This window comes from Streptomyces monashensis (assembly GCF_001866665.1).
In the GTDB taxonomy this organism is placed as follows: domain Bacteria; phylum Actinomycetota; class Actinomycetes; order Streptomycetales; family Streptomycetaceae; genus Streptomyces; species Streptomyces monashensis.
This window is the reverse complement of the sequence record NZ_MLYO01000024.1, coordinates 283,693-333,445: the sequence shown is the minus strand read 5'-3', so window position 1 is coordinate 333,445 and position 49,753 is coordinate 283,693. Positions and strand designations below refer to the sequence as shown.

The 49,753-nt window shown below is 71.7% G+C and carries 48 protein-coding genes (1 of these 48 cut by a window edge); 22 read left to right on the top strand and 26 right to left on the bottom strand.

Going from position 1 to position 49,753, the window contains the following annotated elements; genetic code table 11:
* Positions 1-187 precede the first annotated feature (187 nt).
* The 3 genes from xseA to BIV23_RS15185 all read left to right on the top strand — a co-directional run bounded on the left by xseA (position 188) and on the right by BIV23_RS15185 (position 2,377).
* Positions 188-1,399 (top strand): exodeoxyribonuclease VII large subunit, encoded by a 1,212-nt coding sequence (gene xseA, locus BIV23_RS15195; RefSeq protein WP_071381347.1) that lies wholly within the window; start codon positions 188-190, stop codon positions 1,397-1,399.
* A 10-nt stretch (positions 1,400-1,409) separates the two neighbouring features.
* Positions 1,410-1,634: an exodeoxyribonuclease VII small subunit gene (locus tag BIV23_RS15190; protein WP_071381346.1), complete on the top strand. Its 225-nt coding sequence runs from the start codon at positions 1,410-1,412 to the stop codon at positions 1,632-1,634.
* A gap of 152 nt (positions 1,635-1,786) precedes the next feature.
* The gene (locus BIV23_RS15185; protein WP_071381345.1) at positions 1,787-2,377 is read left to right on the top strand and encodes a malonic semialdehyde reductase; all 591 of its coding nucleotides are present in this window, start codon (positions 1,787-1,789) and stop codon (positions 2,375-2,377) included.
* An 89-nt stretch (positions 2,378-2,466) separates the two neighbouring features.
* On the opposite strand, the gene BIV23_RS15180 is transcribed toward BIV23_RS15185, so the two are convergent.
* On the bottom strand, positions 2,467-2,991 hold the full coding sequence (locus BIV23_RS15180; RefSeq protein ID WP_079173165.1) for a DUF4245 domain-containing protein: 525 nt from the start codon (positions 2,989-2,991) through the stop codon (positions 2,467-2,469).
* Between the two features lie 126 nt (positions 2,992-3,117).
* On the opposite strand from BIV23_RS15180, the gene glpX reads away from it, so the two are divergent.
* The gene (glpX, locus tag BIV23_RS15175) at positions 3,118-4,152 is read left to right on the top strand and encodes a class II fructose-bisphosphatase (RefSeq protein WP_071381343.1); all 1,035 of its coding nucleotides are present in this window, start codon (positions 3,118-3,120) and stop codon (positions 4,150-4,152) included.
* A gap of 101 nt (positions 4,153-4,253) precedes the next feature.
* On the opposite strand, the gene BIV23_RS15170 is transcribed toward glpX, so the two are convergent.
* Both BIV23_RS15170 and BIV23_RS15165 read right to left on the bottom strand, forming a co-directional pair.
* Positions 4,254-4,631 carry a WhiB family transcriptional regulator gene (locus BIV23_RS15170; protein WP_071373015.1) on the bottom strand — a complete coding sequence of 126 codons (378 nt, stop codon included), beginning with the start codon at positions 4,629-4,631 and terminating at the stop codon, positions 4,254-4,256.
* Positions 4,632-4,806: 175 nt separating this feature from the next.
* Complete coding sequence (locus BIV23_RS15165; protein ID WP_071381342.1) at positions 4,807-5,550, bottom strand: DUF1707 SHOCT-like domain-containing protein; 744 nt, start codon at positions 5,548-5,550, stop codon at positions 4,807-4,809.
* A gap of 168 nt (positions 5,551-5,718) precedes the next feature.
* Here BIV23_RS15165 and BIV23_RS15160 point away from each other — a divergent pair, with 168 nt between their 5' ends.
* From BIV23_RS15160 to BIV23_RS15145, 4 genes are all read left to right on the top strand, one after another.
* Positions 5,719-7,389, top strand: a complete 1,671-nt coding sequence (locus tag BIV23_RS15160) for a fumarate hydratase (protein WP_071381341.1) — start codon at positions 5,719-5,721, stop codon at positions 7,387-7,389.
* Between the two features lie 201 nt (positions 7,390-7,590).
* Positions 7,591-8,235 (top strand): hypothetical protein, encoded by a 645-nt coding sequence (locus BIV23_RS15155; protein ID WP_071381340.1) that lies wholly within the window; start codon positions 7,591-7,593, stop codon positions 8,233-8,235.
* 21 nt (positions 8,236-8,256) lie between these two features.
* Complete coding sequence (locus BIV23_RS15150; protein WP_071381339.1) at positions 8,257-9,813, top strand: hypothetical protein; 1,557 nt, start codon at positions 8,257-8,259, stop codon at positions 9,811-9,813.
* Positions 9,810-10,583: a TIR domain-containing protein gene (locus BIV23_RS15145; protein ID WP_071381338.1), complete on the top strand. Its 774-nt coding sequence runs from the start codon at positions 9,810-9,812 to the stop codon at positions 10,581-10,583. Before BIV23_RS15150 ends, BIV23_RS15145 begins: the two co-directional genes overlap by 4 nt.
* 73 nt (positions 10,584-10,656) lie before the next feature.
* Here BIV23_RS15145 and BIV23_RS15140 read toward each other — a convergent pair whose 3' ends face one another.
* Positions 10,657-11,496 carry a macro domain-containing protein gene (locus BIV23_RS15140; protein ID WP_071381337.1) on the bottom strand — a complete coding sequence of 280 codons (840 nt, stop codon included), beginning with the start codon at positions 11,494-11,496 and terminating at the stop codon, positions 10,657-10,659.
* A gap of 119 nt (positions 11,497-11,615) precedes the next feature.
* Between BIV23_RS15140 and BIV23_RS15135 the strand changes: the two genes are divergently transcribed.
* The 4 genes from BIV23_RS15135 (at position 11,616) to BIV23_RS15120 (ending at position 17,690) form a co-directional block, all read left to right on the top strand.
* The gene (locus BIV23_RS15135) at positions 11,616-13,004 is read left to right on the top strand and encodes an AfsR/SARP family transcriptional regulator (RefSeq protein WP_245790526.1); all 1,389 of its coding nucleotides are present in this window, start codon (positions 11,616-11,618) and stop codon (positions 13,002-13,004) included.
* A gap of 161 nt (positions 13,005-13,165) precedes the next feature.
* Entirely contained in the window at positions 13,166-14,551 is a 1,386-nt protein-coding gene (locus BIV23_RS15130; protein WP_071381336.1) for a class II fumarate hydratase, read from the top strand.
* A gap of 84 nt (positions 14,552-14,635) precedes the next feature.
* On the top strand, positions 14,636-15,325 hold the full coding sequence (gene fomD / locus BIV23_RS15125) for a cytidylyl-2-hydroxypropylphosphonate hydrolase (protein WP_079173164.1): 690 nt from the start codon (positions 14,636-14,638) through the stop codon (positions 15,323-15,325).
* A 298-nt stretch (positions 15,326-15,623) separates the two neighbouring features.
* The gene (locus BIV23_RS15120; RefSeq protein WP_071381334.1) at positions 15,624-17,690 is read left to right on the top strand and encodes an ATP-binding SpoIIE family protein phosphatase; all 2,067 of its coding nucleotides are present in this window, start codon (positions 15,624-15,626) and stop codon (positions 17,688-17,690) included.
* Between the two features lie 62 nt (positions 17,691-17,752).
* On the opposite strand, the gene BIV23_RS15115 is transcribed toward BIV23_RS15120, so the two are convergent.
* Positions 17,753-20,104 (bottom strand): transglycosylase domain-containing protein, encoded by a 2,352-nt coding sequence (locus BIV23_RS15115; protein WP_071381333.1) that lies wholly within the window; start codon positions 20,102-20,104, stop codon positions 17,753-17,755.
* Between the two features lie 224 nt (positions 20,105-20,328).
* Here BIV23_RS15115 and BIV23_RS15110 point away from each other — a divergent pair, with 224 nt between their 5' ends.
* The 5 genes from BIV23_RS15110 (at position 20,329) to BIV23_RS15090 (ending at position 25,168) form a co-directional block, all read left to right on the top strand.
* The gene (locus BIV23_RS15110; RefSeq protein ID WP_071381332.1) at positions 20,329-21,276 is read left to right on the top strand and encodes an SPFH domain-containing protein; all 948 of its coding nucleotides are present in this window, start codon (positions 20,329-20,331) and stop codon (positions 21,274-21,276) included.
* Positions 21,273-21,536, top strand: coding sequence for a type II toxin-antitoxin system antitoxin (locus BIV23_RS15105; RefSeq protein ID WP_071381331.1), 264 nt, complete (start codon positions 21,273-21,275; stop codon positions 21,534-21,536). Before BIV23_RS15110 ends, BIV23_RS15105 begins: the two co-directional genes overlap by 4 nt.
* Before the next feature lie 94 nt (positions 21,537-21,630).
* The gene (locus BIV23_RS15100; RefSeq protein WP_071381379.1) at positions 21,631-22,155 is read left to right on the top strand and encodes a PadR family transcriptional regulator; all 525 of its coding nucleotides are present in this window, start codon (positions 21,631-21,633) and stop codon (positions 22,153-22,155) included.
* On the top strand, positions 22,152-22,841 hold the full coding sequence (locus tag BIV23_RS15095) for an ABC transporter ATP-binding protein (protein WP_071381330.1): 690 nt from the start codon (positions 22,152-22,154) through the stop codon (positions 22,839-22,841). Before BIV23_RS15100 ends, BIV23_RS15095 begins: the two co-directional genes overlap by 4 nt.
* Positions 22,838-25,168 (top strand): ABC transporter permease, encoded by a 2,331-nt coding sequence (locus BIV23_RS15090; RefSeq protein ID WP_071381329.1) that lies wholly within the window; start codon positions 22,838-22,840, stop codon positions 25,166-25,168. Before BIV23_RS15095 ends, BIV23_RS15090 begins: the two co-directional genes overlap by 4 nt.
* Positions 25,169-25,642: 474 nt before the next feature.
* On the opposite strand, the gene BIV23_RS15085 is transcribed toward BIV23_RS15090, so the two are convergent.
* Complete coding sequence (locus BIV23_RS15085; protein WP_079173170.1) at positions 25,643-26,590, bottom strand: LysR substrate-binding domain-containing protein; 948 nt, start codon at positions 26,588-26,590, stop codon at positions 25,643-25,645.
* A 142-nt stretch (positions 26,591-26,732) separates the two neighbouring features.
* Here BIV23_RS15085 and BIV23_RS15080 point away from each other — a divergent pair, with 142 nt between their 5' ends.
* Together BIV23_RS15080 and BIV23_RS15075 are read left to right on the top strand one after the other, a co-directional pair.
* On the top strand, positions 26,733-27,287 hold the full coding sequence (locus tag BIV23_RS15080) for a peroxiredoxin (protein WP_071381327.1): 555 nt from the start codon (positions 26,733-26,735) through the stop codon (positions 27,285-27,287).
* A gap of 3 nt (positions 27,288-27,290) precedes the next feature.
* Positions 27,291-27,824: an alkyl hydroperoxide reductase gene (locus tag BIV23_RS15075; RefSeq protein ID WP_071381326.1), complete on the top strand. Its 534-nt coding sequence runs from the start codon at positions 27,291-27,293 to the stop codon at positions 27,822-27,824.
* 22 nt (positions 27,825-27,846) lie between these two features.
* Here BIV23_RS15075 and BIV23_RS15070 read toward each other — a convergent pair whose 3' ends face one another.
* The 5 genes from BIV23_RS15070 to BIV23_RS15050 all read right to left on the bottom strand — a co-directional run bounded on the left by BIV23_RS15070 (position 27,847) and on the right by BIV23_RS15050 (position 34,653).
* Positions 27,847-29,190, bottom strand: coding sequence for an AI-2E family transporter (locus tag BIV23_RS15070; protein WP_071381325.1), 1,344 nt, complete (start codon positions 29,188-29,190; stop codon positions 27,847-27,849).
* Positions 29,191-29,329: 139 nt separating this feature from the next.
* Positions 29,330-30,037, bottom strand: a complete 708-nt coding sequence (locus BIV23_RS15065; protein WP_177239899.1) for an aggregation-promoting factor C-terminal-like domain-containing protein — start codon at positions 30,035-30,037, stop codon at positions 29,330-29,332.
* Positions 30,038-30,436: 399 nt separating this feature from the next.
* Positions 30,437-31,762: an RNA 5'-3' helicase PhoH2 gene (gene phoH2 / locus BIV23_RS15060; protein WP_071381323.1), complete on the bottom strand. Its 1,326-nt coding sequence runs from the start codon at positions 31,760-31,762 to the stop codon at positions 30,437-30,439.
* Between the two features lie 421 nt (positions 31,763-32,183).
* Positions 32,184-32,957, bottom strand: a complete 774-nt coding sequence (locus BIV23_RS15055) for an isoprenyl transferase (RefSeq protein WP_071381322.1) — start codon at positions 32,955-32,957, stop codon at positions 32,184-32,186.
* Between the two features lie 901 nt (positions 32,958-33,858).
* Positions 33,859-34,653 (bottom strand): class I SAM-dependent methyltransferase, encoded by a 795-nt coding sequence (locus tag BIV23_RS15050; protein WP_071381321.1) that lies wholly within the window; start codon positions 34,651-34,653, stop codon positions 33,859-33,861.
* A gap of 51 nt (positions 34,654-34,704) precedes the next feature.
* Between BIV23_RS15050 and BIV23_RS15045 the strand changes: the two genes are divergently transcribed.
* A complete protein-coding gene (locus tag BIV23_RS15045) occupies positions 34,705-35,229 on the top strand; it encodes a DinB family protein (RefSeq protein ID WP_071381320.1) in 525 nt (174 codons plus the stop codon).
* Between the two features lie 417 nt (positions 35,230-35,646).
* Here the strand turns inward: BIV23_RS15045 and BIV23_RS15040 are convergent, their stop codons facing one another.
* The gene (locus BIV23_RS15040) at positions 35,647-36,537 is read right to left on the bottom strand and encodes an LLM class flavin-dependent oxidoreductase (protein WP_071381319.1); all 891 of its coding nucleotides are present in this window, start codon (positions 36,535-36,537) and stop codon (positions 35,647-35,649) included.
* 83 nt (positions 36,538-36,620) lie between these two features.
* Here BIV23_RS15040 and BIV23_RS15035 point away from each other — a divergent pair, with 83 nt between their 5' ends.
* Positions 36,621-37,025 carry a DUF192 domain-containing protein gene (locus BIV23_RS15035; RefSeq protein WP_071381318.1) on the top strand — a complete coding sequence of 135 codons (405 nt, stop codon included), beginning with the start codon at positions 36,621-36,623 and terminating at the stop codon, positions 37,023-37,025.
* Between the two features lie 6 nt (positions 37,026-37,031).
* Here BIV23_RS15035 and BIV23_RS15030 read toward each other — a convergent pair whose 3' ends face one another.
* From BIV23_RS15030 to BIV23_RS14965, 14 genes are all read right to left on the bottom strand, one after another.
* A complete protein-coding gene (locus BIV23_RS15030) occupies positions 37,032-37,646 on the bottom strand; it encodes an OmpA family protein (RefSeq protein ID WP_071381317.1) in 615 nt (204 codons plus the stop codon).
* 7 nt (positions 37,647-37,653) lie between these two features.
* Entirely contained in the window at positions 37,654-38,238 is a 585-nt protein-coding gene (locus BIV23_RS15025; protein ID WP_071381316.1) for a hypothetical protein, read from the bottom strand.
* Positions 38,239-38,299: 61 nt separating this feature from the next.
* Positions 38,300-38,896, bottom strand: a complete 597-nt coding sequence (locus tag BIV23_RS15020; protein WP_079173169.1) for a pilus assembly protein TadG-related protein — start codon at positions 38,894-38,896, stop codon at positions 38,300-38,302.
* A complete protein-coding gene (locus BIV23_RS15015; protein WP_071381377.1) occupies positions 38,896-39,093 on the bottom strand; it encodes a Flp family type IVb pilin in 198 nt (65 codons plus the stop codon). Before BIV23_RS15015 ends, BIV23_RS15020 begins: the two co-directional genes overlap by 1 nt.
* 101 nt (positions 39,094-39,194) lie before the next feature.
* Positions 39,195-39,935 carry a response regulator gene (locus tag BIV23_RS15010; protein WP_071381315.1) on the bottom strand — a complete coding sequence of 247 codons (741 nt, stop codon included), beginning with the start codon at positions 39,933-39,935 and terminating at the stop codon, positions 39,195-39,197.
* Positions 39,932-41,377, bottom strand: coding sequence for a sensor histidine kinase (locus BIV23_RS15005; RefSeq protein ID WP_245790524.1), 1,446 nt, complete (start codon positions 41,375-41,377; stop codon positions 39,932-39,934). The genes BIV23_RS15010 and BIV23_RS15005 overlap by 4 nt, the downstream gene beginning before the upstream one ends.
* 7 nt (positions 41,378-41,384) lie before the next feature.
* Positions 41,385-42,275 carry a DUF5936 domain-containing protein gene (locus tag BIV23_RS15000; RefSeq protein ID WP_177239898.1) on the bottom strand — a complete coding sequence of 297 codons (891 nt, stop codon included), beginning with the start codon at positions 42,273-42,275 and terminating at the stop codon, positions 41,385-41,387.
* Between the two features lie 28 nt (positions 42,276-42,303).
* Positions 42,304-43,248, bottom strand: a complete 945-nt coding sequence (locus BIV23_RS14995) for a type II secretion system F family protein (RefSeq protein WP_071381313.1) — start codon at positions 43,246-43,248, stop codon at positions 42,304-42,306.
* A 10-nt stretch (positions 43,249-43,258) separates the two neighbouring features.
* Positions 43,259-44,596 carry a TadA family conjugal transfer-associated ATPase gene (locus BIV23_RS14990; protein WP_071381312.1) on the bottom strand — a complete coding sequence of 446 codons (1,338 nt, stop codon included), beginning with the start codon at positions 44,594-44,596 and terminating at the stop codon, positions 43,259-43,261.
* Between the two features lie 18 nt (positions 44,597-44,614).
* Positions 44,615-44,965 (bottom strand): TadE/TadG family type IV pilus assembly protein, encoded by a 351-nt coding sequence (locus BIV23_RS14985; protein WP_071381311.1) that lies wholly within the window; start codon positions 44,963-44,965, stop codon positions 44,615-44,617.
* A 1-nt stretch (position 44,966) separates the two neighbouring features.
* Positions 44,967-45,347, bottom strand: a complete 381-nt coding sequence (locus tag BIV23_RS14980; RefSeq protein WP_071381375.1) for a pilus assembly protein — start codon at positions 45,345-45,347, stop codon at positions 44,967-44,969.
* A 7-nt stretch (positions 45,348-45,354) separates the two neighbouring features.
* Positions 45,355-46,590, bottom strand: a complete 1,236-nt coding sequence (locus BIV23_RS14975; RefSeq protein ID WP_071381310.1) for a CpaE/TadZ family protein — start codon at positions 46,588-46,590, stop codon at positions 45,355-45,357.
* 12 nt (positions 46,591-46,602) lie between these two features.
* Entirely contained in the window at positions 46,603-47,325 is a 723-nt protein-coding gene (cpaB, locus tag BIV23_RS14970) for a Flp pilus assembly protein CpaB (RefSeq protein ID WP_071381309.1), read from the bottom strand.
* Between the two features lie 67 nt (positions 47,326-47,392).
* Complete coding sequence (locus BIV23_RS14965; RefSeq protein WP_245790534.1) at positions 47,393-48,220, bottom strand: hypothetical protein; 828 nt, start codon at positions 48,218-48,220, stop codon at positions 47,393-47,395.
* A gap of 392 nt (positions 48,221-48,612) precedes the next feature.
* Here BIV23_RS14965 and BIV23_RS14960 point away from each other — a divergent pair, with 392 nt between their 5' ends.
* Positions 48,613-49,753, top strand: the 5' portion of a protein-coding gene (locus BIV23_RS14960; RefSeq protein ID WP_071381374.1) for a chitinase. It continues 578 nt past the right edge of the window; 1,141 of the gene's 1,719 nt are visible here — the first part of the coding sequence; its start codon is at positions 48,613-48,615; its stop codon lies off the right edge, out of view.

Below are 49,753 nucleotides of genomic sequence, written 5' to 3'. Positions count from 1 at the left end.
AACCGGGACCGGGCGGGGCGGGAACCGGGACCGGGCGGGGCGGGGCCGGGACCGGGCGGGGCGGGCCGAGGCCGTAGCGGAGCCGGGCCGGACCGAGGCCGTAATGGTGCCGGGGGCCGTAGTGGGGCCCGGCCCGGGCCGAGTGGTGTGGGGTTCGCTGTCAGTGCGCCCCGATAGTCTCGATCGCATGGCTGCCAACACCTCCCCCGAAGCCCCCCTCCCGGTCGGTGAGGTCTCCCGGCTGATCGGGGGGTGGATCGACCGGCTCGGCGCGGTGTGGGTCGAAGGGCAGATCACGCAGCTGTCGCGGCGGCCCGGCGCCGGGGTCGTGTTCCTGACGTTGCGGGATCCGTCGCACGACATCTCGGTCAGCGTGACCTGTTACCGGCAGGTGTTCGACGCCGTCGCCGATGTGGTCGGCGAGGGCGCCCGCGTCGTCGTGCTGGCCAAGCCGGAGTGGTACGCCCCGCGCGGTCAGCTGTCCCTGCGCGCCACCGAGATCAGACCCGTCGGCGTCGGTGAACTGCTGGCCCGGCTGGAGCAGTTGAGGAAGGCGCTGGCCGCCGAGGGGCTGTTCGCGGCGGAGCGGAAGAAGCCGCTGCCGTTCCTGCCGCAGCTGATCGGCCTGGTCTGCGGCCGCGCCTCCGCGGCGGAGCGGGACGTGCTGGAGAACGCCCGGCACCGCTGGCCCGCCGTCCGCTTCGAGGTGCGCAACGTCCCGGTGCAGGGTGTGCACGCCGTGCCGCAGGTCGTGCAGGCGGTGAAGGAGCTGGACGCGCTGGAGGACGTGGACGTCATCGTCGTCGCGCGCGGCGGCGGCAGCGTGGAGGATCTGCTGCCCTTCTCCGACGAGCAGCTCGTGCGGGCCGTGGCGGAGTGCCGTACGCCCGTCGTCTCCGCCATCGGGCACGAGCCGGACACCCCGCTGCTGGACTACGTCGCGGACCTGCGCGCGTCCACCCCGACCGACGCAGCGAAGAAGGTCGTGCCGGACGTGGGCGAGGAGCTGGAGCGGGTGCGGATGCTGCGCGGCAGGACCCGGCGGTGCGTGGAGGCGTTCGTGGAGCGCGAGACGCGGGGGCTGGCCCATGCCCTGGCCCGCCCCTCGATAGAGGATCCGCACCGGATGATCGACGAGCGGGCGGACCATGTCGCCTCGCTGGCCGAGCGTTCCCGGCGCACGCTCGGCCATCTCCTGGACCGGGCGGACTCGGAGCTGACGCACACGCACGCGCGCGTGGTGGCCCTCTCCCCCGCGGCCACGCTCCGGCGCGGTTACGCGGTGCTCCAGAAGGCCGACGGGCACGTGGTGCGGGATCCGGCCGAGGTGACGGACGGCGAGACGCTGCGCGCCCGCGTGGCCGAGGGTGAATTCACAGTGAAGGCAGGCGAACAGTGAGGGCAGGCGAATGACGAACAAGGCCGAAGAGGCGCTCTCCTACGAGCAGGCCCGGGACGAGCTGATCGAGGTCGTACGGCGCCTGGAGGCGGGCGGTACGTCGCTGGAGGAGTCCCTGGGGCTGTGGGAGCGCGGCGAGGAGCTGGCCAGGGTGTGCCGGCGGTGGCTGGAGGGCGCCCGGGCCCGGCTGGACGCGGCGCTCGCCGAGGAGGTCGAGGAGGAGGACGCCGAGTAGAGAGCGGCGGCCGGGCTCCGGGGAGCTGTGAAGCGGGTCACCGCACGGCCACCTTTGTTGAAGGTTGAACTTCGTTGCCGTAGGGTCGTCCTGTCAGCCGATCCGGACCGCGGTCCGGTACGTCGGAACAGGCCCACCCAGGAAGTTCACGCATGTCTCTCGTTCTTGACCCCGCCGCCCAGGACCTGCTGTTCCGCGAGGCCCGTACCGCGAACACCTTCACCGACGAGCCGGTGACCGACGACCAGGTCCAGGCGATCTACGACCTGGTCAAGTACGGCCCCACCGCCTTCAACCAGACCCCGCTGCGCATCACCCTGGTCCGCTCCCCCGAGGCCCGCGAGCGCCTGGTGAAGCACATGGCCGAGGGCAACCAGCCCAAGACGGCCACCGCCCCGCTGGTCGCGATCCTCTCCGCGGACAACGAGTTCCACGAGGAGCTGCCGGCCCTGTTCCCGGCCTTCCCGCAGGCCAAGGACGTCTTCTTCGCCGAGCGCCCGGCCCGCGAGGGCTCCGCCGCGCTGAACGCCGCCCTTCAGGCCGCCTACTTCATCGTCGGTGTCCGCGCCGCGGGCCTCGCCGCCGGCCCGATGACCGGCTTCGACTTCGAGGGCGTCCGCAAGGAGTTCCTGGACGACGACCACACCCCGCTGATGGTCGTCAACATCGGCAAGCCGGGCGCGGACGCCTGGTACCCGCGCTCGCCGCGCCTCGCCTACGAGGACGTCATCACGACCGTCTGAGCCGGCCGGCACACCGAGCACCGCATGACGAGGGCCCCCAGCACTTAGGCACCGCCGGGGGCCCTCGTCATGCGCCGGGCAGGGGCAGGTCAGCCCGTCTTCAGCGCCGCCGCCAGCTTCGCCATCTCGTCGAAGGACGCCGTGCCCGCCACGACCGTGGTGGAGCCGTGCGTGCCGTCCAGGACGAGGGCGTCGTAGCGGCCGCCGGTGTACCGGGTCCAGGTGCGGCCGTCGATCGCCTGGGTCCGCTTCGTCGCCGAGGCGCCCTGGCTGGCGTCGGTGATGAAGTCGGCGGCCTTCTGCGTGGACTGTTCGAGCTGGACGTACTGGCCGTCCGGGGTCTGGTAGCCCAGGTGCCAGTGCTTGGTGTCGGGCTCGTACCGCACGGACGTCGCCTTCCAGGTGTCCGGCAGGCCGGCGGGAGCGGCCACCGGGTAGCCCGCGTCGCGCCGGGCGCCGATCAGCTCGACCCGGTAGGGGACCCGCGGGAGGTCGGGAGCGTGGTCGCTGTGCGGGATCGCGAGGAAGTAGACGCCCGCCGCCGCGATGCCGATCACGGCCAGGGAGAGGATCATGTCCCGGGCCGTCTTCTGCTTACCTTTGGAACCTGCCACGCCCCCTATCGTCGCAGGTGCCCCAAGCGCTCATCCGTGGGGCCCCCTGCTCATTTTGTCTGCCTAACGATAGAGTCGGGGCCAAACCCTCATCCGGCCGTCGCCGTATCAGAAAGGTGCGCTCCGATGACCGAAAATCATCACCTGCCGTCCGAGCTCGATGTTCCCTCCGAGGCTCCCGACCGCAACCTCGCCCTGGAACTCGTCCGGGTGACCGAGGCCGCCGCCATGGCGGCCGGCCGCTGGGTGGGGCGTGGCGACAAGAACGGCGCCGACGGTGCCGCGGTACGTGCCATGCGGACCCTCGTCTCGACCGTGTCGATGAACGGCGTCGTCGTCATCGGCGAGGGCGAGAAGGACGAAGCCCCGATGCTCTTCAACGGGGAGCACGTGGGCGACGGCACCGGCCCCGAGGTCGACATCGCCGTCGACCCGATCGACGGCACCACGCTGACGGCCAAGGGCATGCCGAACGCGATCGCCGTCCTGGCCGCCGCCGAGCGCGGCGCCATGTTCGACCCGTCCGCCGTGTTCTACATGGACAAGCTGGTCACCGGCCCCGAGGCCGCGGACTTCGTCGACATCAACGCGCCGGTCGCCGTGAACATCCGGCGCATCGCCAAGGCCAAGCGGTCCGCGCCGGAGGACGTCACCGTCGTCATCCTCGACCGGCCGCGGCACGAGGGCCTGATCAAGGAGGTCCGCGAGGCCGGCGCGCGCATCAAGCTGATCTCCGACGGCGACGTCGCCGGCTCGGTGTACGCGCTGCGCGAGGGCACCGGCGTCGACCTGCTGCTCGGCATCGGCGGCACGCCCGAGGGCATCATCTCGGCCTGCGCCGTGAAGTGCCTGGGCGGCACGATCCAGGGCAAGCTGTGGCCGAAGGACGACGTGGAGCGGCAGCGGGCGCTCGACGCCGGGCACGATCTGGACCGGGTGCTCACCACGGACGACCTGGTATCGGGTGAGAACGTGTTCTTCGTCGCCACCGGTATCACCGACGGCGAGCTGCTGCGCGGCGTGCGGTACCGGTCGGAGACCGCACTGACCGAGTCGATCGTGATGCGGTCCAAGTCGGGGACGGTACGCAGGATCGACTCCGAGCACCGGCTGCGCAAGCTGCGGGCGTACAGCGCGATCGACTTCGACAAGGCCAAGTAGGTCCGGGCCGGGAGCGCCTCTTCAGAGGGGGCGCGTGGAACATCGGCGACCGCGGGTCGTTCGTGGTCGCTCGCGCAGTTCCCCGCGCCCCTTCGGGTCGCTCAGCCCGCCATCCTGTTCGCCGCCGTCGCCCGCGCCGCCTTCTTCAGCTCCATCTCCCTGCGGCGGCGCCTCGCCAGGACCACACGGCGCTCCGCTGCCGTCAGGCCGCCCCAGACGCCGTAGGGCTCGGGCTGGAGGAGGGCGTGTTCGCGGCACTCGACCATCACGGGGCAGCGGGCACAGACACGCTTGGCCGCCTCCTCGCGGGACAGCCGTGCCGCGGTCGGCTCTTTCGACGGCGCGAAGAACAGGCCGGCCTCGTCGCGCCGGCACACCGCCTCGGTGTGCCAGGGGGCGTCTTGGTCCCTGTCCCGCGCCGGCCCCCGCTGGGCCGGAACGGCAGCTACCTGCAGGGACGAATGCGGCGGTTGCAGCACGGGTCTACTCCTGACGACGGCTTCGCGAGCGAGAGACGATGCAGCAAGGCCTACCCGCTGTACGCGCGCCTATGCACTGCGTTCCCAACCGCGGGCGCGCGACGGCTCGTTCACGCCCCCGGGGTTCGCCACGCGGGGGAACCCGCCCTTCGCGTCACCGGCGGATTCGCGACTGTCAACGGTCCAGGTGTTTGCGCAACTTCGCGTCGACCTTGTCCTGGACCCGCTCCAGCTTGCGGTCGACCTTGCTCTGGACCCGGTCGAGGATGTCGCCGACGCGCTTGCCGCGCTTGGGCCGCGCCTCCACGTTGCCGAGGACGGCCCAGCCGTCGACGTAGACCACCGGGGCGTCGGTGTCGACCGAGTCCAGCGTGTCCACCTCGAAGTTGCCGAGGACGCCGCCGCCGGTGCCGCGCAGCGACACGTTCTCCGGGACACGGATCTGGACGTCGCCGAAGACCGAGACCGCCTTGATCACGACCTGTTGGTACTCGAAGATCGCCTCGCTGAGGTCGATCTCCACGCTGCCGAAGACCGAGTACGCGTGCAGCCGGCGCCCGGCGCGCCAGCGGCCGCGGCGCACGGCGCTGCTGAAGACCGCGACCACGTTGGCGTCCGCGTCGTGGGGTATCGCGCCCTCGGCGGGACGGGGCGGGGCGGGCGTGTAGGCGGGGCCGGCCGACTGCTGGTGGGCGGCGGGCAGGTCCCGGATGAAGACCTCCAGCTCGCCCACCGTCTTGGCGTGCAGCACTCCCTCGACACGGTCGGCGTGCTCGTCGGCGGTCAGCCGGCCCTCGGCGAGGGCCTCGCGCAGGATGTCGGCGACCCGGTCGCGGTCGGCGTCCGAGGCGCGCAGTTCGGCGACGCTCGGTGCGGCGGCGTCGTTGTCATGGGTACGGGCGGGCTTCTGAAGGTCCACGACAGCAGGGTACCGAAACGCGATAGATCGCGACTAGGGGTGTGGACGACCCCGGGCGTGTCGAACTGAGCCTTACCTCACAGGTTCCGTGTCGGCGGCAGGTTCTACGCTGGTGAGGCCCGCCAGCGTCGGCGGGCGGCCGTCCGTCACAGTGAGGAATGGGCTGAGATGCCTGAGTTCGCGTACACCGATCTGCTCCCCCAAGGAGAGGACACCACCCCGTACCGGCTGGTGACCGCCGAGGGCGTGTCCACCGTCGAGGGACCGGACGGGCGGACGTTCCTCAAGGTGGAGCCGGAGGCGCTGCGCAGGCTGGCCGAGGAGGCCATCCACGACATCCAGCACTACCTGCGCCCGGCCCACCTGGCCCAGCTGCGCCGCATCATCGACGACCCCGAGGCCTCCGGCAACGACAAGTTCGTCGCGCTGGACCTGCTGAAGAACGCGAACATCGCGGCGGCGGGCGTGCTCCCGATGTGCCAGGACACCGGCACCGCGATCGTCATGGGCAAGCGCGGTCAGAACGTCCTCACGGAGGGCGGCGACGAGGCAGCCCTGTCCCGCGGCATCTACGACGCCTACACCAAGCTCAACCTGCGCTACTCGCAGATGGCCCCGCTCACCATGTGGGACGAGAAGAACACCGGCTCCAACCTCCCCGCCCAGATCGAGCTGTACGCGACCGACGGCGGCGCCTACAAGTTCCTGATCATGGCGAAGGGCGGCGGCTCCGCGAACAAGTCGTTCCTCTACCAGGAGACGAAGGCCGTCCTCAACGAGGCCTCCATGATGAAGTTCCTGGAGGAGAAGATCCGTTCGCTGGGCACGGCCGCCTGCCCGCCGTACCACCTGGCGATCGTCGTCGGCGGCACGAGCGCCGAGTACGCGCTGAAGACCGCGAAGTACGCCTCCGCGCACTACCTGGACGAGATCCCGGCGGAGGGCTCCGAGCTGGGCCACGGCTTCCGGGACAAGGACCTGGAGCAGAAGGTCTTCGAGCTGACACAGAAGATCGGCATCGGCGCGCAGTTCGGCGGCAAGTACTTCTGCCACGACGTCCGCGTCGTCCGCCTCCCCCGCCACGGCGCGTCCTGCCCGGTCGCCATCGCGGTCTCCTGCTCGGCCGACCGCCAGGCCGTCGCGAAGATCACCGCCGAGGGCGTCTTCCTGGAGCAGCTGGAGACCGACCCGGCGCGCTTCCTGCCGGAGACGACCGACGAGCACCTCGCCGAGTCCTCCGACGTCGTGCGGATCGACCTCAACCAGCCGATGGACACGATCCTCGCCGAGCTGACCAAGTACCCGGTCAAGACCCGGCTCTCGCTGACCGGCCCGCTGGTCGTGGCCCGCGACATCGCGCACGCCAAGATCAAGGAGCGGCTGGACGCGGGCGAGGACATGCCGCAGTACCTGAAGGACCACCCGGTGTACTACGCCGGCCCGGCCAAGACCCCCGAGGGATACGCCTCCGGCTCCTTCGGTCCGACGACGGCCGGCCGGATGGACTCCTACGTGGAGCAGTTCCAGGCCGCCGGCGGCTCCAAGGTGATGCTCGCGAAGGGCAACAGGTCGAAGCAGGTCACCGACGCGTGCGACGCGCACGGCGGCTTCTACCTCGGCTCCATCGGCGGCCCGGCCGCCCGCCTCGCCCAGGACTGCATCAAGAAGGTCGAGGTCCTGGAGTACGAGGAGCTGGGCATGGAGGCCGTCTGGAAGATCGAGGTCGAGGACTTCCCGGCGTTCATCGTGGTGGACGACAAGGGCAACGACTTCTTCCAGGACCCGGCCCCGCAGCCGACGTTCACGTCGATCCCGGTGCGGGGTCCGGGCCTCGCCTGACCCCCGCCCCCACGGCAGCGCGGGAGCCCTCGGCCGTCGTCGGCCGGGGGCTCCCGTGTGTCCGGGCCCCGGGCCCGGATCGGAAGCGCTTCGGAAGCGCGGAAACCGGCCGAAGTCCGGCAGGGGTCGGGCAAGGTAGCTCCGTTCGTACCGCACGAGACGAGCGAGACCCGGCCGGTCTGCCGGGAGCTGCGAGGACCCATGAACCACACCTACAAGCCACTGGGCTTGTTACCCGCCGCCGGGCAGGAACGGACGTACGCGCTGATCATCGCCGGCGTCCCGCTGCTGCTGATACTCCTGACCGCCGTCCTGCCCCGGCTGGCCTCGGACGGCGGCGGATCCGCGTCCGGCGCCGTGACCGGCAACGGCGGCTACTCCTACCAGCCCACCGTCCCGGATCCGGCGACGCCGGACACCTCCACCGCCTCCGCCACCTCCACCACCTACGGCGCGGAGAGCACGGGCGGCACGGACGCCACGTCCCTCTCCCCGAGCCCGGCCGGCACGCAGAGCCCGACCGGCACGGACAGCACCACCCCCGGTACCGACGGCGCGGCCGATCCCGGCGCGACGGTGCAGCGGTACTTCGACGCCATCAACAGCCATGACTTCAAGACCGCCTGGGACCTCGGCGGCAAGAACCTCGACTCGTCCTACTCCTCCTTCGTGGCGGGCTTCGCCGGCACCGAACAGGACACCGTCGGCGTCGTGTCCGTCCAGGGCACGACCGTCTCCGTGAGTCTGCTCGCGCAGCAGACCGACGGCACACAGAAGTCGTACAGCGGTCAGTACACGGTGGTGGACGGGGTCATCACCCACGCCTCGATCACCCCGGCCGACTGAGCAGAGCGGAGCTGTGAAGACATGGCCAGTGACATCCTTTCCGTCCCCGCTCCGCCGCCGGAACCGGTGGACCCGGTCCCGGGCCGGACGTCCCCGGACGCCACGAGCGACGCCACCCGGCTGCTGTGCGCCGGCACCTATCTCGACCCCGGGTACCGGTCCGAGGTCATCCGAGTCCTGACCCACCCGTTCCGGGTCGTGGCACCGTCGTACGGGTACGACGCGGTCCCCGTCCTCGCCCACGCGCTGGCGGCACGCCGGCTGCACCGTCTGCGGCTCGCTGTCCTCGGCGCGGGCCTCGCCGGCACGCTCGTCCTCATGACCGCCGGTGTGCTGTCCGGGTTCGTCGCGCTGCTGACGATGCTGTGGCTGGTCTGGGTCACCGCGTATCTGCGGCGGGTCGTCACGCTGCAGACGCTCACGAACCGGCTGCGCGCCGGCACCGGTCCGGCGGGCGCGACGGGCGGGTTCGACGGCTCCTACCCCGATCACCCCCTGCTGACGGCCCGGACGGTGGAGAAGATCAACCGCGAGCAGACGGCGGACGGCCGTCTGATCCGCTACGGCGGCTACAAGCCGTTCGTCGGCGCCGGTGGCCAGGTACGCCGGTGGTCCACGGCCGAGCTGCTGATCGGCGCGCCGGTCGGCGTGGTCGACCAGGACCGCGGCGGCGCGGGCGCGCCCACGGCCTCGGGGGCCCAGGAATCCCGGCGCAAGGAGGTCGTCCCCTTCAGCGCCGAGGAGATCACCGGCTACGTCGCCGGGCGTATGAACGCGGAACTGCGCGACCGGGCACGCCGGTCGGAGCGGATCGACGGGCTCGCCGTCGAGCAGTCCGCGTTCACCCGGGCCGTCACGACGGTCCGTCCCGGCGGGCGCGAGCCGGACCGGGAGCACCGCGGCGCCGGCTGGGCTGAGGGCTACGACGCGCAGCGTGTGTATCTGTGCGTCCGGGTCGGCTCGTGGAACCAGGAACTGGTCACCACGGCGTTCGTGGGCTTCGACCTCAAGGGCAACACCCTGCACACCGAGTTCTACTCGTACGTGCTGGCGCCGATCCAGAAGAGCTTCCACCTGGTCGACCGGCTCCCGGCCGGCCTGACCGGCCGGCTGCTGCTCAGGGTCGCGGGGGACACCCTGCTGGCCACGCCCGGGGCGCTCGTACGGGCCCTGTTCTCCTGGGTACCGGCCCTGCCCGGGCGGGGGAACGAGATCCGGGTGCGGACGAACGACCCCAGTGAGTTCCGCCTCGGCCGCTACGCCCTCCCCGCGCGGAACACCGGCGCGCTCACCAGCGTCCGCGAGCTGGCGACCAGCGCCGGCTTCCACGTCTTCTTCCAGGAGACGGACACGATCAAGTACACGCAGATCGTGGAGCGCCAACTGCTCCAGTTCGTCCGTGACTTCCTGCAGGCGCACAACGTCGACCTGGCGGAGCACGAGGCCCGCCAGACGAACATCCTCAACGACTACCGGCACCACAACAACCACGTCGAGAACAACCACGGCAACGTCAACTCGGGGACGCAGAACGTGCATCACGGCTCCGACGGCGGCCAGGGGGCGGGAACCTCATGACCGGCAACGACTTCGGTCTCGGCAACGACTTCGGCCACAACAACAACTTCGTGAACGACAACAGCGGCACCGTCAACTCGGGGACACAGAACTTCTACGACGGCGGCGCCCCGGCGGGCAGCCGGCCTGCGGTCCCCCGGCCGTCGGCTCCCCGGCCGTCGGCCCCCCGGCCGGCGGATTCCGGCCAGGGCGGTTCCGGATCCGCCCCGGACCGCGGCCGCAGCGTCTTCGTCGTCCACGGGCGGGACGAGGAGGCGCGGTTGAAGATCTTCGACCTGCTGCGTCTGCTCGATCTGCGCCCGCTGGAGTGGGAGGACCTGGTCAGAGCCACGGGCAGGACGGCGCCGTTCCTGGGCGAGGTCATCGCGCAGGCCCCCGCGCAGGCCCAGGCGGCACTGGTGCTGCTCACCCCGGACGACATCGTGCGGCTGCACCCGGACCTCAGGGGCCCGAACGAGCCGCCGCACGAGAGCGAGCCGACCGGTCAGCCCCGGCCGAACGTGCTGATCGAGCTGGGCATGGTGCTGATGGCCTACCCGGAGCGCACGCTGATGGTGGAGATCGGCGCGTTGCGCGCGATCTCCGACATCGGGGGGATGAACGTCATCCGGTTCGACGGCTCGGCGACCGCGCTGGGCAAGATCGTCGAACGGCTGAAGCTGGCGGGCTGCAAGGTCAACGACACCGGCTCGGACTGGCGCCAGACCTGGCCGTACCGACATCTGTCGGCGTACCACCGCACCGGGCGGGAGGTGCCGCCGGCCCGTTGAGCCGCGGTACGGGCCCGTTTCCGGGGGAGGGGCCCGTACCGCACCGGCACGGGGGGCGGGCGGGTGCCCGGGGTCAGACGTGCCGCCGGGCGCCCGCCGCCAGCGTGGCCAGGAACGCGCCGGTCTCCGGCAGGTCGATCCGCCCCAGCTCTCCGGGGCGGACCAGCACGCGCAGTTCGCGGCAGACCGTCCGCTCCCACGAGTGGGCGACGAACGACAGCAGGATCAGCCGCAGCAGACTGTCCTCGTCGAGGTCGTGCAGCCGGGCGAGCCCCGCCCCGGTCAGCGGCATGGTGACGCGTTCGAGCTGGGCGTGCCGGTGGACGGCGTCCCACAGCCGGTCCAGGCCGAACCACAGGTCGTGCACGCTGGAGGCGGCCACGCAGTCGTTGCCCATCCGGCTGTAGGCGACGGCGAAGACCAGCTGCGGCCGGCTGCCGAGGGTGGCGACGGTCCCGATCGGATACCGCGCCCGTTTGCCCCGCGGCTTGTCCCGCGCGCTCTCCCGCGTCACCGGAGCCACCCCGGCCAGTGCGGCGGCCAGTTCGGCGTCCAGCCGCGCGGCGTCGCCGCCGTAGCGGCGGTCGAGCAACTGCCCTTGCACACTGGTGCCGTTGATGACGACGCCGTCGTCCACGAGGGTGTCGAAGGTGTCGGTGAAGCCCACCACCAGATGGCCCGGCTGCGCGAAGAGGTCGCCCTCCTCGACGACCACGGTCATCCCGGGGCGTCCGAACTCCTGCCGCACCGCGGCCTGGGGGCGCGCGCGGGCGAGCCCCCAGGCCAGGCACAGGGCGACGGACGCGGCCAGCACGAGTCCGGGGCGGGCCACGGCGCGGGGGAAGAGCTGCCCGACGAACTGCACGACGGCCGACACGGCACCGAAGGCCGCGAGCACACTGCCCGCGAACATCCGCCGCCCGCGCCGCGACCACCTCGGAAGCCGTATCCGCAAACCGGACAATCGCATGTTTCCCTCCAGAACCCCTTGGTACGCTGACGCACAGTCACGCGGCAGAGGGGGCGAGGCGCGTGCAGATCCGCACATCGTGCGTACGGGTGAGCGTGCTCGGCCCCGTGCGGCTGGATGTGAACGGCACTCCGGTACGGCTCACCCCACTGACGGCCCGTCTGCTGGTGCGGCTGATCGCCGCCGACGGCGAGGCCGTGACCGCGCGGCAGCTCTACCGGGACGTGTGGCAGCAGACCGTCGAACTGCCGCACCAGGAGCTGCGCAACCGCAACGAGGTGCAGAAGCGGATCCTGGAGCTGCGGCGCGCCTTCGACCTCGCCGGGCCGGGACACGGCGCCCGGATCATCCGCACGGGGCAGTTGCCGTCCGGACGCGGTATCCAGAGCACCTACCAACTCGACCTCGCAGAGGAGGAGTTGGACAGCACGGAGTTCACCTGTCTGGTGGGCGACGCGCTGCGCGCGGCACCGGCCTCGGCCGTCCGGCTGCTCGCGGAGGCGCTGCGGCTGTGGCGCGGCCGGCCGCTGACCGAGGTGCACGACGAGGAGTTCGCGAGCGCCCCGGTGCGCCGGCTGGCCCGGCTCCGCCAGACCGCGCTGCGCGAACTGGTCGACGGACACATCGCGCTGGGCCGCCACGACCTGGCCCTGCCGGTGGCCGAACAGACGGTCCGGGAGCGGCCGGACGACGTCGAGGCCGCGGCCGTCCTCACCCGGCTGAACGCCCGGCTGCGCGAGCGGCACGGCGGCGAACTGCTGCGTCACACCCTGCGCGGGCTGCGCGTGGACGTCGTCGTGGTGCGCGGCGACCTGTTCGACCAGGAGGACGCCAACCTGGTCGTGGGGTTCTCCGACACGTTCGACACCTTCCCCGACGACGTCGTGATCAGCCGGGAGAGCGTGCAGGGCCAGCTGGTCGACCGCCTCTTCGGGGGCCGGCACAAGCTCCTCGACGTCCACCTGCGGCGCGGTCTGGGCCGGTTCACCCCGCTGGGCACGGAGAGCGTCCGGACGAAGCGGCGCGGCCGGCGCGTGCGCTATCCCGTCGGTACGGTCGTGGCGGTGCCGGCCGGCCGGCGCCGGGTGTTCGCGCTGGCCTACTCCCGCCTGGGCAACGACCTGCGGGCCCGGTCCGGCCCGGCGGACCTGCGGCTGAGCCTGGAGCGGCTGTGGCCGTCGGTCGCGCTGCACGGGCTGTTCAAACCGGTGGCGATACCGCTGATCGGCACGGGTCTGTCCCGCATCGTCGAACTCGACCGGACCCAGCTCGTGCTCCTGATCGTCGAGACCTTCACCCAGAGCCTGCGCCAGGACCCGGCCGTCTCCCCCGAGCTGCGCGTGGTCATACGCGCCGACGACCTGGAGCGGACCGACCTGTCGGCGGTCGAGGCGTTCCTGCGCGGCGTGGACGAGCGGGGGCCGGCCGCCCCGCCCGCCACGGTGCCGTGACCTGGTCATTTCCATTCCCCCAGCACATCCCCGCCCCCGCTGCCGGCGATACCCGTCCCCCGCTTCCGGACCGCTTCCGGTCCGCCCGCCCACCGAGCGGGCCGGCACCCGCACGGCCCAGCCCCCGGAACAACCCCACGCCCCGGATCGCTGTACCGGGCATGAGCGACTACCGCATCGAGCACGACTCCATGGGCGAGGTCCGCGTCCCCGCCACCGCCAAGTGGCGCGCCCAGACCCAGCGTGCCGTCGAGAACTTCCCCGTGTCGGGCCAGCGCCTCGAGCGTGCCCACATCGAGGCCCTCGCCCGGATCAAGGGAGCCGCCGCAAAGGTGAACGCGCGGCTCGGCGTACTCGACAAGGACATCGCCGAGGCCATCCAGGAGGCGGCGGCCGAAGTCGCCCGCGGGGACTGGGACGAGCACTTCCCCGTCGATGTGTTCCAGACCGGGTCCGGGACCTCGTCCAACATGAACGCCAACGAGGTCCTCGCCACCCTCGCGAGCGAGCGGCTGGGCCGGGACGTGCACCCCAACGACCACGTCAACGCTTCGCAGTCGTCCAACGACGTGTTCCCGTCCTCGATCCACATCGCCGCCACCGCCGCCGTCACCCACGACCTGATCCCGGCCCTCACCCATCTCGCCGACGCCCTCACCCGCAAGTCCGGGGAGTTCGCCGATGTCGTGAAGTCCGGCCGGACCCACCTCATGGACGCGACGCCCGTGACCCTGGGGCAGGAGTTCGGCGGGTACGCGGCCCAGATCCGCTACGGCGTCGAGCGGCTGACCGCCTCCCTGCCCCGACTGGCCGAGCTGCCGCTCGGCGGCACGGCAGTCGGGACCGGGATCAACACCCCGCCCGGGTTCTCCGCCGCCGTCATCGAGGAGGTCGCCCGCGCCACCGGGCTGCCGCTCACCGAGGCCCGTGACCACTTCGAGGCACAGGGGGCCCGGGACGGCGTCGTGGAGGCCAGCGGGCAGCTGCGGACCATCGCCGTCGGGCTCACGAAGATCGCCAACGACCTGCGGTGGATGTCCTCCGGGCCGCGCACCGGGCTCGCCGAGATCCGGCTCCCGGACCTGCAGCCCGGCTCGTCCATCATGCCGGGCAAGGTCAACCCGGTCGTGCCCGAGGCCGTGCTGATGGTCGCCGCCCAGGTCATCGGGAACGACGCCACGATCACCACCGCCGGTGCGGCCGGGAACTTCGAGCTGAACGTGATGCTCCCGGTCATCGCCAAGAACGTGCTGGAGTCCGTGCGGCTGCTCGCCAACGTCTCCCGGCTGCTCGCCGACCGGACCGTCGACGGCATCACCGCCGACCGGGAGCGGGCCCGTGAGTACGCCGAGTCGTCCCCGTCCGTGGTCACCCCGCTCAACAAGTACATCGGGTACGAGGAGGCCGCGAAGGTCGCCAAGAAGTCCCTCGCCGAGCGGAAGACCATCCGGCAGGTGGTGCTGGAGGGCGGGTACGTCGAGCGCGGCGATCTGACGGCGGAGCAGCTCGACGAGGCGCTGGATGTCCTCCGGATGACGCGCCCGTAACCGCGGGCGAACCTTTCCGGCCACCGGCGGGGATCCGTGATGTGCGCCGCAGCGTCGGATGCCCGCGGCACCTAATATCTGTGCATGACGGACGTTGGAGCGATGACGAGAACGGCGGCGGGGCCCGCGGACCGCTGGACCCCGGGGACCCCGATCCTGTGGCGCTACCGGCAGAACGCCGGCGAGCACGTCCACATCGCACGGCCCGTCACCGTCGTACGCGACGACGCGGATCTGCTCGCCGTGTGGCTGGCCCCGGGCACCGAGTGCGTGAGGCCGGTGCTGGCCGACGGCACGCCGGTGCACCAGGAGCCGCTCCGGTCCCGCTACACCAAACCGCGCACGGTGCAGCGGGACCGCTGGTTCGGCACCGGTGTGCTGAAACTGGCCCAGCCGGGCCGGCCCTGGTCGGTGTGGCTGTTCTGGGAGCCGGGCTGGCGGTTCAAGAACTGGTACGTCAATCTTGAGCAGCCACTGGTCCGTTGGGAGGGCGGCGTGGACTCCGAGGACTACTTCCTGGACATCTCCGTACACCCGGACCGCAGCTGGCACTGGCGCGACGAGGACGAGTTCGCGCAGGCCCAGCGGGACGGGCTGATGGACGCCCGGACCGCGGAGAAGGTGCGGGTGGCGGGGCAGGAGGCGATCGAGGTGATCGGCTCCTGGGGACCTCCGTTCGCGGACGGCTGGCAGCACTGGCGCCCGGATCCGTCCTGGGCGGTACCGTCTCTCCCCGAGGACTGGGACCGTACGCCCGCGCATGTGTCCTCATGAGACCCTTGATGCGCCCCCGGGCACGAAACGTAGGATCGTCCTCCGCAAGGGCGCATGTGAGCAACAACTGTCGGAGCATGCGCCGGGCTTGACCGATCGTCACCGAGGGGGGGCAGGACGTGAGCGAGGGGCACCAGGGCACCACCACCGCCGGCCCGCCGGGACACGCCGGTGGCGCAGGAACAACACCTGAGCACGCGGGAATTCCGTTCCTGGGGCACGTATTGCGGGTATCGGGACTTCGGCGGGACCAATTGCGCGCGGGGCGTGCAGTCCCCAACGGATGGATGCGACAGGCGTGACGGAGCAGCCCACCTCCTTCGAGCGCCCTCAGGGCGCCGACCCCGCGGAAGGCCGCGGGGCGCTCCTGCGTACCCAGAAAGCCCCCGGCACCTCGGCCTTACCGGCGCAGGCCGTGGGACAGGACGGCAAGGGGACACAGCCCCCGGTCGGCAAGGGGAAGGAGCCCCCAGTCAACGGCCCCGAACACTCCCAGCCCGCCGCCGCGGAAGCCGGCGCACACCGCCCCCGCCCGGCACCGGAGGGCATTCCGCCCCAGCCCGGTGCCGAGCAGGAGCGGTCGGCCGCCGCCCAGGAGCGCCGTACCGGACGCGGACTGCCGCCCGGCCGGCCGATGCCGATGCGGCGTGACGGCGACCGGCTCAGGTTCGTGGGCGCGGCCACCCGGCGCATCGCGCGCGGCCTCGATCTGGACGAGATCGTGATGGGGCTGTGCCGGGCCACGGTGCCGACGTTCTCGGACGCGATCCTGGTCTATCTGCGCGACCCGCTGCCGGTCGGTGACGAGCGGCCCACCGGTCCGGTGGTGCTGCGGCTGCGCCGCAGCGACCGGATACCGGAGGAGCGGGACACCGAGGGTGTCCTGCTGCCGCCGGCCTTCGACCCGGAGCCGGAGCCGAGCGTGCTGGCCGAGCTGTCCTCGCTCACCACGGAGCTGTGCGAGGTGCGCCCCGGCGGCGCGCTGAACGAGGTGCTGCGCGGGGTCCGGCCGGTGTTCGCGGACGCGCCCGCCGCCCGGGCCGCGCTGCCCGAGCTGCTCGGCGACGGCGGCGAGGCGCTCGTGCCGTCCGGGCAGCACGCGATCCTCGCCCCGCTGCGCGGCCGGCGCCGGGTGATCGGCGCGGCCCTGTTCCTGCGCCGCCCGGAGCGGCTCGCGTTCGAGGCGGACGACCTGCTGGTGGCCGCGCAACTGGCCACGCACAGCGCGCTGGGCATCGACAAGGCGGTGCTGTACGGCCGGGAGGCCTACATCGCCGACGAGCTCCAGCGCACCATGCTGCCCGAGACCCTGCCCCGCCCGACCGGCGTCCGGCTGGCCTCGCGCTATCTGCCGGCCGCCGAGACCGCGCGGGTCGGCGGTGACTGGTACGACGCGATCCCGCTGCCCGGCAGCCGCGTCGCGCTGGTCGTCGGCGACGTCATGGGGCACTCCATGACCTCGGCCGCGATCATGGGCCAGCTGCGCACGACCGCGCAGACGCTGGCCGGGCTCGACCTGCCGCCGCAGGAGGTGCTGCACCACCTGGACGAGCAGGCGCAGCGGCTCGGCACGGACCGCATGGCGACCTGCCTCTACGCCGTCTACGACCCGGTCACGCACCGCATCACGATCGCCAACGCCGGGCATCCGCCGCCCGTGCTGCTGCACCTGGGCGGCCGGGCCGAGGTGCTGCGGGTGCCGCCGGGCGCCCCGATCGGGGTCGGCGGCGTGGACTTCGAGGCGGTCGAGCTGGACGCGCCCGCCGGAGCCACCCTCCTCCTCTACACCGACGGCCTGGTGGAGTCCCGGCTGCGCGACGTCTGGACCGGCATAGAGCAGCTGCGCGAGAAGCTCGCCGCGACCGCCCGGCTGACCGGCCCGGACCATCCGCCGCCGCTGGAAGCCCTGTGCGACGAGGTGCTGGACATGCTCGGGCCGGGCGACCGGGACGACGACATCGCGCTGCTCGCGGCCCGCTTCGACGGGATCGCGCCGAGCGACGTCGCGTACTGGCGGCTGGAGCCGGAGGAGACGGCCCCCGGCCAGGCCCGCCGGCTGGCCCGCCGCGCGCTGGCCCGCTGGGACCTGGAGGACCTGACGGACTCGGTGGAGCTGCTGGTCAGCGAGGTCGTGACGAACGCCGTGCGGTACACCTCCCGGCCGGTGACGCTCCGGCTGCTGCGCACCGATGTGCTGCGCTGCGAGGTCGGCGACGACGTGCCGCAACTGCCGCGGCTGCGCCAGGCCCGGGCCACCGACGAGGGCGGGCGCGGCCTGTACCTGGTCAACAGGCTGGCCCGGCGCTGGGGCGCGACCCGGCTGAGCGCCGGCAAGGTGGTGTGGTTCGAGCTGAACCGGAGCTGAGTGCTCCGCACGCATGAGGGAAGGGCGCCCCGGGAATCCCGGGGCGCCCTTCGTGTGCGCTGCTACTGGCCGAAGTTCTGGCCGCCGCCCGGATCGAGCGGGTTGCCGGTGACGCCGCCCGTCGGCGGCGTCGTCGGCGGCTTCGTGGGAGGCGTGGACGTCGGCGGCTGGGACGGCGGCGTGGACGTCGGCGGCTTGCTGGTCGGCGGCTGCGACGGGGGCGTGGACGTCGGCGGCTTGCTGGTCGGCGTCTTCGACGGCGTGTTGGACGGCGTCGAGGGGGCCGTCGGCGTGTAGGTCGGCTGGACGGCCGCGCCCTGCGTGGTGTCCAGGTCGAACCTGCTGACGTCGCCCATCGCCCCGAAGGTGTACGCGGCCCAGATCAGCGCCGGATAGCTGCCGCCGTTGACACGGCCGCCGCCCGAGGTGATGAGGCCCGTGGCGCCCGTCAGCGGAACCTGCGCGTGGGTCTTGGCGGACTCGCCGAACAGGCCGACCGAGGTGACCAGGCCGGGCGTGTAACCGGTGAACCAGGCCGACTTGTTGTTGTCGGACGTGCCCGTCTTGCCGGCGACCTGCTGGCCGTTGCGCTCCGGGTTGCTGGCCACCGACGTGTTGGCCGTGCCGTCGTCGACCACGCCGGTGAGCACCGAGGTGACCGTGTCGGCGGCGGTCCGGCTGATCACCTGGTCGCCGATCGGGTCCGGCAGGTTGACCGTACGGTCCTTGTGCTCGGCCGACTTGATGATCGCCGGGGTGACCTTCTTGCCGTGGTTGTCGAGGGTGGCGTAGATGCCGGCCATCTCCAGCGGGCTCGCGCCCATGGAGCCCAGCGTCTGCGCGGGGACGGCCTCCATGCCCTTGGTGTCCATGCCGAGCTTGCCGGCGGTGGCCATCACCTTGTCCATGCCCACGTCGACGCCCATCTGCGCGAAGACGGAGTTGACGGACTGGTTCATGGCCGTCTGGACGGTGATGGGGCCGTAGTTCTGGTCGTCCTCGTTCGGCGGGCCGAAGCCGACCTTGGCGCCGCCCGAGACGACCTGGCGGCCGCTCGTGCCGTCGTAGATCGTGTTCGGGGTGATCGCCCGGCCGTCCTGCGTCGTGGCGCCCCCGTCCAGGGCGGCGGCGAGGATCACCGGCTTGAAGGTGGAGGCCGGCTGGTAGTCGCGCCGGGTCGCGTTGTTCGTGAAGTGCTTGAAGTAGTCCGTGCCGCCGTACATGGCGAGGACCTTGCCCGTCGTCGGGTCGACGGAGGCGGCGCCGGGCTGCACGTCGCCGTCGACGGAGCGCTGCTTCGCGTCCAGCTTGCTGGTCAGCTGCTCCTTGACGGCCCGCTCCAGCTGGGTCTGCTTCTTGCGGTCGATGTTGAGCGTGATGGTCCAGCCGCCCTTTTTCACCAGCGCCTCGGCGTCACCGAGGCTGGCGGCGTCGCCCTGGGACACGAGCTGCTTGTACAGCGCCGAGTTGGCCGCGTCGACCAGGTAGCCGGTCTCCCCCTTCATGCCCGGCGCCGCCTTGGGGGCCTTGGGGGTCTCGAACGTCATGGCCTGGCGCTTGCCCGGGTCCAGCCAGTGCTGCTTGACCATGTTGTCCAGCACGTAGTTCCAGCGGGCGACCGCCAGCTTCTTGCCCGTGTCGGTGGCGAGCGCCCAGTCGTACTGGTTCGGCGCCTGGAGCAGCGCCGCGAGGTAGGCGCCCTCCTGGACCGTGAGGTCCTTGGCGTCCTTGCGGTAGTACGCCTGTGCCGCGGCCTGGATGCCGTAGGCGCCGCGGCCGTAGTAGCTGGTGTTGATGTAGCCCGCGAGGATGTAGTCCTTGGACTTCTGGCGGTCCAGCTTCAGCGAGATGACCAGTTCCTTCAGCTTGCGCGAGACGGTCTGGTTCTGGTCCAGGTAGTAGTTCTTGACGTACTGCTGGGTGATCGTCGAACCGCCCTGAGTGCCGTGCCCCTCCAGGGTGTTGAGGATGCCGCGGGCGGTGCCCTTCAGGTCGACGCCGGAGTCCGAGTAGAAGGTCTTGTTCTCCGCCGCGACGAAGGTGTGCTGGACGTCCTTGGGGACCTGGGCGAGGTCGACGCTCTCGCGGTTGAGTTCGCCGGTGCGGGCGAGGACCGTGCCGTCGCTGTACTTGTAGATGTTGCTCTGCATCTGGGCGGTGGCGTTGCCCGCCGGGATGTCGATCGTCATGTACAGCACGACGAACGCGCCGATGACGAGCAGTACCAGGCCGAAGAACGTTCCGAGGATCTTCTTCCAGGTGAAGAGCCTGCGTATTCGGCCCTTGGGGGGTTTGCCGCCGGCCGGTGCGGACGGGGAGGCCGTGGCGGCCCGCGTGGACTGCGAGCGGCCTCGCCTGGGCGCTGCGCGGTGGCCGCCGCGCTGTCGCGCTCGTCTCTCGTCCGCTCGTCCCATGGGTCCCTACGCTCCGCTTCCGTCTCGGGGTCAGCTCCGAAAGCTAACACCCGTCTATATGACAAAGGGCGTCCGATCCGCTCTTTTACGGACGTGACAATCAGCACCCGCCCCAACGGAACCGACGTACGACGAGGCCACAGGGTTGCTTCGGCGGCGAAAAGTGATATCACTTAGCTAGGCCGACGATAGACGCCACCGACCTCACCGAAACGGGGACCACCATGACCGCGAACGACTCCGCACCCGAGGCGCTCGGCACACCCGACGCACCCGCGATGCCCGCCCCCCGCACCCGGGAGTTCACCGCGCACAGCATCGGCGGCGGGCTCGCCCTGCTGCTCGGCCTGCTCGGGCTCGGCGCCACCGCCGCGCTGCTCGCCACGGCCGCGGCCCTCTCCTCCCCCACCGCCAAGGGCGTGCTCATCCCCGCCGGGATCGTCGTCTTCCTCGCCGCGGTCATCTCGCTGCGCGGGCTGAACACGGTCGCGCCGGGCGAGGCCCGGGTCGTCCAGCTCTTCGGGCGCTACCGGGGCACGGTCCGCGAGGACGGCCTGCGCTGGGTGAACCCCTTCACCTCGCGGACCCGCATCTCCACCCGGGTGCGCAACCACGAGACCGCCGTACTGAAGGTCAACGACGCCTACGGCAGCCCGATCGAGCTGGCCGCGGTCGTGGTCTGGAAGGTCCAGGACACCGCGCAGGCCACCTTCGAGGTGGACGACTTCACCGAGTTCGTCGCCACGCAGACCGAGACGGCCGTGCGGCACATCGCCATCGAGTACCCCTACGACTCCCACGAGGAGGGCGGGCTGTCGCTGCGCGGAAACGCCGAGGAGATCACCGAGAAGCTCGCCGCCGAGCTGCGGATTCGCGTACAGGCGGCCGGAGTCGAGATCATCGAGTCGCGCTTCACGCATCTCGCGTACGCTCCCGAGATCGCCTCCGCGATGCTCCAGCGGCAGCAGGCCGGCGCGGTCGTGGCCGCCCGGCGGCAGATCGTGGACGGCGCGGTCGGCATGGTCGAGACGGCGCTCGCCCGCATCGCCGAGGCGGACATCGTGGAACTGGACGAGGAACGGAAGGCGGCGATGGTGTCCAACCTGATGGTCGTGCTGTGCGGGGACCGGGCCCCGCAGCCGGTCCTCAACACCGGGTCCCTCTACCAGTGACGGACTCCGCGGACACTCCGGACTCCTCGGACGACACTCCGCGGACGCCGAAGCGACGGCCGCAGCAGCGCAAGCAGGTGCTGCTGCGGCTGGACCCGTCGGTGTACGACGCGCTGGCCCGCTGGGCCGGGGACGAACTGCGCTCCGCCAACGCGCAGATCGAGTTCCTGCTGCGCCGCGCGCTCGCGGAGGCGGGTCGGCTGCCGAAGGAGACGGGGCCGATGCCGCGCAGAGGCAGGCCGCCTGTTTCGGAACCGTGACAATCGGCTCCCACCTGCATCGCCGCACTCCGGGCCATGATCTGCACACTCCGTGTATACACACCCCGTATACACCGTGTGTAGAGTGCTCGGCATGTCCATCGGTCACACCCTCCTAGGGCTCCTGGAGTCCGGCCCGCGCCACGGCTACGACCTGAAGCGGGCCTTCGACGAGAAGTTCGGTCAGGACCGGCCGCTGCACTACGGCCAGGTCTACTCGACGATGTCCCGACTGCTGAAGCACGGCCTCGTCGAGGTCGACGGGATCGAGGCCGGCGGCGGCCCCGAGCGCAAGCGGTACGCGATCACCGACGCCGGCATCACCGACGTCGAGCGCTGGCTCGCGACTCCGGAGAAGCCGGAGGAATACCTCCAGTCGACCCTCTACACCAAGGTCGTCCTCGCGCTGCTGACCCACCGGAACGCGGCCGACATACTCGACGCCCAGCGCGCCGAGCACCTGCGCAGCATGCGGATCCTGACCGACCGCAAACGCAAGGGCGACCTCGCGGACCAGCTGATCTGCGACCACGCGCTGTTCCACCTGGAGGCCGACCTGCGCTGGCTGGAGCTGACCGCCGCGCGCCTGGACAAGCTCCGTGCGGAGGTGACCCGATGAGCGCCCCCGCCGGCTCCCTGCTCGCCGCCGAGGACCTGCGCAAGGCCTACGGCCCCACCGTCGCGCTCGACGGCGCCGAGTTCTCCATCCACCCCGGCGAGGTCGTCGCCGTCATGGGCCCCTCCGGCTCCGGCAAGTCGACCCTGCTGCACTGCCTCGCCGGCATCGTGCCGCCGGACTCCGGGTCCATCGTCTACGACGGCCGTGAACTGGCCGGCATGAACGACGCCCAGCGCAGCGCCCTGCGCCGCTCCGACTTCGGCTTCGTCTTCCAGTTCGGCCAGCTCGTACCCGAGTTGACCTGCGTGGAGAACGTGGCCCTCCCGCTGCGGCTGAACGGCACCTCCCGCAGGCAGGCCGAGAAGGCCGCGCTCACCTGGATGGAGCGCCTGGAGGTGGACGACCTGTCGGGCAAGCGGCCCGGCGAGGTCTCCGGCGGCCAGGGGCAGCGCGTCGCGGTGGCGCGGGCGCTGGTCACCGGGCCCCGCGTGGTCTTCGCCGACGAACCGACCGGCGCGCTGGACTCCCTCAACGGCGAGCGCGTGATGGAGCTGCTGACCGACGCGGCCCGCTCCAGCAACGCGGCCGTCGTCCTCGTCACGCACGAGGCCCGGGTGGCCGCCTACTCCGACCGCGAGATCGTCGTACGCGACGGCAAGTCCCGGGACATGGAGCGCGTGGCATGAACGCACGTTGGGGGCGGGACCTCGGCCTGGGCGTCAAGTTCGCCTTCACCGGCGGGCGCGAGGGCCACATCCGGGTGCTCCTGACGGCGGTCGGCGTCGGGCTCGGCGTGGCCCTGCTGCTGCTGACGACCGCGATACCGAACGCGCTGTCGGTACGGCACGCCCGCGACGACGCCCGCATGGACTACACCTACGGCCCACCCCGGGCCAAGGCCGCGAACACCCTGGTGATCTCCGACGCCGACACGACGTACCACGGCGAGGACGTCCGCGGCCGGCTGGTGGAACCGGAAGGGCCGAAGGCCCCCGTCGCCCCGGGTCTGACGAGGTATCCGGCGCCGGGCGAGATGGTCGTCTCGCCCGCGCTGAAGGAGCTGCTCGGCTCCGGCGACGGCGCGCTGCTGCGCGAGCGGCTGCCGTACCGGATCGTCGGGACGATCGCCGAGAACGGCCTGATCGGCTCGCGCGAACTGACCTACTACGCCGGGGGGAAGAACCTCGCCGCACACCTCGACGGGTGGAAGACGGCCCGGATCTCCGCGTTCGGGCGCCCCTCGGCGTCGTCGAACACCCTGGACCCGGTGCTGCTCCTGCTGATACTGGTCGTGTTCGTGGTGCTGCTGATGCCGGTCGCGGTGTTCATCGCCACGGCCGTACGGTTCGGCGGCGAGCGGCGCGACCGCCGGCTGGCCGCGCTGCGGCTGGTGGGCTCCGACAGCCGGATGACCCGGCGGATCGCGGCGGGCGAGGCGCTCGCCGGATCGCTGGTCGGGCTGGCCTTCGGCACGGTCTTCTTCCTGCTCGGCCGGCAGCTCGCGGGCTCGGTGGAGGTCGTGGGCATCAGCGTGTTCCCCAGCTATCTCAACCCCTCGCCCGCGCTGGCCGCCCTGGTCGCGGTCGCCGTGCCCGCGGCGGCGGTGCTGGTCACGCTGTTCGCGCTGCGCAGGGTGGTCATCGAGCCGCTGGGCGTGGTCCGTACGGCCAAGCCCACGCGCCGTCGGCTGTGGTGGCGGCTGCTGCTGCCGGTCGGCGGCCTCGCGATGCTCGCCCCGATGATCGGCCAGGGCCGCTCGAACGGCGACTTCAACACGTACCTGGTGATCGGCGGTGTCCTGCTGCTGCTCATCGGCGTGACCACGCTGCTGCCCTGGGTCGTCGAAGCGGTCGTGGCCCGGCTCGGCCGCGGCTCGTTGGCCTGGCAACTGGCCGTACGGCGGCTGCAGTTGAGCAGCGGCTCGGCGGCCCGCATGGTCAACGGCATCGCGGTCGCGGTGGCCGGGGCGATCGCGATGCAGATGCTGTTCGCGGGCGTCCAGGGCGACTACACCAAGAACACCGGGCGGGACACCACCCGGGCCCAGATGCAGGTCAACCTCTCCCGGGGCGCCGATTTCGGCCGGGCCGCCGGGCAGTTCGCGGCCACCAAGGGCGTGCGGAAGGCGACCGCGATCGGCAGCACCGAACTGGGCGACCGGGACTGGCGGAGCGGGCCCACCGGCACGGCGCTGGTGACCGTCGGCAGCTGCGCGGCGCTGCGCGAGATGGCCCGGCTGCCGTCCTGCACGGACGGGGACATGTTCGTGGCCACGGGCGGGACGAACGACGCGGACGTGGCCAAGATCGTCCGACCGGGCCGTACGCTCCACATCGACGACGTCAACGGCACCGGCCGCGGCAAGGACGTCACCTGGACCGTGCCGGGCGGACTGCGGCAGGCCACCGCGATCACCGGCCCGAGCGGGACCAGGGACAGCAGCGTGCTGCTGACCCCGGGCGCCGTGCCCGAGCGGATGAGCCGCCTGCTGAGCGCGACGGTCTACCTCTCGGTGGACACGTCGGTGCCGGACGCGTTCGAGCACGCCCGCAACACCGCCGCGCGGATCGACCCGCTCGCGGACGCGATGGAGTGGTCGGCCACCCAGCGGTCGGCCCAGTTCTCCTCCATCCGCACCGGTACGTTCGCCGGCGCCATCTGTGTGCTGGCGCTGATCGGCGCGAGCCTGCTCGTCTCCCAGCTGGAGCAGTTGCGCGAACGCCGCAAGCTGCTGTCGGCGCTGATCGCCTTCGGTACCCGGCGGCGCACCCTGAGTCTGTCGGTGCTGTGGCAGACCGCGATCCCGATCGCCCTCGGCCTGCTGCTCGCCTCGGCCGTGGGGCTGACGCTCGGCGTGGTGCTGCTGGAGATGGTCGGCTCGACGGTCGGCGTGGACTGGCCGAGCGTGCTGGGGCTGACCGGGGCGGGGGCGGCGGTGGTCCTGACGGTGACCCTGCTGAGCCTGCCGCCGCTGCTGCGGCTGATGCGGCCGGACGGACTGCGCACGGAGTAGCACGATGCGCTGTGGGCCCCCTCCCGCCCGGAGGGGGCCCACAGCCGGTTCCTCACAGGCTGTGCTCCCGCACCACCCTCCGCGCCACAGGAACACTCCACGGTGAAGGCGAGGTCGCGGGCGGGGGCCGTTCGCGGTCGGGGCGTACGGCTGGGTGCCGGTGACGCGTTCAGCGCGGGCGGGCACACCACCCGGAGCCGGGCGGCTCCGGCGCAACCGCGCGCGATCAGTCCCGCGACCGGCCGGCGCTCTCCGGACCCGCGCACCAGCTCCGCCCGCTGCTCCCCGCCGGCGCGCTCGGAGCGCAGGAGCAGCGCCTCGGCACCGGGGGCGCCGGGGCTCCCGGCCGCCGCGACGAGTCCGTCCCGGAGGCGGAAGGCGCCGCCGGGGCTGCCCGGCAACCGCAGCTCCCCCGTGAATCCGTCACGCCCGCACGCGGTCAGCACGTGCGCGAGCCCGCCGTGGCTCGCGGGCTCAGGCGTCCGGGCCGAGCACCCGCACCGGCAGCGCGGCGAGCGCCCCGCGCAGCGCCACGGCCAGCTCCTCGTACTCGGCCGCCCGCGCCGCTCCCGCCCGCATGGCGAAGGCGACCCGGCGGCTCGGCGCCGGCTCGGCGAACGCGCCGGTGAGCAGCTGGCTGCTGCGGGCGGTCTCCACCTTCAGCGCCGTACGCGGCAGCAGCGTGCAGCCGAGGCCGCCCGCGACGAGCTGGACCAGCGTGGACAGACCGGCGGCCGTGGTCGTGACCGGGGCGTCCTCCCGGCCGGCCTCGCGGCAGATGTCGAGGGCCTGGTCGCGCAGGCAGTGGCCCTCGTCCAGGAGCAGCAGGTTCAGCTCCTTCAGCGCCTCGCGCGGGATGCCCTCGCGGCCGCCGAGCCAGTGGTCGAGCGGGGTGACGAGCATGAAGTCCTCGTCGAAGAGCGGTAGTTCGACCACGCCGGGCACGCCGAGCGGAACGGCCAGCAACAGCAGGTCCAGGCGGCCGGAGTGGAGGCCGTCCAGCAGGCTCGCGGTCTGCTCCTCGTGCACCTGGAGGTCGAGCTGGGGGTAGCGGTCGTGCACGAGCCGCAGCACGGTCGGCAGCAGATACGGCGCCACCGTGGGGATCACGCCGAGGCGCAGCACCCCGGTGAACGGCGCCCGGACCGCCTCGGCCTCCTCCAGCAGCGCGCCGACCGCCTCCAGCACCGCCTTGGCCCGCACCGCGAGCCGCTCACCGGCGGGCGAGAGCAGCACCTTGCGCGTCGTACGCTCGAGGAGGGTCACCCCGAGGGTCTCCTCCAGTGCCGAGACGGCGCCGGACAGCGCGGGCTGGCTCGTCCCGATCGCGGCGGCCGCGTCCCGGAAGTGCAGATGCTCGGCGACGGCGGCGAAGGCCCGCAGCTGTGCGAGGCTCGGCTGCCTCCGCCTGCCGCTACTGATGGTCACTGATAACTACCTCCGATCAACAAGACCAAGTGTAGCTATTTCACTAATCAATGCACCCTGTGCCACGATCAGCAGCGTCCAACCCACCACGGGAAACTCCCTCAAAAGGGGTGTTTCTTCGCTGCAAGGAGAGCGTGTGCTCACTGTCGGTGACAAGTTCCCCGAGTTCGAACTGACCGCCTGCGTCTCGCTGGAGAAGGGCAAGGAGTTCGAGCAGATCCACCACAAGTCCTACGAGGGCAAGTGGCTGGTCGTCTTCGCCTGGCCGAAGGACTTCACCTTCGTCTGCCCGACCGAGATCGCCGCGTTCGGGAAGCTGAACGACGAGTTCGCCGACCGTGACGCCCAGATCCTCGGCTTCTCCGGTGACTCCGAGTTCGTGCACCACGCCTGGCGCAAGGACCACCCGGACCTGACCGACCTGCCGTTCCCGATGCTGGCCGACTCCAAGCACGAGCTGATGCGCGACCTGGGCATCGAGGGCGAGGACGGCTTCGCGCAGCGCGCCGTCTTCATCGTCGACCCGAACCGCGAGATCCAGTTCACCATGGTCACCGCCGGTTCCGTGGGCCGTAACCCCAAGGAGGTCCTGCGGGTCCTGGACGCCCTGCAGACCGACGAGCTGTGCCCGTGCAACTGGAGCAAGGGCGAGGACACCCTGGACCCGGTCGCGCTGCTGGCCGGTGAGTGACCCATGTCGCTCGACTCGCTGAAGTCCCGCGTCCCGGACTACGCCAAGGACCTGAAGCTCAACCTGGGCTCGGTCATCGGCAACTCCGACCTCCCGGCGCAGCAGCTGTGGGGCACGGTGCTGGCGACCGCCATCGCCTCCCGGTCCCCGATCGTGCTGCGTGAGCTGGAGCCGGAGGCGAAGGCGAACCTCACGCCAGAGGCGTACCAGGCCGCCAAGTCGGCCGCCGCCATCATGGCGATGAACAACGTCTTCTACCGCACGCGTCACCTGCTGTCCGACCACGAGTACGGCACCCTGCGCGCGGGCCTGCGGATGAACGTCATCGGCAACCCGGGCGTGGACAAGGTCGACTTCGAGCTGTGGTCGTTCGCGGTCTCCGCGATCAACGGCTGCGGCATGTGCCTGGACTCGCACGAGCAGGTCCTGCGCAAGGCCGGCGTGGAGCGCGACGTGATCCAGGAGGCGTTCAAGATCGCCTCCGTGGTTCAGGCCGTGGGCGTCACGCTGGAGGCCGAGGCGGTCCTCGCCGAGTAAGGCCGCTGTCCGAGGGCCCCGTTCACTCCGCGTGGACGGGGTCTTCGGCGTTCTCCGGCTCCGACGCGGGCGCGGGCGGGGCGGGAGCCTTCTGCTGTTGCAGCTCTTCCGAGTACTGCTTCAGATATCCGACCACCGTGTTCGTCACCGCGACCAGCGGTACGGCCACCACGGCGCCGCCGATGCCGGCCACCATGCCGCCGGCCGCGACCGCGAGGACCACCGCCAGCGGGTGGACGCGGACCGCGCGGCCGAGGATGAACGGCTGGAGGACGTGACCCTCGATCTGCTGCACGGCGAGGACGACGACGAGGGTCATGACCGCGGTGAAGACGCCCTGGGTGACCAGGGCCACGATCACCGCGAGGGCGCCGGAGGCCACGGCGCCGACGAGCGGGATGAACGAGAACAGGAAGATGAAGACGGCCAGCGGGACGGCCATCGGCACGTTGAGGAAGTAGATGCCGATACCGATGAAGGTGGCGTCGATGAGGGCGACCAGGACCGTGCCGCGGACGTACGCGGTCAGGGTGCGCCAGGCGCGCGGGCCGGCGCCGGCCACGCCCGGGCGGGCGGCGGCGGGCACGAGCTTCAGGAACCACTCCCAGATGCGCTTGCCGTCGTAGAGCAGGAACAGCGTCGAGAAGAACACCAGCAGCAGGCCGGTGAGGAAGTCGACGATGACCTGAACGCCCTCCAGACCGGCGGACGTTATCTGGTCGGTGTTGGCGCCGATCGCCTCGCGCAGGTTCTTGGCGATCTGGTTGATCTGCTTGTCGGTGACGTGGAAGGGACTCTTCAGCAGCCAGTTGCGCAGGTCGTCGATGCCGGACTGGATCTGGCTGGAGAGCGTGTCGATGTTCTCCATGACCTGCCAGGTCACGAACCAGGCCATCAGCCCTATGACGACGAACCCGCTGATGGCGGTGAGCGCGGTGGCCGGTCCGCGCGGCACTCCGCGGCGGGTCAGCCGGGCGACCGTCGGCTGCAGCAGCGCGGTGACGAGCAGGGCGATGACGAAGGCGAACACCACCAGCTGGACCGCGCTGATGACCTGGATCAGCACCCAGACGGTCCCGGCGAGGACCAGCAGCCGCCAGCCCGCCTCGGCGGCGACGCGTACGCCCCAGGGGACGGCCAGGGCCGGGTCGGGGCGGGGGCCGGCCGGCGGTGCGGAGGGGCCGACCGGGGGCAGGGGGTCGGCGACCGGGGCCGGGGTCCCGGCGGCCGGGGCGGGAGCCGCAGGCTCGGGCACGGCGAGCGGGTCGCTCTCCTGCTCCACCTCCGCGCGGCGCTCGTCCAGGCGCTCGCTCATCTCGGTGAGGCCGGCACCGAGCTTGCCGAGCCACCCAGGCACTCGCGACATGATCCGTCCTCTTCCCCCGCGTCCCCGCGTGTTCGCCACCTCTCCTCCCCCAGGAGGTATCCGGGTAGACCGTACAGGGCGAAAGCCCCTCCCCTGAGGACGGGGAGGGGCTTCGCGAGGTTGAGAGCCGCGGCCGGACTCAGTAGTTGCCGTTCGCCTGCCAGTAGGTCCAGGCGTCGCACGGGCTGCCGTACCGGTCGTTCATGTAGCTCAGGCCCCACTTGATCTGGGTGGCCGGGTTGGTCCGCCAGTCGGCGCCCGCGGACGCCATCTTGCCGGCGGGCAGGGCCTGCACCAGACCGTAGGCGCCGGAGGCGGCGTTGACCGCCTGGTAGTTCCAGGTGGACTCGCGGGTCACGATGTTGCTGAAGCACTGGTACTGGCCGGCCGGCACGATCTGCCGGGCGATGGCCTGGACCTGCGCGACCGTGTAGGAGGACTGCACGGGGAAGCTGCCGTCGCCGAGGCTGGGGTCGCTGCTGCGGCTGGCCGCGGCCTTCGCCTCGGTGCGCTGCTTGGCTTCCTCCGCGGCTTTCTCGGCGGCCGCCTTCTTCGCGTACGCGGTGTCGGCGGCTGCCTTGCGGGCCGCTGCCTCGGCGTCCTTCTTGGCGCTCGCGTCCGCGGCGATGGCCTGGGCGTCGGCCTGCTGCGTCAGGGACGCGGTCTGGACCTGGGCCTGCTGACCCGCGGGTATGTCCGCGAGGAGCGTGGTGTCGGCAGCCGTCGACTCGGCGTCGTTGTTGTTGTTCTGCGCGACGCTGCCCGACGCAACTCCGACGACGCTTCCGACGGCGGTGACCGCGGTGGCCGAAGCCACTGCGAATCCCCGGACCGAAATCCGGCTCACACGGTTTCCTTCCAGCATCGCCCGCTTCGGTGACCCTGGCGGACGCAATCGTGCCCCTGGCACTGGCCTCCCAACTGCGGGGTCACGGGAGGCGCGGGCCCGGTGGGCAACTCCCCCGGGGGGAGCGCCGTGTGGTGCTCGGGCGGCATACGACGGGCTCTATGGAGTTGGTGATGCTTCTGTGGTGCTGTACCGCTGGGGGTACAGGTGTGTCGTATGCGGGGCCTGACAGGACTGAGACTCTGCCGTAACCGGCCACCGGGTGGCAATTCTGTGTTGCGTGTGAAAGCTCACATCCCGTTTGGCCCAGGGGATTTCCGGAAAGCTCCACAAGCCGGGACGCCGCCCGGCTAGGCTCTTGGCCTTTGCCGGACGGCGTCAACTGCGCTGCGGTACGGGTCAGATGTGACCTTCCTCCAGCATTTCGGTCACAAGCGCCGCGATCTGGGACCTCTCGGACCGCGTCAGCGTGACATGGGCGAACAGCGGGTGCCCCTTCAGCTTCTCCACGACGGCGACGACACCGTCGTAGCGGCCGACCCGCAGATTGTCCCGTTGTGCCACGTCATGGGTGAGAACGACCCGTGAATTGGCGCCGATCCGGGACAGAACGGTCAGCAGGACGTTCCGTTCGAGCGACTGCGCCTCGTCGACGATCACGAACGCGTCGTGCAGCGAGCGACCCCGGATGTGGGTGAGCGGCAGCACTTCCAGCATGCCGCGCGCGGTGACCTCCTCGATGACCTCACGGCTGGTGACCGCCGACAGCGTGTCGAAGACGGCCTGCGCCCACGGGCTCATCTTCTCCGCCTCGGTGCCGGGCAGATAGCCCAACTCCTGGCCGCCGACCGCGTACAGCGGCCGGAAGACCATCACCTTCTGGTGCTGACGGCGCTCCAGGACCGCCTCCAGGCCCGCGCACAGCGCCAGCGCCGACTTGCCGGTGCCGGCCCGGCCGCCCATCGAGACGATGCCGACGTCCGGGTCGAGCAGCAGGTCGAGCGCGATGCGCTGCTCGGCGCTGCGGCCCTTGATGCCGAACGCCTCGCGGTCGCCGCGCACCAGGCGGACGTTGCCCTCGGCGGTGACCCGGCCGAGCGCCTTGCCGCGCTCCGACTGGATGGTCAGGCCGGTGTGCACCGGGAGGTCGGCGGCCTCCGGGACGTACACGTGCCCTTCCTCGAAGAGGACGTCCACCTGCTCGCCCGGCAGGGTGAGTTCGGACATCCCCGTCCAGCCGGAGTTCTCCGTGATGGCGAGTTCGGCGCGGTACTCCTCGGCGAGGAGGCCCACGGACGAGGCCTTGATCCGGAGCGGCAGGTCCTTCGACACGACGGTGACGTCGTACCCCTCGGCCTGTAGGTTGCGGGCCACCGCGAGGATGCGGGAGTCGTTGTCCCCCAGGCGGTAGCCGCTGGGCAGCACGCTGGGGTCCGAGTGGTTGAGCTCGACCCGTACGGTCCCGCCGAGTTCCCCGATCGGGATGGGGGCGTCGAGGCGGCCGTTCTTCACCCGGTAGTCGTCCAGCAGGCGCAGGGCCTGCCGGGCGAAGTAGCCGAGCTCAGGATGGTGCCTCTTGGCCTCCAGCTCCGTGACCACGACGATCGGGAGCACGACCTCGTGCTCGTCGAAGCGGGTCAGGGCGTTCGGGTCGGCCAGCAGGACGCTGGTGTCGAGAACATAGGTGCGCCGGTCTGGCTTGTGGCGCTTTGTGCTGGTCACCACGGAAGGACGTACCCCCTCGGATGAGGTCGGGGAGCGACGAGGTGGAAACTGGGCCGGGAGGGTGGGGAAAAACCCGCCGACAAGGGCGGGAAAGCCCCGTCCGGGAGGACGGGCAGGGACCAGGCCGGCCGCCGGCCCTCGCGCGCGGCGGGCCGAGGACCGGCCCTCCGCGGCTGCTTCCGTGCAGTGACCGCACGGTCGGGCTGGTGCAAAGGGCCTCCCGGGCGGACGGCCCCGTGCCGCCCGCTGAGATCCGACGCCCGTGGTTCGGGCGTCAACCTGTCTGGCTTATGCCCTTGAACATGCGCCGCCATGCAAATGCGGCCAACAGCGCGCCGGTGAACTCCTGGTGGCGTCCTTCTGAACCGGGGCGCACGACAACGCCCCGTCACCGGGCGGCGACGGGGCGTGCGGCGGGAGGTCAGCCGCCGTAACGGCGGTGACGTGCGGCGTAGTCGCGCAGCGCGCGCAGGAAGTCGACCTTGCGGAAGGCCGGCCAGAAGACCTCGCAGAAGTAGTACTCCGAGTGAGCGGTCTGCCAGAGCATGAATCCGGACAGCCGCTGCTCGCCGCTGGTGCGGATGACGAGGTCCGGGTCGGGCTGCGCGCTGGTGTAGAGGTGACGTCCGATCATGTCGACGTCGACGGACTCGGCGAGGTCGTCCATCGCCACGCCCCGGTCGTGCGCGTCGAGCAGCATGGAGCGCACGGCGTCGGCGATCTCCTGCCGGCCGCCGTAGCCGATGGCCACGTTGACCACTATTCCGTCGACGTGGGCGGTGGCCTCCTCGGCCTCCTTCAGGGTGTGCTGCATTGCGCCCGGCAGCAGGTCGAGCGCGCCCACATGGTGGACCCGCCAGCGGCCGTCGGCGGCGAGGGAGCGGACGACGCCCTCGATGATGCCGAGCAGGGGGACGAGCTCGTCCTGCGGCCGGTCGAAGTTGTCCGTGGACAGCAGCCAGAGGGTGACGACCTCGACGTCGGTCTCGGTGCACCAGCCGAGGAACTCCTCGATCTTCTCGGCGCCGGCCCGGTGGCCGTGGACGGTGGTCGAGCCGGACGCCTTCGCCCAGCGGCGGTTGCCGTCCATGATGACGCCGATGTGCTTGGGCACCTGATCGTGGTCCAGGTGGCCCTCCACCCGGCGTGCGTAGAGCCTGACGAGCAGGCTGCGCAGGGTGTCGCGCAGGTTCACGTGGCCCTCCGGGGGATTGACGGGAGAGGTGGGTGCCGGAGCCGTGCGGCGCCTGAGGCGTCGAGCCTACCGGTGCTCGGGGCTTGCCACGGCCCGGGGTTTGGGACTGAGGGGTTCGTGCGGGTTCGTCGTCGGCTGGGGGTCGTGGGCTGTGGATCGGCGGACCGCGGTCGGTGGACCGCGGGTCGGTGGGCTGCGGTCGGTGGGCTGCGGTCGGTGGGTTCTTCGCACCCATGCGGCGGGGCCGCATGCAGGACACAGCCCCGCGCCCTCCCTGATGGGGACGTCGGCCCGGTGCCGAGCGGTTCCGGAGTGCGGACAGAAAAAACGGGCCGGTCCGTGGGGGGGAGACGGACCGGCCCGAGGGGGGGTTTCCACCATAACCCTTCGTAAGGGATGGTGGGTGCATCGGCGTGGAACAACTACTCTCCGGAATCATCCGGCGACGCCCCGACGATCGCGGAAGCCTGGATTCAGGGGTGGCTCATGGCTGGTTCACAGCGGAATCCCAGGGAAAACCGGTCGGCCACGAAGGCATTCGGAAGAATTCATGAGGTTTGAGCCATCTTGCGGACTCTGCGGTGAGTTGCCCGCGGGTCCCCCCGACGGGCTACCCGGCCCGCGAACGACGACTTGACGGTTCCGCCACGGCGCCACACGGAGACCCGACGGGCTCACGGCACCGCGCAGCCCCCTCCACTGCGCGGTACCGGCCGCGCAGCTTTGCTCACGCGAATTACCTTGGTCTGAACTTACGTGACGTGTGGGGCGGATGTGAACCCGAGCGCATAACAATGAGGAAACCCCGGGTGAATCACGCCTGAACCACGCCCGTTTCCACCCCGTTTCCCCTGTCTGTCCCACCCGTCCGCGTACCGTCCTCGGAGCGTCCCTCGGACCGTCAGCGGACTGGCTTGCGGGCATCGAAGAGATGCCGGGTGCTGTGCGCCACGAAGGGCCCCTCTTGCCCGATGCGCTCGTGCAGCGCGCGGAGTTGGGGCTCGTACGCCGCCACCGTGAAGCCCGGGACCATCCACACCACCTTGCGCAGGAAGTGGACGACGGCGGCGATGTCGTGGAACTCCGTCCGCAGCCTCTCCGCGCGCAGCCCGACGACGTCCAGGCCGGCCGCCTCGGCCTCGGCCCGCTCCCGCTCGGGGTCCCGGCCGGCGCGCACCTCGGCGGGCAGCGGCCCGAGGAAGTACTCGACGAGCTCGAAGACGCTGGCCGGCCCGACGTGCTGGGCGAGATACGCGCCGCCGGGGCGCAGCACCCGGGCGATCTCGTCCCAGTACGGGCGCACCGGATGCCGGCTGAGCACCAGGTCGAAGGCCCCGTCGGCGAACGGCAGCGGCGCGTCGTCCGGGGCGGCGACGACCACCGCGCCGCGCGGCCGCAGCAGCGCGGTGGCCTTGGCGACGTTCGGCGGCCAGCCCTCCGTGGCGGCGACCAGCACGGGCCGGGCCGGCTCGGCGCGGCCCAGCGCGAAGTCCAGCACCTCACCGCCTCCGGTCTGGATGTCGAGCACCGCCTCCGCCCGGGCCAGCCGCTCCCCCGCCAGCACGGCGTACCCCCACGAAGGCCGCTCCTCGGTGGCTCGCCCCTCGAACCACGAGAAGTCCCAGCCCTCGGTCGGCACGGCGGCCCCTTCGGCCACGAGGTCCTCGAAAGAACGATGTGTCGGCATGGCGGTCATACCCGCATGATCGCAGTCCGGTGTCGGTACGGCCTGCTAATTTCCGCGCCCATGACGACCTCCGGAACGGCCCCTGCGCCGACGTACTCCGCCGACGAGAAGCAGACACTGCACGCGAGCCTGGACCGGCACCGGGACGCGGTGCTGTGGAAACTGGAGGGCCTCGACGACGAGCAGCTGCGCCGGCCGATGACACCGACCGGCACGAACCTGCTGGGCCTGGTGAAGCATCTGGCCGCCGTCGAGTACGGCTGGTTCGTGGAGACGTTCGGCGGACGGGCCGAGCCGTTGTGGTTCGACCCGTACGACGACATGCGGACCACCCCCGAGGAGACGACGGAGCAGATCATCGCCTTCTACGGCCGGGCCCGCGCCGCCGCCGACGTGGTGATCACGGAGCTGCCGCCGGCCACGCAGGGCCGCCCGGCCTGGCGGGACATCACCGTCAGCCTGCGCTGGACGCTCGTCCACATGGTCGAGGAGACCGCACGGCACGCCGGGCACATGGACATCCTGCGGGAACTGATCGACGGCACGACGGGCGACCACCCGCCGCGCCGGGGTACGACGGGCTGAGCGGATGCGGGCGGGCGGTCATGGGGGGCCGGCCGTCTCCGGATTGGCCGTCTCCGGACGGGCCAGGGCGTACGCCGCGTCGGCGGTCGGCGCGTCGAGCAGCCCGGCGGTCAGCAGCCGCCGGGCGGGGGCGGCCACGGGCACCCGCTCCGGCCGGTACCGCGCCTCCCACACCTCCGTCAGCAGCCCGCCGAACCGCGCGAGCGGCCGCAGCGCACCGGACAGCGGTCCCTCTCGCCGTGCCCCGCGGGCGGGGCCCCGGCGGGGCGACGGCCGCCCGGCTGCGGTTGCGCCCGACGGCGACGACGTTCCCCTCCGGGTCGTACAGCACGGCCCCGACAGGTCGGCTTCCGGCCCGCAGCGCTTCCCGGGCCGGTGCGAAGGGGAGCCTCCAGGGGGCCGGGAGGACGTCGGTGCTCACGGCCGGGGGGCGGTTCGTACCAGGGGCCGGACCTCCTCGGCGGTGAACCGGACGAAGCGCTCCGGGTCGGGTTCGTCGCCGGTCGGCTGGAGCACGACGGTGCCGGCACCGGCCTCGGCGAGCCGCCGTACGGCCTCGGCCACGGTGGCCGCGTCACCGGCGACCCCGAGGTCCGGCACCGACTCCAGCCCCTCGGCCGCGAGTTCGGCCCGCAGCCGGGCCTCGGCGTCGGCGCCCGTGGCGGTCAGCAGGTAGGCGACGACCCGGTGCGGTTCACCGGCCCGCCCGGCCTCCCGCTGCCCCTCCTCGATGAGCCGCCGCGCCTGCCGTACGCCGTCCGGCGGGGTGGCGGCGGTGAGGACGGCGCCGTCGGCCCTGGCGCCGGAGAGGCGGAGGGTGCGCGGCCCGGTGGCGCCGGCGAGGACGGGTACCGCCGACGTCGGCGGCCAGTCGAGGGCGACGTCGTCGAGGGACACGTACCGCCCCCGCACGGTGAGCCGTTCGCCGGCGAGGAGCGCGCGCAGGGCGTCGAGATGCTCGCCGAGGAGGGTGAGCGGCGAGGCGGGGCGGGCGCCGACCTGGCCCATCCAGTCCTGTACGCCGTGCCCGACGACGAGGGTGGCGCGGCCGGGGAACATACGGTGCAGGGAGGCGGCCTCCATCGCGGTGAGGGCCACGTTCCGCAGCGGGACGGGCAGCAGTCCGACCCCGACCCGCACCCGCTCGCTCCAGGCGAGCGCCGCGGCGGCGGTCGAGATCCCGCCCTCCCGGAAACAGTCCTCCCACAGCCACAGTTCGTCGAGCCCCGCCTCGTCGGCGGCCCGGACGACGGCCCGCAGCCGCTCGGGAGGAAGCTGGGGACGGAAGACGGCGCCGAGTTCAGTCATGCCGGCCTTCCTAACGGGGGAGGAAGGGGAACGGCAACGTGTTTACGGATCAGGAGTGTCGAGCGGGAGGGGCGGGCGAGCGGATGAGCCGACGGCGCTGGCGGGACGGGCGGGGCAGGCTGGTCGTGGGCACGGACGCCGCCGGACCCGGTACGTCCGTCCCCCTGGAGATCGCGGCCTCCTACCGGGCCCGCACGAAGGGCCTGCTGGGCCGGGACGCGATCGACGGGGCGATGCTGCTGACCCCGGCGAGCGGAGTGCACACGTTCGGCATGCGCATCCCGATCGACGTCGCCTACCTGGACCGCCGCCTGACCGTCCTCGCCGTCCGCACCATGCCCCCCGGCCGCCTGGGCCGACCCCGCCTGCGGTCCCGCCACGTGCTGGAGGCGGAGGCGGGGACGATGGCGGGGTGGGGGGTGAGGGCGGGGGTGCGGGTGAGCGTGGAACCAGGGGGCGTTGACAGTGGGTCGGTACGAGGTGGGTGAGCAGTTCTAGCCCTGGGTGCGCGGGAACGACACCTCCACCCGCCGGTTCTTCCTCCGCCCCTCCTCCGTGGAGTTGTCGGCGATCGGGTACTGCTCGCCGTAGCCGCGGACCTCGAAAGTGATGTTCGGGTCGTTCAGGTCCTGGTCCAGGACGGCCTGGACGGCGTTGGCGCGCTGGCGGGACAGGACGTCGCCGTGGGCGGCGGAGCCGAGGTTGTCGGTGAAGCCGAAGACGCGGATCCGGGTCGCGTTCTGCTTCTTGATCTCGTCGGCGATGGTGGTGATGCGGGACTTCGCGTCGTCGCTGAGCTTGGCGCTGTCCTTGCTGAACAGGACCTCGGCCTGCAGTGCGAAGGTGACGTCCGCGTTGGTGTCCTCGCGGCGTTCGTCCCCGCTCTGCTCCTCCACGACCGACTTGATGTCCAGCACCTTGGGCGCGGCCAGGGTGGCGCCCTCGGGGAGCTTCAGGTTCGGCGAGGTGGGGTCGATCTTCACCGGGGCCGCGGCGGACGGCGCGGTGTCGGGGGGCTGGCTGGGGTCGGTGCCGTCGGCCCGGGCCGGGGTGGCGGTGAGCAGCAGCGTGGCGGCGGTGAGGGTGAGCGCGAGACGGGTGGGGGTCACTGGTGCCTCACCCGGAGATCTTGATGCTGGCGGAGGTGAACGTCGGCAGCTGGAGGGTCACTTCGGTGGTGTCCGTGGGCGGCGAGGGAAATTGCATGAACACCGGCAGGGCCTGGCCTCCTTGCAGCGTGCCCAGGCCGGTCGTGGTGAGCGGACGGCCTTCCGTGTCGCGGAGTACGTAGTAGCGCTTCCTGCCCTTGGAGTCGACGAGGGTGGCACCGCCCAGGGACGGGCCGTTCTTGGTGATCTCGGTTTCGTTGCCGCTGAGGGCGGCCGGGATGAGCAGCTCCTTGGCCGCGTCGTTCTTCAGGTTGCCGTTCACCGTGACGAAGCCACCGGAATCACGTTGCGCGGACGTGATCTGGAGCAGCAGGCCGCCCGACCCCCTCAGTTCGGCGAGCGGCTGGTCCGACTGGCCCTCCTGGGGGCTCGGGCCGGAGTCACCCGTCTTGGAGGCGGACGGCGAGCTGTGCGGCTTCTTGCCGTCATCGCCACCGCTGCCGCCACAACCCGTCACGCCGACGGCCAGACCGGCCGCGAGAGCCCACGCGACCACCCCCCTGCGGGCCTTCGCAGTGAACCGAATGCTCATCGCTCCGCTTCCTTCGTCATTCATCGTTCGCTTGTCGGTCGGCTCGCACGGCCCGGTCGGCTCAGCCGGCCAGGTGGACGTCGAAGAGGTCTTCGGGCTTCGGGAGCCCCGCCGGATCGTCCGGCTTGGGCTGCCAGACCTTGTCCTTGCAGGTGAGTTCGGGCAGAGCGGCGCCCTTGGCACCCGCGCCGGGAAGCTTGAACGTGCAGAGGGGTTCCATCTCGGCGACGGCATGCGCCGACGACCTGACGTTCTCCGTCCCGGGTACGACGGAATGGCCGACGGACTTGTTCGTCTCCACGTCGGCCCGGTACTTCAGCAGTTCCGGGGAGGAACAGGCGCTCAGCCGGGCGTCGTTCTGCGCGGCGAGGACCTGGGCCCGCCCGCACGGAGCGCCTGGGTCATCGATCCCCGCCCTGCCGTCGAGGATGTCCTGCCACTTCGTCGGGTCGAGCAGGACCTTCACCCAGGCGCCTGCGAGCTGGTCGCGTGTGTTCTGCGCAGCGGCGAGGGCTGCCGCGTCAGCGGCCGTCTGTGCTCCGCTCCTGTTCACGGAGGCCTGGCCGACGGCGAGATAGGCCAGAGCGAGAAAGAGCAGGCCTGCCACCACCGTGATGTAGATGGGGAAGGCCTGCCCTGCGTCGTTGCGCGGAGAGATCAGCCGCCGGTGACCTGGGCGATCTTGGTCCGGATCGCATCGAAGATCGTCTGCCCGATGCTCGTACCCGTGATCGCCAGCACGATCGCCACGACCACCGCGATGATGCCGAGGTACTCCACCGCGGTCTGGCCCCGGTCGCTGCGGGCGGCGCGGGTCTGCAGGTACGCGACGGTGGTGTTGAACCATTTGCTCACGGTTTTCCCCTCCAGCTTCGCCTCCGATCCGGGCACCGTACGGCCGGACGTGGCGGTGGCCACAGGGCCCCTGGGCCCAACTCCAGGCCCACTCCCCCATGTCACGCCACCCCCAGCCACTTCGCCGCGGCCTGGGATCTGGTGGTGGTCTGGAGCTTGGCGAAGATGCGGTTGATGTGGTTCTTGACCGTCTTCTCGCTGATGAAGCAGGCGGCGGCGATCTGCTGGTTGGTCATGCCGGACGCGATGAGGTCCATGATCTCCGCCTCCCTCGTACTCAGCCGGTACCGGGACCGGGACGACTGTCCCATGGATGGTTGCATATGCGAAAGACGTTTGGTTGAGCTTTCCTGTAAAATAGGGGGAAGTTGAGGGTCGGTGTATGCAGATGCACTTGACTTGATCCCTTCCAGCAACGCCTTCGCCGCCCCCGGCGTCACATGCGGCCGGCCCTCGCGCACATCCCGTACGGCCCGCACCAGCTGCTCCGTGGTGAACTCGCCGTGCACCAGATAGCCCCCCGCCCCCAGCCGCAACGCCTCCCGCACGGTCTCCGTCTCGTGGCTGTACGTGAGCATCATGACGGGGGCCAGTCGCACCAGGTGCGGCAATGCCGAGATTCCGTCGACCCCCGGCATCCGGACGTCGAGGAGGATGACGTCCGGGCGGTGCCGCAGCGCGGCTTCGTAAGCCTCGCGGCCGTCCGTCGCCTCCGCCACCACCGTGGTGTCCGCCCGCCCGGACAGCAGAGCCGTCAGGCCCGCCCGGACCACGGGGTTGTCGTCGGCCACCAGCAGCCGCAGCGGCGGTGCGGCGTCCGTGCGCGGCGGGAAGGGGTTCATCGGTGCCTCCTCTCGGGCCCGGCCACGATCGGCAGGGGAAGTTCGACGCGTACCTCCGTGCCCCGTTCCCGGTCGCCCCGGCCGATCCGGATCCGGGCGCCCGCCTGGGCCGCCCGCTCGACCATGCCGAGCAGACCGAAGTGGCCGGACGCCCGGAGCCGGTCCAGGGTCGTGTCCGGCGGCAGGCCGGTGCCGTCGTCGTGGACCGACAGGCGCAGCAGGTGGCCGTGGATCCCTGCCCGCACCTCGACGTGGGTCGCGGACGCGTGCCGCTGGACGTTCTCCAGCGCCTCCGCCGTGATGGACAGCAGGTGGCGGGCCAGGGGGGAGGGCAGCGGCAGGGGCGGGGCCTCCGGGGGCGGGAGTGCGCACGTCACCGGTAGGCCCGTGCGGGCCGTGAAGTCGTGGGCGTACGACCGCAGTTCGGGCCACAGCGGTGCCTCGTCGCGGCTCTCGGGCGCCGCCTCCTGGCGCAGATCCCGCAGCAGTTCTCTCGACTCCGCCGCCGCCCTGCGCGCCGAGCGGGACACCAGGTCGGCCTCGGACCTGACGCGGACCGGGTCGGGCGACTCGGCCGAGGCGGTGGCGGCCAGGCCGTCGGCCGCCAGGGCCACGCCGTACAGGGTCTTGGCCACGGAGTCGTGCATCTCGCGGGCCAGCCGGGCGCGCTCGGCGCTCACCGCCTCCGCCGCCGCGAGGCGTGCCTGGGTCGTCGTCAGGGCCTGGGTCGCGGCGCCGAAGCGGAGCATCAGGCCCCGCAGGGTCGAGCCCATGGCGCCGGAGATGACGCACAGGCCGGGCAGGAGCAGGGCCTCGGCCACCGGTGCGTGCCGGTCGGCCTTCAACGTGGCGTGGACCAGCAGCAGGATCAGGCCCTGCAGAGAGGCGAAGCAGGCCGCGCCGCGCCAGCTGTACACCAGCCCGGCCAGCAGCGGGGTGCACACGCTGACGTAGGCCAGCGTCGTGTCCGGGCCGGCCGAGACGAGGAGGAGCGAGCCGAGGAGGGTGTCGGCGGCGAGGAGGCTGGGGTGGCGCAGCAGGAGGGGGCCGAAGCGTTCCCAGTCGCGGAAGAGGACGTAGGACACCATGAAGGTGACGACCACGGCCACGCCGACCAGGCGGACGCCCAGCCCCGGGGCCGCGTGGAGCAGGGCCGCCGGTGCCGCCAGGGCGATCATCGCCAGCCGGAACCCGAAGACCTGCCGGCACAGCGCCTGGAGCGCGCTGACCTGGATCTTCTCGGAGGGTTCGGTCTGCCGTGCCGTCGTACCGGCCTCGGCTGCCGCACCGGCCGCCGCTTTCGGCCGACGTACGAACCAGCCGCCGATCCCGGTCAGCCGCCCCCCGATCCGCCTCAGCCGCACTCCGAACGGGCCGTCGGCCCCCCTCGGCCACGCGCCCGTCGGCCCCCCGCTCCGCTCCGTCGCCCCGGCCACCGTCATCTCCGTCTCACTTCCCCGTGAGCGAGCCGAAGTCCACGCCGGAGCCCAGGATCAGGCCGGCGCCCAGCAGGAGCATCGTGGCCGGGACCATGAACGTGGTGATCATCAGCGTGGCCTTCGGCACCGCGCGGGCGGCCTTGCGGCGGGCGTTCTGGGCGTCGGTGCGGCGCATGTCCTTCGCCAGGGAGACGAGCGTGTCGACGATCGGCGCGCCCAGCTCCTCGCCCTGCTGGAGTGCCGTCACGAACATCGCCACCTGCTCGGAGTCGTTGCGCCGCCGCAGCTCCGCGAAGGCCTGGCGGCGGCTCATGCCGAGGTCCATCTGGCGCAGGGTGATGCGCAGTTCGTCGGCCCAGGGACCCTCGTAGTGGGCGGCCACCCGGTCCAGGGCCTGACGGAAGCCGAGTCCGGCGCTGACCACGACCGCGAGCACGTCGAGGAAGTCGGGCAGGGTGCGCTCGATGACGTCCTTGCGGACCCGGATCGCCGACCAGATGCCGACCTCCGTCCAGAACGCGCCGAAGAGCAGCAGCAGTACGGCGACGAACCACTGGCCGCGCAGGAGGAAGACCAGGAAGCCGACGAGGCCGAGCGCGCCGTAGACCGCCCGCCGGGCCGCGTAGCGGTCTATCGTCAGGCCGCCGGGGTTGCCCGCGAGGTCGATCTTGCGGCGGTAGCGGGCGACCAGGCGCGGGCCCATCAGGCGCAGCACGGCGGGGGCGTAGCGCATGCCCATGCGGTCGATGACCGAGCCGACCGCGCCGGTGCGGGTGGCACCGACCTCCAGGGCGACGGCGAGGTCGCCGGGGAGCTTGGCGTCCGCGCGGTACATGCGCAGACCGGCGAAGACGCCCCAGACGCCGAGGCCCATCAGCAGCGCGAGCAGGATTCCCGTCATCGGACCCACCATCGGATCGTCCGCCCCCTCACACGTCGATCCGGCTCAGGCGCCGGATGAGGACGAAGCCGACGGCGTACATCGCGAAGGCGACGACCACGCAGGCCTGGCCGACCGGTGAGCCGGTCATGCGGTCCAGCGCGCCGGCCTTGACGCCGTTCATCAGGAACAGCGCGCCGACGCCGAGGACGGGCACGGCGTACGACGTCATGGTCACCTGGGAGAGCTGGGTGCGGATCTCGCGTCTCGTCTCCTTGCGCTCCTCCAGCGTCTCGGTCAGGTTGCGCAGGGCGCCGACCACCTGGCCACCGGCCCGGTTCGAGAGGACGAGGGTCGTGACCAGGACGACCAGTTCACGGGACGGCAGCCGGTCGGCCAGTTCGCCCAGCGCGTCGTCCAGGGACTGGCCGATCGCCAACTGGTCGGAGACCTTGGCCAGTTCCTCGCCCGCCGGGGCCTCCAGCTCCTCGGCCGCCATGCCGATCGCGGTGCGCAGGGCGAGGCCGGCCTGGGTGGCGTTGGCCAGGATGCGGGCCAGTTCCGGGAGTTGGCCGATGAAGCGCTCGATGCGTTTCTGGCGCTGCCAGTTGAGGAACTGCACGGCCGCACCGATGCCGAGCAGGCCGGCCAGCGGCCCGAAGAAGGGGGCCAGGGTGGCCTGGCCGATCAGCCAGAGCGCGGCGACCACGGCGAGCATGCAGACGAAGAACTCGCCCGGGGTGACGTCCAGTCCGGTGGCGGCGAGCCGCCGTTCCAGCCAGCGGCCGAAGCGGGTACGGCGCAGTCGCCGGTCCACGTCGCGGAAGCGGCGCCGGCGGCCGCCTGCCGACTCCGGACCGGCGTGGGTGAGCCGGTCCACGAGGGCGGCGCGCTGGGCCCGGCCCGCGGCGTAGGCGTACAGCCCGGCCACCGCCAGGGCGCAGGCCAGCAGCGTCACACCGGTGGTGAGCTGGACGAGGGTGTGCAGTTCCATGGTCCTGGTCCTACCTGGCTTCTCGGGTGGTGAGCTGGGCCGCCGTGTGGGCCACGCCGAAGGCCTGCGGGAGGGGCTGGCCCGCCATGTAGAGGCGGTCGGCGGCGCGGCGCGGGAGGGGGAAGTACTGGAAGCTGCCGTACACCCGGCCGTCGGCCGTCATCGGCTGGGCGTCGAAGCGGGCGACCGTCGCCAGCCGGTACGGCTCCCCGCCGTGGCTGTCGAGCAGGGCGATCTCGGTGACGCGGCGGGCGCCGTCGCCGAACCGGGTGAGCTGGACGATGACGTCGACGGCGCTGTTGATCTGGTCGTGCAGCGCGACGAAGGGGACCTCGACGTCGGACATGGAGGCGAGGGTCTGCAGGCGGGTCAGCGCGTCCTCGGCGCTGTTGGCGTGCACGGTCGCGAGCGAGCCGTCGTGGCCGGTGGACATCGCCTGGAGCATGTCCAGGGACTCGCCGCCGCGGACCTCGCCGACCACGATCCGGTCGGGGCGCATCCGGAGGGAGTTGCGGACGAGGTCGCGGATGGTGACCTGGCCCTTGCCCTCGACGTTCGGCGGGCGGGACTCCAGCCGGACCACGTGCGTCTGCTGGAGCTGGAGTTCGGCGGAGTCCTCGATGGTGATGATCCGCTCGTGGGAGGGGATGAGCCCGGACAGGGCGTTGAGCAGGGTCGTCTTGCCGGTGCCGGTGGCGCCCGAGACGATGATGTTGAACTTCGCCTGCACCAGCCCCGCCAGCAGATACACCATGTGCTCGTCCAGCGAGCCGAAGGAGATCAGCTCCTGGAGGGTGAAGGAGCGCGGGAAGCGGCGGATGGTGAGGATCGGGCCGGTCAGGGACAGCGGCGGGATGATGACGTTCACGCGCTCGCCGGAGGGCAGGCGGGCGTCCACCATCGGGTTCGACTCGTCGACCCTTCTGTTCACCGTGGACACGATCCGCTCGATGGTCTGCATCAGCTGGTCGGCGGAGACGAACCGCAGCGGCAGCTGCTCGACGCGGCCCCCGCGCTCGACGAAGATCGCGTCGGGGCCGTTCACCATGATCTCGGTGATCGACGCGTCCTCCAGCAGCGGCTCCAGGATGCCGAGGCCGAGCGCCTCGTCCACCACCCGGCGGATCAGCTGAGCGCGCTCGGCCGTCGACAGCACCGGGCCCTCGCGGCTGATGATGTGTCCGAGCACGCGCTCCAGCCGCGCCCGGCGTTCGGCCGCCGCGAGCGAGCTCATCTCCGCGAGGTCGATCTCCTCCAGCAGCTTGGCCCGGTAGGAGGCGACCAGATGGCCGTCCTCGCCCCGGCTGCCGTGCTCCTCCGGAGTGCCGATGCGTGCCCGCAGGCTCATGGAATCGCTTCTCCCGGGTCAGTGGTCGAGGGGCATGGTGGCGGTCTTGGTGGCGTCGCCGAAGTCCCAGACGATCTTCGGGATGCGGACGGTGGCCGTGACGGTCACGGAGTCGCCGCCGGCGCCGGACGAGCAGCTCACCGTGATGCCGCCGCTGACGGCTCCGGCGCAGGCCTGCTGGGCGTCCTGCCGCAGGGAGGCGGCCCGCGCCCCGGCCCGGGCCGCCGTACCGGCCTGCTCGGCGGCGTAGGCGACGACGCCGATCTGGATCCCGGCCAGCGCGACGATCAGCAGGACGGGGATGAACCCCAGGTACTCGATGGCCACTTGGCCGCTGTCCCGGCCACGGAGGCGACGGCGGTACGGCATCTCAGTGCTTCACCTCCTCCACGGCGCCGGCGTGGCCGGTCACCGTGGCCGGGAAGTCGATCAGGCCGGGGAAGAGGACGGGGACGTGCAGCCTGACGTCGGCCGTCACATAGCCGCTCCCGTCACACGTCACGCCGGCACTCCCCCTCCACGCCGCCGACAGGTCCTTCAGCCCCGCCGCCGAGCAGGCCGCCTGCCGCGCGCCGCCCGGCGCCGCCGCCGTACCCGCCCGTACCGCCTCGTCCGCAGCATTCCCGGCGAGCACGAAGGTGTACCCCACGAGTACGGCCTGCCACACGAGCACCAGGGTCAGCACGATGAGCGGCGTCATCCCGAGGAACTCGATGCTGACCTGCCCCCGGTCCCCACCGGGTCTTCTCATCACCCGCTCACTCCTTCCGCCGCCGGAATCCCACCGCGCCCCGTCCGCCGCCCCGGTGGGCCCCCTCGGCCGCCGCCTTCACGAGGCCCAGCTCTGCGGCGAGCGCCCACAGCGCCTGCTTCACGGTGCTCCTGCTGTCGAGTTCATGGACCCGCCCCGCGTCCACGACGGCCTGAAGTTCCCTGAAATTGGCGGGTACGGCGGTGCGCGCGAGCGCCGTGCCCGTGATGCGCCGGACGAGCGCGGGCTGGATCTCCGAGCTGCGCGCCAGCCGGTTGACGACGGTCGTCGTCTCCTCGGCCTTGCGGATCTGGAGCCGGTCCCACATCCGTACGGTCCGCTTGGCCGCGCGTACGGCGATCACGTCCGGGGTCGTGACCAGCAGCGCGGTGTCCGCCATCTCCACGGCCGCCGCGCCCGCGCCGCTCAGCTGGGCCCCGCAGTCGACGACGACGACCTCGTAGCGGGAGCGCAGGGCGCGGACGATCTGCCGGGCGGCGCGGTCGCCGACCTCCTCGCCGCGCTCTCCCTCGGCGGGGGCGAGGAGCAGGGCGAGCCCGGTGTCGTGGCGGAAGACGGCGTCGGCGAGGACGCGGGGCGAGATGTCGGTGATCGAGGCGAGGTCGGCGACGGACCGGCGGAACTGGATGTCCAGGTAGGAGGCGATGTCCCCGGTCTGCAGGTCCAGGTCGACCAGGGCGGTGGGCCGGCCGGAGGCCTGCGCGGCGAGGGCGAGCTGGATGGCGGCCAGCGTCGTGCCCACTCCCCCCTTGGCGCCGCTGACCGTGACGACCGTGCCGCCGACGCCGCCCAGCACGTCGGTGCCGTGGCCGAGATGGCGCCGTACCCCGGTCGACCACTGGGCGACGGCCTGGACGCGGCCGGCGAGTTCCTCGTACGACAGCGGGAGCGCGACCAGGCCGCGGGCGCCGGCGTCCATGGCGGCGGCGAACAGCCCGGGGCCCGCGTCGGTGGTGACGAGGATGACCCCGACGGCCGGGAAGCGGAGCGCGACCTCGCGGATCAGGTCGAGGGCCGGCACCGGGCCGACCCGTTCATGGACGACGACGACCTCCGGCAGCTCCTCCACGGACTCGGCGGCGAGCCGGGCGAGGGTGTCGAGGAGCTGGGTGGAGTCGACGACGGGCGGCTGCGGTTCGGCGTCGGGGAGCTGGCTGAGGAGGGTGACGAGGGAGCGGACGGCGTCGGGGTCCGCACCGGCCGGGAGGATCCTGGTGGGCATGCGGGCCGCCTCTCACTTGTCCGTCGCGAGTTGGTACGTGCGGTCCTTGTCCGGAACGCTGGTCTCGCTGCCGGGGGCCACCAGGGCGAGCCGCACGCGCTGGGCGAAGGACTCGGCGTAGGTGATGCGCTGGGCGTCGAGGGTGGACAGCGCGAAGGTGATCGGGACGGCCTCGCTGAGCTGGCTCTGACTCTGGCTCTGGGGCTGGTTCTTGGTGGAGTCGTCGAGGGCGGTGATGCGGCCGACGTCGAGGACCCGGGCATTGGTGACGATGATCTTCGACTGGTCGGGATCGCCGTTGTTCTTCCCGGCGAAGGTGGCGTACACGTTCACCCGGGACCCCGGAGTGATCTTCCCCGCGACGCCGGTCGCCGCGTCGATCATGATGGCGACCTCCTGCTGTCCGGGCTGGAGGGCGGGCTGGTCGACGATCATGTCGGTCTGGAGGAGCGACCCGGCGCGCAGCGTGGTGACGGCGATCTTGCCCTGGATCTGCCGCAGGTCGGTGACGGCGTTGCCGGACAGCCACCGCTTCGGCATCTCGATCTTCTCGAACTGGCCGGTGTCCAGGGCGGTGTACGGCTTCACGTCGGACCTGACCCGGTAGGCGCTGACCTCGGGCCCGACCTTGGAGTCGACGTTGTGGACGACGGAGAGCACGCCGGCGAACGCGCCGAGAGCGCACAGGACCGACAGGATCAGCAGTATCACGCCGCGGCGCTGACGGGAGTTCATGAACCGTGCAACCTCATTGGGGGAATCGGCCGGCGGGACGGGGACGTACTGGTCTTGCGTTGTCTGGTCAGGCGGGCGAGCGCTGTTCCAGGGCGCGGGGTGCGGCGGGTTCGTGGGCGGGCGGGGTGGCGGAGCAGAAGACGCACAGGTCACCGATGACGTCCAGGCCGCACCAGTGACAGCTGGTCTGCCGTACGGAGGTGACCAGTTGGTAGAGGACCGACAGATCGGCGAGGTGGCCGCAGAACTCGATCACCCGGCCGGTGCCCCACCAGTCCCGGGACTCGGCGGGCAGCGGGACCTCGCGCAGACCGTGCACGCTCCACTGCCCGCCGAGTCCGCCGACCCACTCGCTCTCCAACCGCCCCTTGGCGACGAGCATCCAGGTGCTGAACTCGGGCCCCTTGAGCGCGGCGCCGGGCGCGATCCTGACGAGCTGCGGCTCGGGGTGGGCCAGCACGGCGAACTGGCTGCCCGGCACCCAGGATCTGGCATGGGCCTTGAGCCCCACCGGCACCCTGTCCAGGCGCGCGACCGAGCCCAGCACCGCCCCGGCGTGGAGGTAGTGGGTGAGCAGCCGCCCGGCGGAGGCGAGGATCCCCGGGCTCAGATCGCAGGAGGCGAGCTGGCGCAGCTGCCGGGCGAGCACGGCGATGCCGAGCGGGGGCAGTCCGGGCCGGAGGAAGGCGACACGGTCGCTCTCCAGCAGCGAGCGCAGGGTGTGCAGCCGCTGCATGACGGTCGCGGGCGTAGCGCGGGAACAGACGACGACCAGGTACCCGTACTGCTCGATCAGGGCGTGGAGTTCCACGACCGCCTGCTCCAGCGGCTTCTGATCGATACCGCTCAGCACGACGGCGGGCACGGTCCGTTCGTCCTGGGCCGGCAGCGCCATGTCGGCACTGGTCACGGCGATGGCAGTTGGCACGCGCAGCTCCCCGCTCTTCACACCCGCCGGCCGTCCGGAGCCACTCCCGTGACGCCGGGACGACTTCACTGCGTGACTACCTGAGCACTGTATCCACGGCCGTATGGCCGGAGAACAGCGTTTGTGAAGCTCGCGTGGAACTCTCTTGGCACAAGGACCGCGCAAGTCCCGCCAAAACAGGACAGGTTGAGCGCGGCCCCGAAATCCATTTTGGTCTGGACCTCTTGACACCCGAATTGGTCTGGACCAAATTGTCAGCCCAGCGCCGGCAACCATCCCTCCCCACTTCCCTCATCTCCCCATCTCCCCCATCTCCCCTCCCGGAGGCCCCAGTGGAGCGTGCTGCACCAGACACAGGCATACCCGGATCCGGATACGGCAGACGACGCCTGACCCTGCTGTGCTCGGCCGTCGCGACCCTGGCCCTGTCGGTCGCGGGCCTCACGGCGACCGCGGCCCCGGCGGCCGCGGCGGACGTCAACAACGCGACGAACGCGGGCTTCGAGTCGGGCCTGAGCGGCTGGACGTGCACGGCGGGCAGCGGTACGACCGTCTCCTCCCCGGTCCACAGCGGCTCGTCGGCCCTGAAGGCGACCCCGGCCGGCCAGGACGACGCCCAGTGCACCCAGGCCGTCGCGGTCGCGCCCAACTCGACGTACACGCTGAGCGCGTGGGTGCAGGGCGGCTACTCCTACCTGGGCGTGACGGGCACGGGCACGACGGACGTCTCGACCTGGACCCCCGACACGAGCACCTGGAAACAGCTGTCAACGACCTTCACCACGGGCGCGTCAACGACCTCGGTCACGGTCTACACGCACGGGTGGTACGGCCAGGCGGCCTACTACGCCGACGACGTCTCGGTCTACGGCCCCGACGGCGGCGGGGGCGGCGGCACCCCGCCCCCCACGGTCCCGGCGACCCCGACCGGCCTCACGGTCTCGTCCACCACGTCCTCCTCGGCCACCCTCTCCTGGACCCCGGTGTCGGGCGCGACGGGCTACAACGTCTACCAGGACGGCACGAAGGCGACGACGGTGACGGGCACGTCGGCAACGCTGACGGGGCTGACCGCCGCCACGTCGTACGGCTTCCAGGTGACGGCGACGAACGCGGCGGGCGAGTCGGCGAAGTCGGCGTCGGTGACGGCGACGACGGCCTCCGGATCGAGCGGCGGAGGGGGCGGGGGCGTGCTGCCGAAGCACGCGGTGACCGGCTACTGGCAGAACTTCAACAACGGCGCGACCGTCCAGAAGCTGTCCGACGTCCCCTCCTCCTATGACATCGTCGCGGTGGCCTTCGCCGACGCGACGACGACACCGGGCGCGGTGACCTTCAACCTCGACTCGGCCGGCCTCGGCGGCTACACGGTCGACCAGTTCAAGGCGGACATCAAGGCGAAGCAGGCGGCGGGCAAGAAGGTCGTCATCTCGATCGGCGGCCAGAACGGCACGGTGTCGATCAGCGACTCGACGTCGGCGACGAACTTCGCGAACTCCG

What these genes read in the sequence shown, in the direction of transcription:
- xseA (WP_071381347.1), top strand. Translation starts at nt 188, where the DNA reads ATGGCTGCCAACACCTCCCCCGAAGCCCCCCTCCCGGTCGGTGAGGTC.
- BIV23_RS15190 (WP_071381346.1), top strand. Translation starts at nt 1,410, where the DNA reads ATGACGAACAAGGCCGAAGAGGCGCTCTCCTACGAGCAGGCCCGGGAC.
- BIV23_RS15185 (WP_071381345.1), top strand. Translation starts at nt 1,787, where the DNA reads ATGTCTCTCGTTCTTGACCCCGCCGCCCAGGACCTGCTGTTCCGCGAG.
- glpX (WP_071381343.1), top strand. Translation starts at nt 3,118, where the DNA reads ATGACCGAAAATCATCACCTGCCGTCCGAGCTCGATGTTCCCTCCGAG.
- BIV23_RS15160 (WP_071381341.1), top strand. Translation starts at nt 5,719, where the DNA reads ATGCCTGAGTTCGCGTACACCGATCTGCTCCCCCAAGGAGAGGACACC.
- BIV23_RS15155 (WP_071381340.1), top strand. Translation starts at nt 7,591, where the DNA reads ATGAACCACACCTACAAGCCACTGGGCTTGTTACCCGCCGCCGGGCAG.
- BIV23_RS15150 (WP_071381339.1), top strand. Translation starts at nt 8,257, where the DNA reads ATGGCCAGTGACATCCTTTCCGTCCCCGCTCCGCCGCCGGAACCGGTG.
- BIV23_RS15145 (WP_071381338.1), top strand. Translation starts at nt 9,810, where the DNA reads ATGACCGGCAACGACTTCGGTCTCGGCAACGACTTCGGCCACAACAAC.
- BIV23_RS15140 (WP_071381337.1), bottom strand. Translation starts at nt 11,496, where the DNA reads ATGTTCGCGGGCAGTGTGCTCGCGGCCTTCGGTGCCGTGTCGGCCGTC.
- BIV23_RS15130 (WP_071381336.1), top strand. Translation starts at nt 13,166, where the DNA reads ATGAGCGACTACCGCATCGAGCACGACTCCATGGGCGAGGTCCGCGTC.
- fomD (WP_079173164.1), top strand. Translation starts at nt 14,636, where the DNA reads ATGACGGACGTTGGAGCGATGACGAGAACGGCGGCGGGGCCCGCGGAC.
- BIV23_RS15115 (WP_071381333.1), bottom strand. Translation starts at nt 20,104, where the DNA reads ATGGGACGAGCGGACGAGAGACGAGCGCGACAGCGCGGCGGCCACCGC.
- BIV23_RS15110 (WP_071381332.1), top strand. Translation starts at nt 20,329, where the DNA reads ATGACCGCGAACGACTCCGCACCCGAGGCGCTCGGCACACCCGACGCA.
- BIV23_RS15100 (WP_071381379.1), top strand. Translation starts at nt 21,631, where the DNA reads ATGTCCATCGGTCACACCCTCCTAGGGCTCCTGGAGTCCGGCCCGCGC.
- BIV23_RS15095 (WP_071381330.1), top strand. Translation starts at nt 22,152, where the DNA reads ATGAGCGCCCCCGCCGGCTCCCTGCTCGCCGCCGAGGACCTGCGCAAG.
- BIV23_RS15090 (WP_071381329.1), top strand. Translation starts at nt 22,838, where the DNA reads ATGAACGCACGTTGGGGGCGGGACCTCGGCCTGGGCGTCAAGTTCGCC.
- BIV23_RS15075 (WP_071381326.1), top strand. Translation starts at nt 27,291, where the DNA reads ATGTCGCTCGACTCGCTGAAGTCCCGCGTCCCGGACTACGCCAAGGAC.
- BIV23_RS15070 (WP_071381325.1), bottom strand. Translation starts at nt 29,190, where the DNA reads ATGTCGCGAGTGCCTGGGTGGCTCGGCAAGCTCGGTGCCGGCCTCACC.
- BIV23_RS15050 (WP_071381321.1), bottom strand. Translation starts at nt 34,653, where the DNA reads ATGACCGCCATGCCGACACATCGTTCTTTCGAGGACCTCGTGGCCGAA.
- BIV23_RS15045 (WP_071381320.1), top strand. Translation starts at nt 34,705, where the DNA reads ATGACGACCTCCGGAACGGCCCCTGCGCCGACGTACTCCGCCGACGAG.
- BIV23_RS15040 (WP_071381319.1), bottom strand. Translation starts at nt 36,537, where the DNA reads ATGACTGAACTCGGCGCCGTCTTCCGTCCCCAGCTTCCTCCCGAGCGG.
- BIV23_RS15035 (WP_071381318.1), top strand. Translation starts at nt 36,621, where the DNA reads ATGAGCCGACGGCGCTGGCGGGACGGGCGGGGCAGGCTGGTCGTGGGC.
- BIV23_RS15025 (WP_071381316.1), bottom strand. Translation starts at nt 38,238, where the DNA reads ATGAGCATTCGGTTCACTGCGAAGGCCCGCAGGGGGGTGGTCGCGTGG.
- BIV23_RS15010 (WP_071381315.1), bottom strand. Translation starts at nt 39,935, where the DNA reads ATGAACCCCTTCCCGCCGCGCACGGACGCCGCACCGCCGCTGCGGCTG.
- BIV23_RS15005 (WP_245790524.1), bottom strand. Translation starts at nt 41,377, where the DNA reads ATGACGGTGGCCGGGGCGACGGAGCGGAGCGGGGGGCCGACGGGCGCG.
- BIV23_RS15000 (WP_177239898.1), bottom strand. Translation starts at nt 42,275, where the DNA reads ATGACGGGAATCCTGCTCGCGCTGCTGATGGGCCTCGGCGTCTGGGGC.
- BIV23_RS14995 (WP_071381313.1), bottom strand. Translation starts at nt 43,248, where the DNA reads ATGGAACTGCACACCCTCGTCCAGCTCACCACCGGTGTGACGCTGCTG.
- BIV23_RS14990 (WP_071381312.1), bottom strand. Translation starts at nt 44,596, where the DNA reads ATGAGCCTGCGGGCACGCATCGGCACTCCGGAGGAGCACGGCAGCCGG.
- BIV23_RS14985 (WP_071381311.1), bottom strand. Translation starts at nt 44,965, where the DNA reads ATGCCGTACCGCCGTCGCCTCCGTGGCCGGGACAGCGGCCAAGTGGCC.
- BIV23_RS14980 (WP_071381375.1), bottom strand. Translation starts at nt 45,347, where the DNA reads ATGAGAAGACCCGGTGGGGACCGGGGGCAGGTCAGCATCGAGTTCCTC.
- BIV23_RS14975 (WP_071381310.1), bottom strand. Translation starts at nt 46,590, where the DNA reads ATGCCCACCAGGATCCTCCCGGCCGGTGCGGACCCCGACGCCGTCCGC.
- cpaB (WP_071381309.1), bottom strand. Translation starts at nt 47,325, where the DNA reads ATGAACTCCCGTCAGCGCCGCGGCGTGATACTGCTGATCCTGTCGGTC.
- BIV23_RS14965 (WP_245790534.1), bottom strand. Translation starts at nt 48,220, where the DNA reads ATGGCGCTGCCGGCCCAGGACGAACGGACCGTGCCCGCCGTCGTGCTG.